Genomic DNA, 54187 nt, shown 5'->3' with positions numbered 1-54187 from the left:
GCACTCGACGACGCCGAGGCCCACCAGTTGCTCCTCCACCGACTCGGCGCCGAGCGGTTGGCGGCGGAACCGGAAGCCGTGGCCTACTTGCTGGCCTGTTGCGCGGGTCTACCGCTGGCTCTGGCCGTCCTCGCCGCCCGTGCCGTGCTCAGCCCGCAGTTGCCGCTGGCCGCACTCGCCGTCGAACTACAGGACGTCACCGGCCGGCTGGACGTGTGGGACACCGGGGACCTGCGGACCAACCTGCGCGCCGTGTTCACCACCTCCTACCTCGGCCTTTCCACGCGAGCCTCCGAGGTGTTCGGACTGCTGGGCCTGACGCCGGGCCCGGACATCGGCCTCGGTGCCGTCGCCGCCCTGACCGGCCTGCCTCCCGCCCGAGTACGCGGACCGCTGCGAGAGCTGGAAGGGATGTCCCTGATCCATCAGCACACTCCGGGCCGGTGGCGCATGCACGACCTGGTCCGCCGCTACGCCGCCGAGCAAGCCCGCGAGGACCAGCCCGAGACCGCTCGGCAGGCCGCGCTTCGACGGTTGGTCGATTTCCACCTGCACACCGCCTACGCCGCCGAACGGGTTCTCGCGCCGCATCGCGCACCGATCAAGCTCGGCGCCCCCGCTCCTGGATGGTGGCAGGGGCCGCCGGCCGACCACACCGCCGCCTGGACGTGGTTCACCGACGAACACGCCTGTCTGCTGGCCACCCGGCACCTCGCCGCGAAGCAGAACTGGCACGAAGCGGTATGGCAGCTTGCCTGGAGCCTGGACACCTTCCACTTCCGGCGCGGAACCATACAGGACCAGTTCGACGACTGGCTGGCGGGACTGGAAGCCGCTCGCCATCTCGACGATCCCGAGGTCCAGGCGCTGGCTCACCGGATCCTCGGCCACGCCTGCGCCCGGCTGGGCCGGCATGGCCTGGCCATGGATCACTTCCAGCAAGCGCTGACCCTCGCCCAGCGCACCGGGGACCTCTCCGCCCAGGCCCAGATCCATCAAGGCATGGCGATGTCCTGGGCGCAACGGGAGGATTTGCGGCAGGCCCTGGAGCACACCACTCAGGCTCTGCACCGCTACCGGGCCCTCGACGACCATGTGCGGACAGCCGACGCGCTCAACGACATGGGCTGGTACGCGAGCAGGCTCGGACTGCACACCGAAGGCCTCGCCCACTGCGAAGCCGCCCTGGCCCTGTTCCGCCGTCACCAGCACCGCGACGGAGAAGCCAACACGCTCGACAGCCTGGGATACATCGCCCACCACACAGGTCAGTACGGCCAGGCCCTGAGCTACTACAACGGAGCTCTCAGGTTGCTCCAAGAGATCGGCAACGCCTTCGACGAAGCCAACACCCTGGAACACCTCGGAGACGTCCATGCCGCGATCGGTGACCGGCAACAGGCCCGCAGCGCGTGGCGTCAGGCGCTACGGCTCTACCAAGCCCAGAACCGTGCTGAGGACGCCGACCGCGTTCAGCGCCGGTCGTCGGCCGTCTGAGCGTCGATCCGCGGTTCTGCCGCGCCCCATGGGGGCCGGCCGCCTTGGGAATGGAAAGCGACCGCATCGACGTCCTGCCCGGCCGCACCACCGACACCTTAGAGGCCTGGCTACGTGCCCATCCCGGAGTACGGGTGGTGTGCCGCGACGGGTCGGGCGCCTACGCCGAAGCGATCCGCCGGGCCCTGCCGGACGCCATTCAGGTCGCCGACCGGTGGCACCTGTGGCACAACCTCGGCGAGGCTGTCCTGAAAGAAATCGCCGGGCACAGCGCCTGCCGGACGACCTCATCGCCTCCTGCCCGGAGACAGGAGCCCCGGAGCGGTAGCCCGTCCGGTGCGGTGGCGGAGCATCCTGATCGGCGACGCATGCCGTTAGCCTCGGTCGCATAGTGTTCGACTCCGTTCATTTGGATCTCCTGCCCTATGCCGGTTTCGACATGAGTCGCTACGTCCGGCGGACGCACTGCAGTCGGGAGGACCTCGGCTGGCAGTCCTTGCTCGCGCAACGGTTTGACCACGTCCCACTGGTCGAGGAGATGGAGTTGCCGGCCACGGCGGACTTGCACCTGATACTGCTGTAGCAGGCCGGACCGTGATCGAGACGCGGACCGGTGGTCAATGGAGCCGCCACGCCTGGGTGCCGGGGCGGCTCGAACTGGCTGTCCCGGACCGGCCCGCCCTCCGTCGCTATCGCGCGGACCGCCCCTTACGCAGCGTGCAGGTCCACATCCCGCGCGGCACCGTCGAACGGACCGCGGAGCGGCTGAGGGGCCGCGCGGTGGACTACGCGAGCATGGCGGCGTCCGTGGCCGCCGGTGATCCGCTGATCGAGGAGGCTGTCCGCGCCGTCGGCTCCGCGGACGAGACCGGCGACCTGTACGCCGAGTCCGCGGCCGCCTTCCTGGCCGTGCACCTGCTCACCCGCCATTCCCGGCTGCCTGGTCAACGGGCGCCGGTGCGGGAGGACGCGCGCGTCCGTGCGGCGATCACCGTCATGCGTGACCGACTGGCCGAACCGCTCACCCTGGCCGACATCGCGGACGAGGTGTATCTCAGCGTCTATCACCTTGTTCGCGTGTTCAGCGCAGCGACGGGAGAGACGCCCCACCGGTTCCTCATCCGATTGCGAATCGAGAAGGCGCAGCGCCTGCTGCGGGATACCGATCTCACGGTCGCCCGGATCGCGCCGCTCTGCGGTTTCGCCAGTCCCGGCGCTCTGTCGACGGCCTCCCTGCGGCACACCGGCACCCGTCCCTCGGCATATCGCAATTCCTGACCGTTTTCCCGGCAATCTCCGGCATGGACCCTGTAGGGCCTGTTTCTAGGGTTTCGTCCATGTCTGGAAACGCGGCGACAACGCCTGAGATCGAGCCCTGCCCCATGCGCATTCCCGACCGCGACCTGACGGACCTGCGGGCTCGTCTCGACGGGGTCCGGCTTCCCGAGCCGGAAACGGTGCCGGACGCCACGCAGGGTATCGAGCTGGATCGGATGAGAATGCTGCTGGACACCTGGCGACAGCACGACTGGCGGGCCAGGGAGCGGGTGGCGTCCCGCCGCGCAGGCCGTCACCGCGCAGCCCGGGGCCGTCCACCGCGGTGGCGGACTCCAGTGCCGCAGCACCGCCGAAGCACGCGCCCGCGACTAACCGCGCGTCCGAGCCTTGAGCGGCCTCCGGCCGGCGGCTGCTCGAGGCTCGGACGGACCGGACTCATCCGTCGAGGAAGCGCACCAGCTCCGCGGTGACGAACCGAGGGTTCTCCTCGATGAGCCAGTGCCCTGCGCGCGGCACGTCCACCGCGCGCACGATCTCGGTCATGCGCGGGGCCACAGTGGCTCGGACCGCGTCGAGCTGCCCCTGGGCGGTCATGAGCAGGGTCGGGACATGGACCGGCGCCGCCGCCGCGGTGTCGCGGACATCCTTGTCGAGGGCGCGGTAAAGCTCGAAGCCGCCCGACAGGACCGCCGGTCGGCTGTAGGTCCGCGCGTACTCGTCGATCTCGGTGTCGGTGAACGGCGACCGATCCGAGGTGCCGCCGAACGCCGTGCCACCGAACGAGACCTGGGGATAGAACAGGGCCAGGTACTCGCGGACGTCGTCGCCCACGACCGCCTCGGGCACCCGTCGCTGGGAGTGGAAGGCGATGTGCCAGCTCAGTGAGCGGTACGTGGACGCATCGATCGCGGGCCCGGGCAGCGGCAGGTCGAAGTAGCCGAGGCGCGCGGTGTCGCCGGGGAACTGGCTGGCGTACTGGAATGCCACTGCCGCGCCGAAATCGTGCCCGACGACACGGGCGTCACGCACCCCGAGCCGATCGGCGATCAGCGTGTGCACGTACCGCGCCAGCGTGGCCTTGTCGTAGCCGGTCGGTGAGCCGGTGCTGTCGCCCAGTCCGGGAAGGTCGACGGCGTAGACGGTGTGGTTCTCGGCGAGTGCCGGCATGATCGGCCACCAGCCGTACCAGGTCTGCGGCCAACCGTGTATCAGCACGACCGGCGTGCCGCTGCCGCCGGTCACGTAGTGCATGCGGACGCCGTCGACGTCGGAGAACTCGTGCCGGAAGGTGTTGCCGAACTGGGGATCGTCCTGCGTGGCGACGGCGTAGGAGGGAACGTCCCCGGCTGTCGGCGTGGAACAGGCGGCGGCGCCGATGGTGAGCAGGAGGGTGAGCGTGACGGTCGCCACCGTACGCGCGGATCGGAGGAAGCCGCGCGACAACGGACGAGTTGCGGTGATCATGTGGTCCTGTCCTGGAGAAGGTGGGTCAGCGCCCGGTCGCGCCGTCGATCAGTTCGCGGAGGATGTCCGCGTGGCCGGCGTGACGGCCCGTCTCCTCGATCATGTGGGTGAGGGCCCAGCGGATGCTGGGAGCGGGGCGTCCCGGCCGCGGCCGAGGGATCGGTGCGCCGAGATCGGTGCACCCGTCGAGCAGTTCGTTCGCGAGCTCGACCGTTTCCCGGTAGCGGGCGACGACGTCGGCCACACTGTTCGCCGGCGCGGCCTGGAACGTCGCCTGCCAGTCGGTGACGTCGTCCCCGAGGAACATTGAGCGTTCGACGGAAGTCAGGTGGTTGAGCAGGCCGAGCAGGTTCGTGCCCGACGGCACCGCGGCTGTTCGCACCTGGGGTTCGGGGGCACCCTCGACCTTCGCGGCGATCGAGGTCCGGAGGTAGTCGAGGAATGCGCGCAGGATCGCGGTCTCGTCGCTCCCGGTCCGGGGCGGCGGGGTGTCGTCGCGACGGTCGCGGCGCGTGGTGCTGGGCACAGCGGTTTCCTTCCTTCGTCGGGAGCGGTTCTGGTCGCCGTGTCAGGCGGTGCGCCGGATGAGCAGGACGTGGTCGGTGATCTCGGCGGTGCGCCCGCCCGGTCCGGTCGCGATCCGGCGGGGTGTGTCGGCCCGCTCGACCGTCCAGGTCGCCGGGTCCAGGCCGATTCCCGCGGCGACCTCCCGCGGGCTCGGATACCGGACGCCGGGGTCCTGGTTCCACGACCACGGCGCGGCCGAGCCGTGGTCGACGACCAGCAGCCGCCCGCCCGGGCGCAGGGCGCGTGCGGCGGAGCGCAGGACGGTTGCTCTGTCCAGGTCATGGGGAGTGTGCAGGTAGTGGGCACAGATCAGGTCGAATCCGCCATGTGGGAAGGACTCGTGCAAGTCGTGGCGCACGGTGAGGACGCGGTCGCCCAGGCCGTGTGAACGGGCGAGGGCGGCGAGCCGCCCGACCGCCACGGCCGAGATGTCGACGGCGGTGACGTGCCATCCCTGGCCGGCGAGCCACAGCGCGTCGCCGCCGTCGCCGCATCCGAGGTCCAACGCGTCGCCGGGCAGCAGGCCCGTCATCGTCTCGGTGAGGCGCGCGTTCGGCTGCGGGCCGACGGCCGCCGGTCGGGCCGCGTAGACGTCGTCCCAGAACGTGACCGCATCGGTGGTGCTCATCAAGGCTCCTTCTGTCGGTATGCGCTCAGTCTTGCCAGGAGCGCCACGATCTGGCACGAAATCTTGCTGTTCCGGCAAGATGGCCTCGTGGATCGCGAAACGGACGACGTGCCTGACCCGGTGGGGCCGCGACTTCGTGTGCCGCGTCGTGACCGCGGCATCACCCTCGCCGCCCTCGCGGCGACGGCCGGCGTGTCGGAGAGCGCCCTGTCTCGGCTGGAGAGCGGGCAGCGCCGGGCGGCCCTGGAATTGCTGCTGCCGCCGGCCCGCACCTACGACGTTCCGCTGGACGAGCTCGTCGGCGCCCCGCGCACCGGCGCCCCCGGACACACCTCAAGCCGATCAGGTGGAGACCTACGCTGCGATCCGGCGGGATTCCCGGGCGGGGGTGGAGTGGAGGCCTGATCTTCCCGTCGCCGTCGCCCCAGGACAAGCTTCCCTGCTGGGTGGGACGACGGCACGGGGACGATCAGGCAGGGAGGGCACCGGCGAGGCGATCTTGAATCATCTGCCGGCGTTCCGCTGGAAGGCGGCGAGCATTCATCGCCGTGTGCAGGAGATCGGAATCGAAATTGCACAGCTTCCGAGATCCAGGATGCCGGGTAAAGGCAGCGATACGGTTCGAGGGCCGCGGCAAACGTGTCCACGTCCTCTCGTCGGGCCACCAAGAGGTCGATGTCCCCGGCCGGGAGATGGACGCCCTGCAGGAGAGCAGCGCTGGACTCGGCCGACCTCATTCCGTCAGGAATTGTTAAGGTGATCATGAATATCCTTTGAAAGGAATGTCAATGCGGCAGATCACCGCCTCGATCGACATCGCGGTCTCCCCCGAACAGGTCTGGGACACCCTGGTCGACTTCTCTCGCTACGGCGAGTGGAATCCCATGTTCACCGGCGGGTCCGGCGAGCTGGTCCCTGGGGGCAGACTGGCGCTGCGCATGCCGGTGACCCCAAGCGGGCGAGCGATGACCTTCGCGACCACGGTGCTCGTCGCCGATGGTCGTCTGCTGCGCTGGCGGGGACGATTGATCGGTCCTGCCATCTTCGAGGCGGTCCACGAGTTCACGCTCACCTCCCAAGGTGAGGGCACCAGGCTGGTCCAGCGCGAAGCTCTGGTCGGAGCGCTGGTGCCTCTCGCCACGCCGTTGATCGACAAATATGAGCAGATGGTCATCCGCCTGAACAAGGCTCTGAAAGACCGCTGCGAGATGCCTTGAGGCTCTCTCTGGCGAACGGATCAACGGATCCAGGCGGTCAGTGAAATTCAGCAGGGCATGAAACGCTGGAGATCAGCATGGCCGCGCACGACAACACTGTCGAAGGACCAGGTCAGCGGCGCATCCTCCCCCTGGGCTTCCGCGCGGTACGGCAGCGCCTGGCCACGGCCGCCACAACCGGCAGAGGACTCCGCAGGGCGGCGCCGGCACCTGGCCGCTGATCACGCCGAGCAGGCGGCGCCGGCGGCCGTGGCGAGGCTCGGCGAAGTGATCGTCCGTCGTCGGCGGGGATCTCGTTCTCCGTCCCGCAGTCCCAGCAGGCCCAGAGCGTCGGCACGGTGATCAGATCACAGCGGTCGTGCTCCTCGCCCTCGACGAGACGCTCCCCCGCCCCTGAGTACAGGGCTACCGGTGGCAGACCACCTCCAGCATGACGCCGTCGGGGCCCTCCCAGAACGTGGCGTAGTAGGCGGGACCGTACTGCGGGAACTCCCGAGGCTCGTGCAGCACGGTCGCGCCCCGGCCGGCCGCCCACGCGTGCAGGCGGTCCACCTCCTGGCGTGTCTTCACCATGAAGGCCAGATGCTGCAGGCCGGGACGGTGGCGTGAATAGTCGCCGTCCTCCAGTGCAGGGTAGAAGAACAGGTATGTGCCCGGCTTGCCGTCCGCCGGGCGGTAGGAGAACTCGTCGGCGGCGGCGAAGAAGCTCTCGAAGCCGACCTGGGGGAGGAACTCGTCGTAGTACGCCTTGGCGCGGACGAGGTTGCTGACGTTCATGCCGACATGACCGAGGGGCATCTGCCGATCATAAGACCCCTGGGGCCGGAGGGCTCGCAGGGGCGCGTGTCGGCAGGGGCGGTAGAGTCGTGCCTCATGTCGGAAATGCCGCGTGTGCTTGCCGTACAGAACGAGACGGACGGGAGTCCTGGCCGGTTCGGGGAATGGTTGGAGGCCGCCGGGGTCGCCGTCGACGTGGCCACCGCCTTCGACGGGTCCGCCCTCCCCTCCCGGCTGGAGCACGACGGCCTGATCGTGCTCGGCGGAGGTTACCTGCCGGACGACGACGACAGGGCGCCCTGGCTGCCGGCCACCCGCGCCCTCGTCGAGCAGGCCCTCGCCCGGTCGGTGCCGTTCTTCGGCATCTGCCTCGGCGGGCAGATGCTGGCCTCGGTCGGCGGCGGGAAGGTCCAGGGCGACGCCGGGGCGCCCGAGCACGGCAGTACGTCCATCACCATGAGGGCCGAGGCGGCGGACGACGTGGTCTTCGGCGGGCTGCCCGCCGCCGTCCCGGCGATCGAGAACCACATCGACGCCATCACGGCCCTGCCGCCGGACGCGGTCTGGCTGGCCGAGACCGAACGCTGCCCCTACCAGGCCTTCCGGCTGGGCGAGCGCGCCTGGGGCGTGCAGTTCCATCCCGAGGTGGGGCCTGAACGCATCCAGCGGTGGGACGTCGAGTACACCCGCCGGCGAGGACTTGACCGCGACGGGCTGTACGCCGCCGCCGTGACCGACGACCCGCTCTCGCGGGCCGCCTGGGGTGAGGTGGCCTCCCGTTTCGCCACCCTGGTCAAGGAGGGACGCCCCTAGCCGTTCGCCTGGCGGCCCCGGCCGGGACCGGCAGACGAGCGGCCTTCCGCTCGTCTAGGCGTGCGTCCGCGTCGTGGTCTGCCCCTGTCCCCTGAGCAGCTGCTCGTGAAGGGTGCGGGCGGTGCGCACGAAGCCGCTCGCCCCCTTGCGAGCCGCCGCCTCCGCGACCGCCGGGACGGGGCCGCGCGCTCCGGCCCGGCGGGCGGCGTCGATCGCGAAGGAGAGCGCCTGGGTGTGCCCGGAATGTGGCCGCTCGTCCGGTCCTGGCAGGTAGGCGGGCAGCAGTCCGGTCATGATCTCCCACACCTGCCGGTGCGCGCCCTGTTCCGCGCATTCCTCCAGCGCCGAGCGTACGTGGCTCACCTTGGTCACGTCCCTGCGCAGGGACAGCCCGAGCTGCCGCCCGCACTCCACGGCGGGCAGGCAGCCTGCGGCGGCTGCGCCCAGCAGCAGCCGCCGGCCGCGCTCCTCCCAGGCGAACATGTCGCGCTCGGTCAGCTGGACGGCGATCAGCAGCGCCACCGCCTCGCCCACCGGCCCGTCCTGGGAGAACAGCGCGGCCACGTACTCGTGGAAGTAACCGGGCCGGCCCCAGGTGTTGAGCAGGTGCGGCAGGAGGTGCATGGCCACTGCCTCCCGGTCCGAGGGCAGCGTCAGCCGCCAGGACTCCATGTACACGCCGTCGCCTTCGCCCGTCCAGGGACGCGGATCGGACAGCAGCGCGTCGATCAGCGCCAGCCCCGTCGGCTCGATCCGGATGCGCGGGTGCAGCCGGGGACTGTGCTCACCCTTCTGCCGGTCGTGCGTGTAGTCGCCGCCGGCGTGCGACCAGTCCACGCGCAGCCCCGGCTCCGGCCGGTCGGCCAGCCATCGCGCCAGCGTGGCGCCCGCCTCCGAGGTCAGCTTCCCGGCGCGGTCGATCACCTCCGGGTCCACCTCCCGCGGCAGTCGCAGCAGCGCCTGCCCCAGGTCGGCGGAGAGGGCCTGGACGCCGGCCCGCTCGTATCCCTCCAGGCGGGCCACCAGCTCGGCGGGGTCAAGGTGACCGGAGGTCAGCGTCGGGGTGGCCAGCAGGTACGGCGGCAGCGTCCCGGCCTTCAGCGCGGCGTGGACCTCGGCGCAGCGCAGCAGCATGGCATAGTGCGGCGGTGAGACGTGGCGCGGGTCCGGCAGCCGGCCCCGCGGCCTGTCCTCCTCCTCGTCGCGGTCTCTCCAGTGACCCGACGACATGATCATCACGTCCAGGATCTCCGCTTCGAGCGGCGGGCCCTCCCTGAAGCGCTCCAGGTTGCCCAGCGGAATGCCGCTTCCGGTGAGGCCTGCGGCGATGCTCTGTCGCAGCTCTGCGGGCAGCCGGCCGAAGTCCACCTCGACGTCGCCCTCGGTGGTGCGCGCGCCGATGACGTGCCTGGCGTACTCGGGGGCGCGTTCGGGCTCGGGGATGGGCGGTTCCGCGCCGGGGTCGGCGGCCTCGCGCAGCAGTGCCTCCGTCCACTCGTCGAGGCGGCACCACTGGCGCCGCTCGTAGATGCGGCCCCGGCCGGGGCGCGGCCGCTTGGACGGGTCACGGACGAAGCCGTCGAGCCACCGTTCGAAGGTGATGCCGTCACCGACCTGGTCGTAGGCGGCGGTCAGGTCCTCGAGCGCCGGCGGGAACGGCTCGCGGGCGAGCGGCTCGAAGGGCGGCAGCGGCCCGGGCTCGAAGTCGTCGGCCACCTCCGGCTCGGCCGCCACCACGCCGTACGCCTCCGACAGCCGTGCCGCCAGCTCGGCGGGCAGCACGCTCGCCGCCTCGCGCACGGCCTCGGCCCCGGCGGGCGTGAAGCGTCCGGCATGCTTGACGGCCAGGCGCACCGTGCGCTCGCGCACCTCGTACGACTCGCACAGCAATGCCGAGGCGAGCGCCGCGGCCAGGTCGTCGAGGTCACCGGCCGCGTCGCGGGCGGCCTGGTCCAGCAGGGTCAGCCCGGCGCGCACAAGCTTGCCCTCAGGGCGCGACAGCAGCGCCGACACCGCCTCGTTGACCTCCTCACCGCTCAGCTCCCCCGCGCCGCGCAGCTGCCGCAGCGCCAGCTCGGCCACCGGTCCCGGCGCGGCGGGCAGCAGCCGCAGGTAGTCGCGGGTGCGCTCCTTGCTCGGCGCCGGGGCGAGCATCTCGTGCAGGCGGGCGAAGAAGCGCAGGTCGGTGGCACTGCCGCCGCGCAGGAAACGGCGTACGCAGCCGTCGACCAGCACCTCGGGAACGGACCGGCCGGCCGCGACCGCGGCGCGCAGCGCCCCCAGCCAGGTGCGGCGGCTGGAGTCCCAGAAGGGCGGGTCGATGTTGTCCTCGCGCAGCGCCCGGCCCACACCCTCGGCCTCGAACAACCGGGGCACCAGGTGCTCGGCCAGCGGGTCGTGCTCCAGGCCCGGCGGCTGGGACACCCAGGCGACCGTGAGCGGGTCGTGGTCGGGCGGGACGGCGCCGGTGCGGCGCAGCAGCTCCAGGGCCAGCGGCACGCTGTCGTCCCTGGCCTGGGCCCGGCTGCCGCGCAGCCGCAGGGCCAGCCGCACGGCGAGGTCGGCCTGCCACCCCGGCGGCCGCGCGGCGATCACACGCAGCAGCGGCCCGGAGTCGAGCGACCGCCGCCAACGGGTGAAGTCGCGGCGGTAGAGCCAGGTCGCGACGGCCGCCGCCCCGCCGAGCACACCCGCGCCGGCGACCCGCATGGGCTCGATCCATTCCTCGCCGTCGGTCCATACGCCCCGGCGCCGGTCGCGTTCGGCGATCGCTTTCCTGGCGACGCTGATGTGGCCGGGCAGCTCGCGAGCCACCTCGCGGCGCCCGGCCTCGTCGAGGGCCAGCACAGCGTCCGCGACCAGGGCCGGGTCACCGGCGGTGATGGCCGCGCGCACGCCCGGCCAGACTCCGCTCTTCGGGGGGTGTGTCGTCATGGCGCACACCGTAGAGATCGACTCCGACAGAAACCGGATCACCCGCAGCGGGCGGGCCCGCTCCAGCGCAGTGCCGGCCTCGACCACCGCGACCAACTCGGCCTTCTTGTGGGCCGGGAGGCCGCGTTCCGAACGGGCTCCCGCTCACCTCCCGGAGCAGCGGGCGGAGCGGGCCGATCCGGGTTGGCCGTGAAAGCCGCGGGCTAGTTGTGCCGGTTGAGGTGCACGGCCGCCGCGCGGGCGAGCTCGGTGCGGTTGGCGACCTGAAGTTTGGCGTAGATGTGCGCCAGGTGAGTCTTGACCGTGCCACGGCCGACGAACAGGCGGGTGGCGATCTCGGGATTGGACAACCCCTCGGCGGCGAGCTCCACCACTGACCACTCGGCCGGGGTGAGGCTCTCCCATCCGGACTCCGGCCGGCGGCGCGGCCCGCGCGCGCGGGTGGCGTAGCCGACGGCTGCAGGCAGATCCATCGCACGACCGTGCTCCACGGCTCCGTGCAGGGCCGGCTCTTGCAGCCGCGCCCGCAACTCCTCGTCGGCAACGGCGGCATGCAGGAACGGCCGGGGCGCGATCCCGAGGTCGGAGCGGGCGCGCTCGGCGGCGCCCGCGAGCACCCCGGCCGTCTTGGCCACACCGCGCCGCAGGTTGAGCAACGCCAGGGATTCCAGGCTGGCGACACGGCCGAGGACGAGACCGTGGTCGATCCGGATCCGTAGGGCCTCATGGTGCAGGTGCAGCGCTCGCTCGGTGTCGGTCGCGTGGATCAGCAGCGCCAGCTCATCCAGTACGCCCGCGCGGATGCGCGGCATCTGTGTGGTCACCGGCGCATCGGACAGGGCGTGAAGCACCCGTGCCGCGGCCGAGTGGTCGCCTGACCGCCGCAGGGCGACCGCCAGCACCAGCTGGGTCTCGGGCGCGAGCCATTCCTCGGTCGGCTCCTCCTGCCAGCGGCCTTCCCGCCAGCACCACTCCACCGCTTCTCGCGGGCGGTCGTGTTCGAGCGCGAGCATCGCCTTGCAGCGCTCCCAGCCGGTGATGAACGGCAGCCGCCCCGATCCGGTGATCAGGCGATCAATGGGCGCCAGCGCGGCTGTGGCCTCCTCCAGGCGGCCCTGGAGAATGCGGATCTCGGCCAGGACGACCCGGGCCGAGCCGGTCCAGTGCAGATCACGTAAGGGTTCCGCCGTGGTCACGGCACGCTGGGCCAGCTCGTCCGCCCGCTGGAGCGCACCTAACCGGGCGGCGGCCAGCGCCAGCCAGCCCAGGGCGAGGGACCCGACACCCCGGTCGCCGCGCCCGAGAAGCCCTTTCACAGCGCGGTCAAGGCATTCGATCGCCTGACGATAGTCGTCGGCGAGTACGTGCACCAGGCCGATGACCGCCTCGGCGCAGTCCGCGACGGATCCCTCCCCGGCCCGAACCGCCTCGTCCCTGGCCGCCCGGGCCTCCTCCAGCGCCTCGGTGAGGCCCACGGCGAGCTGCCCGAGGGCGGCCAGCGGTCGTGCCGGCAGTCCCGCCGCGGGCGCGCTGGTCTCGGCGGCCATGTTCTGCGCCGCCCGCGCCACCTCGAACGCTTCGACACCCGGCTCGGCGGTGTTGAGCGCCGTTGCCAGCGCCGCCAGGACCTCCGCCTGCAGCGGGCTCCGCTCATCCGCGCCTCGCGCCGCCGCCCGCCGCAGCAGCCGCACCCCCTCGGTGCCCCGTCCCTCCAGGTGCCACAGCCACGCGCAGGCTGCGGCCAGGCGCCGCCCCCGGGTCGGGTCGGCGCGCGACAGCCCCCACTCGATCGCGGCGTGGACGTTGGGGTAGGCGGCGCCCAGTCGCATCCGCCAGGCGTCCTTGTCGGTGTCCAGCAGCGGTGCCAGCCGTTCCAGCAGGGACAGATAGACGTCCAGGTGCAGGTCCCGGGCGGCCGCGTCCTCCTGCGCCTCCTCCAGGCGGGCGAGCGCGTACATCCGGACGACCCCGAGCATCCGGTAGCTGGCCACCGCACCCGTCGTGTCCGCCACGACCAGCGATTTGTCGATCAGCCCCCGTAACCCCTTGAGCAGGCGTTCGCGGCCGGGTCCGCCGAGTGCGGCCAGCCGGGTCACGGCGTCCGCGGTGAAGCCGGGCTCGAACACCCCGATCCGCCGGAACAGCACCCGCTCGTCGTCATCGAGCAGGTCGTGGCTCCAGCTCATCGACCCCTGCAGCGTCCGCTGCCGGAAGGGCGCGGTCCGCGCGCCGCCGTCCAGGAGGGCGAACGGCGCGCTCAGGGAGTCCGCGATCTGCGCCAGCGACAGCGCGCCCGCCCAGCCGGCGGCCAGCTCCAACGCGAGCGGCAGCCGGTCGAGCCGGTCGCAGATCCGCCTCGCCCCGGGACGAGCCGCTGCCCCGCTTGCCGCGTCCGGCGCGCCGGCGCGGACGCGTTCGAGGAACAGCTCCAGCGCATCGGCCAGGCCCATCGGCGGGACCGGCCACACTCGCTCGCCGGCGACGCCGAGCCTGGAGCGACTGGTGGCGAGCACCGCCACGCGCGGGCATTTCGACAGCACCGCCGCGACGACCCTGGCGGCGTCGTCCAGCACGTGCTCGCAGTTGTCGACCACCACGAGGAATTCGCGATCCCGCAGCGCGCTGACCAGCGCCGGCACCGGATCCGGCCCGGCGGGCAGAAGGACGTCCAGCGCCGCCGCCATCCGGCGGGCGACATGACTGCCGTCCGTCTCCTCCTCCAAGTCGACCCAGAACGCCCCCTCCGGCCACGCTTCGGCCGCCGTCTGGCAGACGCGGATCGCCAGCCGGGTCTTTCCGCATCCGCCCGGGCCGGTCAGAGTCAGGACCCGCCCGGCCGTCACCGCGTCGCCGATCGCCGCGAGCTCCGAGGCTCGACCTACAAACGATGACAGCTCTGGCGGAACGTGACGGACAGCAGACATTCCGGGAAGTATGCCAGCGGATCAGCCACCGGTTCACCGGCATCTCTGCCAGCTGGCAGATGTTCCGGGCCTGCCAGGACGACAGGATTGCCGCACACGGCGCCACCGGGTCGCCACGAGCACCAAGGAAAGCAGACATGACGCATAGCCCCGACGTCCAGGCCCGCAAGGTTGTCGCCAACATCGCGCTCTCGCTCGACGGCCGGGTCAACGGCCAGGCCGGCGAGGTGGACATGAGCTGGATCATCCCCCACGCCCTCACCGACGGCGCCCGCGACCACATGGTGCGGGTGACGGGCGCCGCCACCACCGTCCTGCTCGGCCGCAAGAACTACGAGGGCTTCGGCTCCGTCTGGCCGGCGGTCGCCAAGGACGACAGCGCCGACCCCCGGGATCGGGCCTTCGCCCAGTGGCTCGACGAGACCGAGAAGATCGTCTTTTCCTCGACCCGGACGGAGACGCCGTGGCAGAACTCCCGCCTCGCCGACGCCGATCCTGCCGAGGAGGTCAAGCGGCTCCGCCGGCAGCCCGGCGGCGACATCATCGTCCTGGCCAGCAGCAGCGTCATCAAGGCGCTGCTGGCCGGGGAGGGACTGGACCGGCTCAGCATCACGCTCTGCCCGGAACTGGTCGGCGGCGGCGCCCGGCTCTTCCACGACGGCCTGCCCGCCACGTCCTGGTCGCTCACCGACCTGTCGACCACCGAGTCCGACGCGATCTGCCTGATCTACGACCGGATCAGGAACGCGGGCTGACCCCCTTCGCGACGTCGGCCGGTAGGCCGCTGAGCCGGCTCCGCGACGTACCGCCCGCGGCCACGCAGGCTCGGCCGCGGGCCGCGGGAGGGCAGGTGGTCTCCGGACCGACCGCCGATCAGGTGGTACGCATCACGCCGGCCAACGGGTGAGGATGCTGATGCCGAGCATGCGCGCGCCGGTCTCGGTGCGCGGGCGGTGTGTGCTGCCGGGCGCGAACACCACATAACTGCCCGGTCCCAGGCGTTGCCCACGGTCGATGAACTCTCCCGAGATCACGTAGTAGCGTTCCTCTCCCTCGTGCACGTCCACCTCGGGCCACTCGGTCCCCGGGGCGAAGTCATACATCCACCCGCGCGCCCATTCCGTGGTCGGCAGGCGCCGCCGGATGATCCCGGGGACGACCTCCACCGGTTCGACCTCGTCAACGTGCAGGACCTGAACATCACCGGACTTGTGCGTCATGGATCCATCGTCGCGGCGCCGGCCGTACCGGTCTAGCGTCTGAATTGACGCCTTCGGGTACTTTCCTGCCATGAGTGCTCATCGAGTGGTCGCCCTGGTACTGCCACCGCAGTCCACGTTTGAGCTGGCGTGCGCCGCCGAGGTCTTCGGCATGCGCCGCCCCGGTCTGCCCGCCCGTTACGAGTTCGGCGTGTGCGCGGAGCATCCGGGCGCCGTGCCGACCCTGGCGGGCTATGACATGGTGGTCGGCCAGGGGCTGCCCGCGCTGGAGACCGCCGGCACCGTGGTGATCCCCGGCTGGCATCGCCGGGAACAACCCGCCTCACGCGCCGTGATCGACGCCGTACGGCACGCCCACCGGCGCGGCGCCCGCATCGTCGCGATCTGCTCCGGCGCCTTCCTCCTCGCGCAGGCGGGACTGCTGGATCACCGCAGGGCGACCACCCACTGGCGGATGGCCGCCGAGCTCGCCGCCTGCTTCCCCGCCGTTCAGGTCGAGCCGGACACGCTGTACATCGACCTGGGCGACGTCGCCACCAGCGCCGGCACCGCCGCGGGCATCGACCTGTGCCTGCACCTGGCCCGCACCGACCATGGCGCCGCCCACGCCGAGCAGATCGCTCGGCACATGGTCATGCCGCCGCATCGCGAGGGCGGGCAACTGCAGTACGCCGCTCCGGCCCTCACCGGCCACCCGCCGGAGTCTCTGGCCACCATCCTCGACTGGGCCGTCGAACGGCTGCATGAGCCCCTCGCCGTCAGCGACCTCGCCGCGCAGGCCAAGGTCTCCCCGCGCACGCTCGCCCGCAGGTTCGACGACCAGCTAGGCATCGCCCCCGGCCGATGGCTGCTCCAGCAACGCATCATGGCGGCCCGCACCCTTCTGGAAGAAACGGACCTCCCGGTGGAGACGATCGCGACCAGGGTCGGCCTGTCCTCGGCCGCCAACCTCCGCAGACGTTTCCACGCGATGGTGCGCACCACGCCTGCCGCCTACCGCCGCTCCTTCGGCCGCCGTGCCGGCGGCACGCGACCGAGCGCCTGAGGCGCCGATCGCGCCCGCGCAGGAGCTGCGCGGCACACGGGACAAGGCCGTCCCGCAGATCGCCGGCCTGTCCGGCCTGCCGCGCTCCACCGTCTACGGGCACCTCGCCAAGGACATCACCGTGTCTCGCCGGCCGAAGAAACCTCCCGCGAAGGCCTATTGCCCAGGGGATGGCTCAGGCGTACTTTACGTAAAGTACGTACTTGATGATGTGACTGGAGAGGGCGAGTGGAGCAGAGGGAGCGCGAGTTCGTCGACCGGATGGGGCTGGTCTTCGAGCGGTTCGCCGCGACGCGGACGATGGGCCGCATGTACGCGTGGCTGATGATCTGCGACCCGCCGCACCAGTCGCTCACCGAGCTGGCCGCCGACCTCGGCGTGAGCAAGACCGCGGTCAGCACGGTCGCCCGCCAGATGGAGGGGGCCGGAATGCTGGAGCGGGTGCCCGCGCCGGGCCGCGAGCACCGCTATCGGATCGTGCGGGGCGGATGGGCGCACGCCCTCGGGGTCCAGCTCGCCGGCGTGCGGCTCGGCCTGGAGACGCTTGACTTCGGGCTGTCGGTCGTCGGCGAGGACCGGCCCGAACAGCGGGCGCAGGTGGAGGAGTCGAGGCAGTTCTTCGCCTTCATCGAGCACGACGCGGACGGGCTGGTCGAACGCTGGCAGGAATATCGCGACAAGCAGGCGGACGGCACGTATGGAGGCCGATGAACGCGGAGAAGGTGGATTTCACCGGCATCGGTGACGAGGGGATCACCTGGCCCCCGCTCGGCACCCTCCACCTGCGGGCGTACGGGAGCCGGCTGCCGGCGCCGATCCTCGGCGACCGCTGCGCGGCCGAGGCCGTCGAGCGCATCGACCACGACTTCGCCAAGCTCAGCCGCCGCCTCGACCCGGAGGGCAACCAGTTCCTCGTGGGCCTGCGGGCCTCCTTCGGAAAGCACTGCCGCAGGATCCCGGTAGGCCGCCACCGCGTGCTCAACCGGCTGATCAACGCCGTCCCGGCGCTGCGGAACATGGGCCACACCTACCGGTTCACGTTCGGCCGACCACCATCAAAGGAGGGGCGATGACCGACATCGTCGAGCGGTACCACATCCCTGAGCAGCACTTCTGGCTGCGCGGCCCCCGATCGGGCCCGCCCGTCGAGCACGACGCCACCACCGGCATATGGAACGTCCACGGCTTCCCCGAGGCGCAGGAGCTCCTCGGCGACCCCGCGACGTACTCCTCCGACACCATGCGCGTGATCCCCAAGGGCCTGATGCCGGAGGCCGAGGAGTTCTCGCTGGAGGGCTTCATCACCCAGCTCGACCCGCCCGAGCACGGCAAGCTGCGCAAGCTGGTGACCAGCGCGTTCACCCGCAGGGTCGTGGCGGAGCTCGAACCCAGGATCGCCGCGCTCACCGGCGAGCTGCTGGACGGGGCACGCGAGCGCGGGCGGCTGGAGCTGGTGACCGATCTGGCCTACCCGCTCCCCGTCATCGTCATCGCCGAGCTGCTGGGGGTGCCCAGCAGCGACCGCGCCCTGTTCAAGAAGTGGGCAGACGCGCTGTTCGAGCGCGACGCCAAGATCTCGCTCACCGAGCCGGCCGAGAAGCAGGACGCGGCCCTGCGGGCCACGCTCGGACCGTGGCAGGAGATGAGCGCCTACCTGGCCGCGCACGCCGCGGAACGCCGGCGTCACCCGCGGGCCGACCTGCTCACCCGGCTGGTCGAGGCCGAGGTGGACGGCGAGCACCTGCCGGCGGAGCAGGTGGTCAACTTCGCGATCGTACTGCTGCTCGCCGGGCACATCACCACCACGATGCTGCTCGGCAACACGGTGCTGTGCCTCGACGCCTTCCCCGAGCAGCAGAAGCGGGCCCGCGCCGACCGCGCCCTGATCCCGGCCGTCATCGAGGAGTCGCTGCGCCTGTTCACCCCGTTCGCCGCGCTGGGCCGCGCCACCACCCGCGAGACCGAGTTGGGCGGTGTGACGATCCCGGCCGACCAGCTCATCATGGCCTGGCTCGGCTCGGCCAACAGGGACCCGAGGCAGTTCCCCGACCCGGGCGTCTTCGACCCCGGCCGCGATCCCAACCCGCATCTGGCCTTCGGCCGCGGCATCCACTTCTGCCTGGGCGCGCCGCTGGCCCGCCTGGAGGGGCGGGTCGCGCTGAACGTCCTGCTCGACCGGTTCGACGTCCTGCGCGCCGACCCGGACGATCCGGTGCAGTTCATGCCCACACCGACCATGACGGGCGTGCGCCGCCTGACGCTGGCCTGACCACGTCGCTCAGCGGCGGTCCGACCGCGCGCGGAAGCCTCCCGGTGCCGGCCGGGAGGCTTCCGGGTGATCAGCGACCGGGTCAACTGGTGCTGCGCGGGAAGTCGCGGATGGCGTTGCCCGCCCGCTCGGCGATCGACGCCAGGTGCTCGGCCAGGAGCGGCGGGTCGAGCAGGGTGTAGTCCATGGGCAGCAGGGTCAGGCGGTAGGCCAGGTAGTGGGGCGCGTCGGGGTGGGTGCGCAGCCGGCAGGTGTGCTCGTCGACAGGCTCCAGCTCGCCCTGCCAGGCGGGGACCTGCTCGGCGGCCCGCTCGAACGGCGTGTGCAGGAGCACTGTGGCCCGGATGGAGCCCGCCGCGATCGCCTGCTTCACCCAGGTGAGAGCGTCGACGCCGCCGGGCAGCTCGCGGGCGGGCAGGTGGACACCGGTGCGCTGGACGTCGGTGAGACGGTCCAGGCGGAAGGAGCGCCAGGCGGAGCGCTCGGCGTCGAAGGCGACCAGATACCACAGCCGCCCCGAGGCCACCAGCCGGTGCGGCTCCACCAGGCGGCGGCTGCTCTGGCCGCTGGCCGTGGTGTAGGCGAAACGGACCCTCTCGTGGATGACGCAGGCAGCCGCGAGCGCGGCCAGGTCCTCGGCGTCGGTGGTGGGTCCCGGGGTGGGCGGCAGGATGACAGTCGCGCGGGAGAGCGAGGCCACCCGGCGGCGCAGCCGTTGCGGCAGGAGCTGTTCCAGCTTGGCCAGGGCGCGCAGCGAGGTCTCCTCCACCCCCGCGACGGCCGCGGTGGCGGCGGTGCGCAACCCGATGGCGATGGCGACGGCCTCCTCGTCGTCCAGCAGCAGCGGCGGCATGGCCGTACCGGCGGTGAGGCGGTAGCCGCCGATGTTGCCCTGGGCGGCGTGCACGGGATAGCCGAGCTCGCGCAGCCGGTCGATGTCGCGGCGGATGGTGCGGGTGGTGACGCCGAGCCGGTCCGCCAGTTCGGTGCCGGGCCACTCTTTCGGGGTCTGCAGCAGGGACAGCAGTTGCAGCAGCCGGCCAGATGGATCGCGCATGACTTCACTCTGCCGCACTGCTAGGACATTCACTGACCTATTAAGAGTCTACTCTTCAGTTATCAAGCGAACGGCAAGGGAGAACACCATGTTGCGCGGAATGACCACCATCAGCTACTGGGCCGAGGACCACGCGGAGGCCGTCCGCTGGTACACCGAACTGCTGGGCATGAGCCCCTACTTCGAGCGGCCCGGATACGCCGAGTTCCGCGTCGGTGACTTCCAGCACGAGCTGGGCCTGATCGACAGCCGCTACGCCCCCGAGGGCGCGGCGAGCGGCCCGGCGGGCGTGATCGTGTACTGGCACGTCGACGACGTGGCGGCCACGGTGGAGCGGCTCATCTCGATGGGCGCGAAGGTGTACGACCCGCTCACCGAGCGCGGCCCCGGGTTCGTGACCGCCTCGGTGGTCGACCCCTTCGGCAACATCCTGGGCGTCATGTACAACGCTCACTACCTGAAGGTCGTGGAGTCGGCCCGATGAGCGCGGAGGAGGAGGTCCTCACCTTCGAGGACGCCGCTCAGTGGGAATCCTGGCTGGCCGGGCACCACGACGGAGGGACGGGCGTCTGGCTGAAGATCGCCAAGAAGGGGTCGGGTGCGACCTCGGTGACGCAGCCGCAGGCGCTGGCCGCCTGCCTGTGTTACGGCTGGATCGACAGTCACCGCCGCTCCTTCGACGAGAAGTTCTACCTGCAGCGATACTCGCGGCGCCGTACCGGCAGCCCGTGGTCGCAGATGAACGTCGAGCAGGCGGAGGCGCTGATCGCCGAGGGGCGGATGCGCCCCCCGGGGGCCGCGGAGATCGCCTCCGCCCAGGCGGACGGGCGGTGGAGCGCCGCCTACCCCTCCCAGCGCAACGCCACCGCCCCGCCCGACCTGGTCGCGGCGCTGGAGGAGCACCCCAGGGCCAGAGCCGCCTACGACTGCCTGGGCAGGACGGGCCAGTACGCCGTGATCCTGCGCCTGGCCAAGACCCGCACCCCCCGGAGCAGGGCCACCTGCCTGGCCACGGTGATCGCAGGACTGGAGGCCTGACCCGGCGCCCGAAAAACAACGTCCGATCATGCACGGGGCCGTAAGGCGTCAGGCGGGAGCGGAATTCGGAAGGTCCTCGGGCGGGGCCGTGGTCTCCACCGCCGCCAGCAGGAGGTTGACGCCGAAGGCGTAGTAGGCGTCGATGTCGGGAGGGTCGGAGAGGGTGGTGGCGAAGGCGGCCAGGTGGGGGTAACGACCGGGGGGCAGGCGTTCCAGGTCGAGGCGGTGCTGCCGCCTGAGCTCCGCGGCCTCCTCCCCGTCGCCTCCCACGCCGCCGGGCTGGCAGGAGACCATCGCCGTGGCCCCCAGGAGCAGGTAGGTGGCCACCTGGTCGGCTTGCTGGAGCGTGAACCCGGCCTCGGTGAGCAGCCCGATCGCGGTGTCGGTGGCCCGGCGGTATCCCTCGGTCGCGCTCTTGTCGATCATCGGTAGCAGGGTGGACAGGTATGGGTGCGCGCGGGTCTGCTCCACCAGCGCGGTGACCATCGCCCGGAGACGCCGGTCCCAGGACCGGTCCGGATCCGCGTCGGCGACGAGCGCCGCGAGCAGGCGGTCGGCGAGCGCGGAAAGCAGTTCGTCCTTGTTCTTGACATGCCAGTACAGCGCCGTCGGCGCGACGCCGAGCTCGGCGGCCAGCCGGCGGATGGTGACCGCTTGGAGTCCGTCGGTGTCGGCGATCTTCATCGCCCGCTCGACGACGGCCTGACGGGTCAGTTTCTCTGCAGCCACTTGACAACCATATGTGGCGCAGGCTCTCATGTACAGCGTTAATGGACGCTGTACATGAACGCTGTTCAGGAGAGGTAGGAGGCCCCGCCCGGTGCCGGCCGACAGCTCGGAAGGATGTTCGCCAGGATGACGGTCCGCCATCCGTTGTTCGCGCGCCGCTACCCGCGCGTCAGCGATTACGAGGACGCCCACGGAGCGCTCGCACACCGCCGGGAACTGCTCGCCGGGGCCGGCGGCCGGGTCCTGGAGATCGGAGCCGGGCACGGCGCCAACTTCCGCCACTACCCGCCCGCCGTGCGGCAGGTCATCGCCGTCGAACCCGAGCCGCAGCTGTGCCTGCTGGCCGAACGCGCCGCCGCCCACGCGCCCGTACCCGTACAGGTCCACCCGGGCCACGCCGAGCACCTGCCGCTGCCGGACGACTCGGTCGATGCCGTCGTGGCCTCCCAGGTGCTGTGCTCGGTCCGCGATGTCCCCCGTTGCCTGGCCGAAGCGGCCCGCGTGCTGCGCCCCGGCGGTCACCTGTACTTCTACGAGCACATCCGCTCGTCGCGTCCGGATCTCGCGCGGACGCAGCGCGCCCTGGACCTGGTCTGGCCGTTGCAGGGGGCAGGCTGCCACCTCGCCCGCGACACCGAGCGGGCCATCACCGACGCGGGATTCGCCATCGACCGGGCCCGGCATTTCGATTTCCTCATCGACGGCCGCGCCGGGCCCAGCTCTCCCCGCGTGATCGGGACGGCGACGGTCGGATGAGGGCGTAGGCCGCGTGCCATGCGCGCGTCCCACCGGCGCGATCTGTCCGCTTCTCCCCCGCCGCCGGTCCGGCCCCGTGCCCGCCGGGAGGACCCCGATGGGCACGCCGTCCGGGCGCGACCGTGTCCGAGTACGGGGTCGAGCCCGGCGCGCCGCCGGTGAATGCTCAGAAGACGTTGTGCTTCCGGGGCAGATCCACGACGCCCGCCAGCGCCAGCACGCCGAACACGATCAGGACGGCGGCGAGGACGCCGATCAGGAGCCAGGCGATCGGGTGGCCGAGGTTGAGCGTCCACGAGGAGGAGGCGAGGCGGGAGTGCACGAGGAGGGCCGGGTCGCGGCGGTTGACGTAGACGGCGCCGGCGAGGAACCAGTGGCGGTCGTCGTCGCGCTGGCCGATCCCGGAGTCCTCCTGCTCCTCCCCCGGCAGGGCGGGCAGCCGGTGCCCGGCCTGGCCGACCTTGGTCTCCCAGACCAGCCAGCCGCCCAGCATCGCGACGAGCGGGACGTAGACGCCCACCTGCCAGATGATCGTGGGGTCGACGATCTCCCACAGCGGCAGCGCCGCGAGGAACAGGCTCAGGTTCAGGCAGGCCGCCGACAGCAGCGACATCACCGCGACGCCGCGCAGGTAGACGCGGTAACGGCGGGCCGAGCCCCTGGGCCTGGCGGCGTCGAGGTCGGGACGGGCGCGCAGCACGACCAGGACCGCGGCGAGGACGATCAGGATGACGGCGATCTGGTAGATCACCGGCTGGAAGGCGCTCACGAGGGTCGTGGGCACCCGCTCCGTGGAGGTCGCGCCGTACCCGGGAAACAGCGGCAGCGTGGCGGGCAGCCCGCCGTAGCGTGACCAGCCAGTGCCCCCGGTCAGCAGCAGAACGGCCAGGGCGGGCAGCCCCCACGGCCACGGCACGCGGACCGGGTCGGTGCGGAAGGTGGTGTCCACGGTGACGCCCTGACGCCGCCCGGCCGCCCACTCACCGGCGTGCTTGGCGGCGCGGACCCTGCGATGAGCCCGGTGGTACAGCAGCAGGTCCACGACGAGCACCGCCGTCGTGGTGACGCCGATCACGGCCGGAGATCCGGTGACCAGCAGCACGAGGATCGAGACCGCCACGACGATCGCGGCCGCCACGACGACCAGGCGGGCGTAGGACCGCCGCGCCGCGATGACGACGGGATCGCCCGCCCGCTCGATGCCCACGCGCACTCCGAACGGCAGCGTGGGCCTGGCCAGCGCCGGCAGGGCCAGCATGAAGGACGTCACCAGTGCGACGAGGATCAGGTCGGCGCCGAGCAACGGGATCACGCCGTCTCCTCGAAGCCGATCAGCAGGGCCTCGCACCGGCGCAGCACATCCTGCCGGTCCATGCCGTGAACAGTGGCTTCCGCCAGCAGCACGCGCATGCGTTCCTCCCAGTCGTCGATAAAGGGTGCCTCGGGCGGGCCGGTGTCGGCATCGCGCCGCACGACCGCGCCACTCTTGCGGTTGATCCGGATCACGCCCTGCTGTCGCAGCAGGTCATAGGCCTTGTTCACGGTATGGAAGTTGACGCCGAAGTCCGCGGCGAGTTGCCGCGTGGAGGGTAGCGGGTCACCTTCCCGCGCCTGCCGTCTGGCGATCGCCTCCACGATCCGGTCCCGGATCTGCTGGTAGATCGGGACCTCGCTGTCGAGGTCAAGGGTCAGCTGCACACCATCACTCTATCTGATATACAACTAATAGAACAGATAGCACTTGGAGAACACATCATGTTGCAGACAGAGATTCACCAGGGAACACTGACCGTGCGCTTCGCCCCGTGGACACGGCCGTTCAGCAGGACCGGCGCGGTGAGCGTGCCACTGACGGCCATCGGCGGGGTGCACCGGCTCGACCGGCCGCTCGCGGCCGCCAAGGGCAGGCACTACGGCCTGCGCTTCTCCGGCGTCATCAAGATCGGCGCCTGGGCGTCCCCGACCGGCGTCAAGCGCCTGGTCGCCGCCCGGCGGGAGGTCTCCGGCCTGCGGATCGTCCTGAAGAGCCGGGTGTCGGGCTACGACGAGCTGATCCTCAGCGTTCCGGACGCCGAGCGGCTCCAGCGGCAGCTGACGGCGGTGACGGCGTGAACATCGAGGCCCGTGGCCTGACCAAGACGTTCGGGCCGGTGAGCGCCGTCACCGACCTCAGTTTCGAGGTCGAAGCAGGCGTCGTGACCGGATTCCTGGGGCCGAACGGCGCCGGCAAGTCCACCACCATGCGGATGATGCTGGGCCTGGTCGCGGCGGACTCCGGCACCGCCACGTTCGGCGGCAGGCGCTACGCCGACCTGCCCCGTCCGTCCGACACCGTCGGCGCCGTGCTGGACAGCGCGGGCTTCCACCCCGCCCACACCGCCCGCGACCACCTGCGGGTCTACGCCCGCATGGGCCGGTACGGCGCAGGCCGGGTGAGGCGGGTCGCCGACCTGACCGGGGTGTCGGCCTTCGCCGACCGCCCGACGCGCACCCTGTCCACCGGCATGCGGCAACGCCTCAGCCTGGCCACCGCGCTGCTCGGCGATCCCCAGGTGCTGTTGCTGGACGAACCGAGCAACGGCCTGGATCCCGAAGGCATCGCCTGGCTGCGCCACTTCGTCCGCGACCTGGCCGCCGAAGGCCGCACCATCCTCGTCTCCAGCCATGTCCTCGGCGAGATCGAACACATGGCCGACCACGTCGTGGTGATCCGCGACGGGCGCCTGGTCGCCACGGGGCCCATCACCGAGCTGTACGGCACGGCGGCCGTGCTGGTCCGCTCCCCGCAGGCGGACCTGTTCTCAGCCAGGCTGGCGGAGAACGGGATCCGGGTGGAGCGGCCGGGGCCGGACCTGCTGCGCGTCCTCGGTCCGAGCACCGCCGAGGTCGCCGCCGCGGCCGCCGCCCACGGCATCGCCCTGCACGAGATCACCCCCGAACGCCCCACCCTCGAGCAGACCTTCCTGCACCTCACCGGAGGTTCCCGATGACCGCGCTCCTGGCAGCGGAATGGACGCGCCTGACCAGCACCAGACTCTGGCTGTGGGGAATACTCGCCGCCCTGGGCAGCGGAACTCTCGTCGGCCTGCTCGCGCTCGTCGGCCCGGAGAACTTCACCCCTCCGATGCCCGGGCTGGAGACCGCCCAGGGCACACACATGCTGCTGGGCCTGCTCGGGTTCACCGTCTTCGCCCCCGCCCTGCTCGGCACCGTCGCGGTGTCCTCGGAGTACCGGCACCGGACCATCACCACCACGACGCTGTACGCCCCCAGGCGCTGGACCTGGCTCGCGGCCAAACTGGCGGTCCACAGCGGGGCCGGGCTCGCCTACGGCGCGCTCGCCGCGGCCGTGGCAGGCGGCGCCCTCTTCGGCGCGGCCGCGCTCAAGGGCATCGCTCTCGGCCTCCCGGCCGTCACGGTCGCGGTCCTGCTGGGCCGTATCGCCCTCACCATGGCGGTCTACACCCTGCTGGGGGTCGCCGTGGGCGCCCTCCTCCGTAACCAGGTGGCCGCCCTCGTCGTGGTCGGCGCCTACTTCTACATGATCGAGACCGTGCTGATGGTCATCCCCGGGATCAACGTGCTCTACCCCTACCTCCCGGGCGGCGCCACCGCCGCGCTGACCGGCTTCACCTACCTGGCAGACGCCGTCGCCGACCAGACCGGCACCTCCGCGACCCAGCTGCTGTCCGCCCCGGCGGGCGGCGCCGTACTGATCTGCTACGCCCTGGTCGCGGTCGCCATCGCCGTCGTGGCGCCGTTGCGGCGGGACATCATGTGAGCGTCCGTACGACCGAGGCCGCCGGGACCTTCGAGATCTCACGGTCCACGGCGTACGGCATCCCGGCCGCCGGACCCAGGCGGCTCGGGGCCAGTTCGTCGTGCTGGTCGAGCACCTCCGGGCAGCGCAGGTCGGTGCGGTTGACGCCCCGTCCAACCGCCCGTCGCGCCAGGGCCTTGCCGGCCATCGCTCCCCCGGCGGCGGCTCTGGGCGCGCCGGGCGGTCTCGCCGCCTCCTCGACGGCCGTCACCGTCGCATCAGCGCGTGGACGCGCATCGAGCGCCCGTGGATCACGGGCCGCAGACCGGAAGGTGGCGGCGACCTGACATGTCCACTGTCCGCCAGGCGCGGTCGTAGCGGCGCCGGTCCCTCCTTGGCGAAGCTTTTCCTGCCGGTGCCGACCCCCCTACCGGCAGGAAGAGAGCTCCTCAATGCCAATCAGAGGTAGAGCGGCACTACTCGGTGCCTCCCTCGTTGTCCCGCTTGTCGCGGCCGGCACCGGAATCGCCCACGGCGATTCGCCGGCCCCTGTCCCCAGGGTCAGCGGCGTACCGGCGTCGTCGGCCACCACCGCGCGGGTCACCCTCATCACCGGTGACCAGGTCACCGTGACCAGCCAGGCGGGCAAGACCGTCTCGGTCAACGTGACCCCGCACAACCGCTCGGTCGGCGACCTCCGCACCTTCACGGTCGGCACCGACGTGTACGTGATGCCGAGGGAGGCCGAGTCGCTCGTCGGCTCCGGCCAGGTGGACAAGCGGCTGTTCAACGTCACCCAGCTGATCGCCCAGGGCTACGACGACGCGCACAGCGAGTCGATCCCGATGATCGTGCAGTACCCGGAGAAGACCGCCAAGAAGGCCGGTGAGCCGGGCGCACCCGACGGTGGCCGGGTCACGCGGAGCCTGCCCGGCGTCCGCGGGGCGGCCATCACCGCGGACAAGAAGCAGGGCGACAAGTTCTGGGAGGCCGTCGACGACGACACCGCCAGGGCGGGTACCTCCAAGACGCGGCTCTCGGGCGGCATCCAGCGACTCTGGCTGGACGGCAAGGTGAAGGCGCTGCTCGACAAGAGCGTGCCGCAGATCGGCGCCCCCGAGGCCTGGGCCGCCGGGTACGACGGCACCGGCGTCAAGGTCGCGGTGCTGGACACCGGCGTGGACCCGGACCATCCCGACCTCGCCGACAGGATCGCCGACAGCCGCAGCTTCGTCCCGGATGAGACGGTGCAGGACGGCCACGGCCACGGCACACATGTCGCCTCCACGATCGCCGGCTCCGGCGCGGCGTCCGGCGGCAAGTACAAGGGCGTGGCACCCGGCGCCAAGCTTCTGGTGGGCAAGGTGCTCGCCGACGAGGGCGGCGGCATGGAGTCGTGGATCCTCGACGGGATGAGCTGGGCCGCCCATTCGGGCGCGAAGGTCGTCTCGATGAGCCTCGGCGGCCAGGAGGGCGCCGACGGCACCGATCCGATGGCGATGGCGGTCAACCAGCTGACCGCCGAGACCGGCGTGCTGTTCACCATCGCCGCAGGCAACAGCGGACCGGGGGCGACCACGGTGGGTTCACCCGGCGCCGCCGACGCGGCCCTGACCGTCGGCGCGGTCGACTCCACCGACGCGGTCACCGACTTCTCCAGCCGCGGCCCGCGCGGGGGCGACGGCGCCCTCAAGCCGGAGATCACCGCCCCCGGCTTCAAGATCGTGGCCGCCCGGGCGGCCGGCACCTCGATGGGCACACCGGTGGGTGACACCTACACCACCGCGAGCGGTACCTCCATGGCCACACCGCATGTGGCCGGCGCCGCCGCGATCCTCGCCCAGAAGCACCCTGGCTGGACCGCCGCGCGACTGAAGAGCCAGCTCATCAGCACGGCGAAGACCACGGCCGACACGCCGGTGCACTCCCAGGGCGCCGGCCGCGTCGACGTGAGCCGGGCCGTCCGGCAGCCGGTCTCCGGGCCGGGCGTGATCGACTTCGGCCTCGCGGACTGGGACTCCGGCAGCGGTCCGGTCACCAAGCAGATCGACTACGTCAACGACAGCGACCAGCCTGTCACCCTCACGCTGTCGGCCAAGGACGCGGGCGAGAACCTGCCGGCCGGGGCGCTGACCCTCGGCACCGGAACGGTGACCGTGCCGGCTCACGGCACCGCCGCGGCGAGCGTCACCGTTGACACGGCCGCCACGGCGGCGGGGGCGCACGGCGCGCACGTCACCGCCGCCACGGCCGACGGCCAGACGGTCGTGACGACGGCGGTCGGTTTCGTCAGGGACGTGGAGCGCTTCGACGTCACGCTCAAGGTGCTCGACCGGGACGGCAAGCCGACGACCGGCATCGCCGTCGTTCATGACTTCAGCCTGGGGAAGCTCGGCCTGCCGGAGATGCACCTGCCCGGGGAGGACGGCACCGTGGTGGCACGGCTGCCCCGCGGCGAGCACGCCTTCATGTCGGAGATCTTCCACTACAGCGCCGACGGGAACCGCGTCTGGGAGTACACCTACGGTGGCGAGCCCGGCACGCTCATCGACTCCGACCGGACCATCACGTTCGACGGCAGCAAGGCCAGCCCGGTCACCATGGACACCCCGAAGCCGAGCCAGACGGGCCGGATCCGGCTGGGCCTGGCCATGCAGGACACGACCGACACGAACGTCTACGGCGTCGAGCAGTGGATGAACGGCGAGACGAAGGTCTACTCCGTCCCGTCGCAGGTCACGAGCAGCCACTTCGAGTCGCGCGTCGGGTGGTCGCTCGGCGCGCCGGAGCTGCGGGCGCAGGTCGTCGGCCACGGTGGAGGGCCGATCGAGCCGGCGTACTTCCGGGGCAGGGCCGGTTCGGCGCGCATCGACGGTACCCAGGTCCTGCGGGTGGCGGACGCCGGGCAGGACGTCCGGGGCAGGCTCGCCCTGGTGAAGCGCAGCGCCGCCGTCACGCCGCAGCAGCAGGTCGACGCCGCCGCGGCGGCCGGGGCGCGCGCCATCATCATCTACAACGACAAGCCCGAGAGCTGGGGCGCCGACAACTGGGCCACGACGGAGACCAAGATCCCGGCGATGACGCTCTCGGGCGCTCAGGGCGCCCGGCTCGCGGAGCTGTCGGCCCGGGGCAGGGCCAAGGTCGTGCTCACGGGCACGGCGGTGAGCCCGTACTCCTACCAGCTGATCAAGTACCGGCAGGGCGGCATCCCCGCCGACCAGCGGTACCGGGTGCGCGCGAGCGAACTCGCCACGGTCCAGTCGACGTTCCACGCCTCCTCACCCAGCACGGAGGCCGGGTACACCCGAGCGATCATCTCACCGATGCAGAGCATGGCGTACGGGGTGTTCGACCGGATGATCATCCCGCGGCCCCTCACCGAGTTCGTCACAGCCGGCGTGCGGACGTGGGAGATGATGCAGGTCGGCACCGTGTGGGAGGCCGGCGGCGCCTGGCAGCAGACCGCGCCGGCGGTGCTCAAGGCCGGTCAGCGGGTGTCCCGCGCCTGGAACAAGGCCGTGGTCCGCACGGCGCTGCCGAGCGGGATGGACAGGTCGGCCGTCCGCAACGGCGACGTCGCCATAGTGTTCGGGGGCGGGTTGATCGACACGACGCCCGACCAGATGTTCGTCAACCGCGCCTTCACCGACAAGGAGAAGGCCACCGTGTACCGGAACGGTGAGCTGCTCGGAACCGCGTCGTCGGCGGCCGTCGCCTTCCCGATGACGCCGGAGCGCGCCACCTACCGCGTGGTGGTGGACGTGCAGCGGGACCAGCCGTGGTGGACCACCTCCACCAGGGTGAACACCGACTGGACGTTCCGCTCCGAGAAGGCCGACGCCGTGACACCGCTGCCGGTGCTGTCGGTCGACTACGACCTCGATGTCGACCAGGCCAACAGCGCCGCGGTGAGGTCCGCGACCAAGGTCGGGATCGGCCTGCGGTACCCGAAGGGCATGGCCGGCCCGCGGATCACCGAGGCGAAGCTGTGGGCCTCCTACGACGACGGCGCCACCTGGCAGGAGGTGAGGCTCGCCGCCGCCGGTGACGCGGCCTTCGCCGGCACGATCAGGAACCCCGCGTCCGCCGAGCCCGGCGGCTCCGTCTCGCTGCGAGCGCAGGCCACCGACGCCGACGGCAACGCCGTCCTGCAGACCGTGACCCGCGCCTACCAGCTGCGGCGGTAGCCCGACGGGCCGGGGCGCCTCCATCCGCGCGGCGGACGGGGCGCCCCGGTGCCGTCCGGATCACCTCACGAGGGGATCATGCCGGACCGGGCGGCGTACCAGGCGAGCTGCATGCGGCTGTCGGTTCCGGCCAGCTTCATCAGCCGGCGGATCCTGCGTTGCACGGTGCGTTCGCTGGTGCCGAGCCGGCTGGCCACCGTCTTGTCCGGCATGCCGGACAGCAGGTACGTCAGCAGTGCCACGTCGATGTCGTCCCATGCGGGAACCCCCTCGGTCACGCTCGTGGCGGTGAGCCGCAACGGCGTCGCGGCCTGCCAGACCCGCTCGAAGAGCGCCACCAGCAGGTGGACCAGGGACTGACCCCGTACCAGGAGGAAACCCGGATGGACGCTTGCCTGGTCGGGCAGCATCGGCAGCAGCACCGCCTCCCGGTCCACAATGATCATTTTGCTGGGCAGCTCGGCGGCGATCCTGATCTCGTACCCGCTCTTGAGGAATCTGCCGATCTCGGCGGGCGCTCGCGGATCGTCGAGGGCGGCACGTTCGTACACGTAACGGTAGGTGGCCAGCGCGTTGGTGGAGTCGTCGAGGTTGACGTCGAGCACATACGGGGGTCGGAAGAAGGCCAGCACCTCCCGCCTGGCGCCGCGCTCCATGTTCTCGAGCCAGGTGGCGAGCTGTTCCGGCGTGGTGAGCGCCTCTATCTCACCCGCGGGTGGGGCGGCCCCGGTCCGGTAGACCTCCACCAGCTCCGCCAACCTGCCCTGAACCTGTTGCAGTGCGGCCTGCCGCTGCGCGATCAGCGTGCCGAGCCCGACCTCGGGCGGTACGACCACGTGTAACCCGCTGTCGTCGCGGGTGGCCAGGCCGAGCTCGGCAAGTCGGGCCACGGCGGCCGTCACGGTCGTCACCGGCAGGTCCAGCGCCTCGGCCATGTCGGAGACAGTCACCCGGTGACGTCGCAGGAGCTCGACGTAGACGGCCTCCTCCTGCTCGCTGATCCCCAGCCTATTCAGCATCTTTAATCACTTTCTGACCAAATCGCAACATTCGTCCCGGGCTACTATGCCTCGTGCCCGGCCGGGGGGAACATCCGGGCGATCAAGGAGCGCGAGCGAGCCGTAGCGACAGGCAGGCGATGGTCAGGGCTGGTCGGCAGGGCGCGGCGAGCCTGTCACAGCAGGGAGAACGCCGGTGGTCCTCATTCCGCGAGGCGATGCCGAGCGGCTCCGCATGGGCGCGGCGGGGGTCCGGCGTGGCCGCACCGCACCCCCTTGACGCTTGGCTTACCTGTCCCGGGAGGTGGTCAGCGGACGGTCACGGCCAGGGGTTGGTGGTGACGCTGTAGGCGAAGCGATACTCGAAGTCGCCGGCCTTGGCCCAGGTCAGCTCCCAGCTCCTGCCCGCGACGGCGGTGACGCGGACCGAGCCCAGCTTGTCGTCGCCGACCAGATCCTCCTCCTGCAACTCGAGGGTGAGCTGCTCGTTCGCGGCGGCGGTGAGATTGGCCCAGTTGATGTTCTGGTCCCCCGCCGCCCGGACGTTGCTGCCGGGCGGGCAGGCGGCCCTGGTGGAGTCGAAGACGATGCAGTCGTTCTGCGCGGTGCTGATGCCCGGATACTGGCTGGGCCAGACCAGGCCGTTGCCGCTGCGGAGCATGTAGAGCTCGTCGTGGCCGGACTCGGAGATGTCGGCGGCATACAGGCTGATGAGGCGGATGAGCAGTTCACCGGAGCTGCGGTGGGCGCTGGCAGGGGCCGCCTGCATCAGCGGCAGCACCAGCAGGAGCCCTGTAACGGCGGCGGTTCGGCGCCATAGGTTCGTCATGCCCTCAGGGTGAGCTGTCCCACTTGGAAATCGTTTGGAGCACAGTTGTGGTGCCCTCCGCTGCCGGCGGCCGGCCGGAGGAGACGGCGCCGACCCGCCGGCCCGTGCGGCGAGTGCGTGGTCCTGGCCTCGACGCCTTGCGGTCGGGACGGCAGCGACACCGTGAACCCCTGAGCGCCTCCGCCCGTCTCAGGGACATGAGAGGCATCTGGCTGGCGGCCGCGCTCGTGACGCTCGCCGCCTGCGGGACCGAGCCCGCGGCGACCGCTCCCTCGACTTCCTCGACTCCCCCGACGCGGTACCAGGCCGACGGGACCGTACTGGCCAACGCGGAGCACGGTCCCCAGCTCTGCGCCAGCGTCGCCACCTCCCTGCCGCCCCAGTGCGGCGGGCCCGACATCCTCGGGTGGGACTGGAACGCGGTCGAGCACTCCGCCCGGAACGGCGTGCGCTGGGGCGAATACCGCGTGGTCGGCACCTGGGACGGCGGAAGGCTCACGCTCACCGAGCCTCCGCGCCCCGCCAGGCGCCACGATGTCCCAGGCGACAGGCCCGACTTCAGCACACCGTGCCCGGAGCCCGCGGGCGGCTGGCGCCCGGCCGACCCGGCGAAGGCCACCCAGGAGGCGATGGCGGCCGCGATCGCCAGGGCCGAGCGGCTCCCCGGGTACGCCGGCAGCTGGCTGGACCAGGGCTACCTCGAGGAGATCGACGGTTTCGACCCCGACGACCCTCGATCGGTGGAGCGGCACGCCAACGACGCGGGGCGGCTGGTGCTGAACCTGCGCTTCACCGGCGACCCGGCCGTCCACGAGCCCGCGATCCGCGAGGTCTGGGGCGGTGCGCTGTGCCTGAGCCGCGCCCAGCGCACCACTGCGGAGCTGCGGGCACTCCAGGAGAGGGCGCAAAAGGAGATCAAGGGCGCGCACTCCGTCTGGGCGGACGAACGGGCGGGCCAGGTCAAGGTCGGGGTCTGGGTCGTCACACCGGAGCTCCAGCGCGAGGTCGACGCCGAGTACGGCAAGGGCCTGGTGGTCCTCGAAGGCTTCCTCAGGCCGGTGGGTCCGTAACCCCGCGGCGGCGCCGTGTCCGCGGCCCGGCCCACGACGACGGACCGTCGAGGCGCACCGGAGTCGGCGTGGTGGCCGCGGCGCGGCTGTTCCGCGCCGAGCCACGCCTGAGCAGCCCGGAAGCAGCCGGGGCGGCCTGACGCCCTGAACGACCCGCGAAGAGCCGCAGGCGCCGGCGGTCACCCGGACAGGTCCGTGTCCCGCCCGCCGTCAACGGCCGCCCCACCCGCTACCGGTCCTCTAGAGGATGTCGAGCCCGATGCCGCCGATGCCGATGAGGCCACCCACCCCGACGCCGTGGCCGATCCCGCTGCCGGAGCTTTCGTAGTAGCCGCCGCCGAACAGGTCGCTGATGGGGTCGGATGGGAGCGTTGCTGCGTGGGCCGAGCCGGCGGCTGCGGGCACGGCCAGGATGGCGCCGACGCCGATCAGTGCGGCGGCGATCGTGGTGCGGGTCATCGCGGTACTCCTTTGAACAGGGACATGCCGCCTGTTGCAGACCATCCTCTCCGGTCACTACGCACTCATCTGACTACCGAGAGTGAGCGAGTCCAAGGATGAGCACCATCCAGGCGTGTCCCCCCAAGCCGGATAATCCTCCGACCGGAGACCCCGATAGTGGTGCGAAAGCTGTCACGCCCCGGCCTTCCCCGAAGGAGCCGGGGCCGGCGCGGACTCCGCGGGCGTGCGGCCGGCGTGGCGGCGCGCGGCGGCCAGGTGGCAGAGCAGGGTCAGGGCGGTGATGAAGGAGACCAGCAGGCGAGGTGGCGCCGGCGGTTTCAGCGCTCGATCATCTGCATCTGCTCCTCGTTGTGGTGCTCGCCGGCGGCCGGCGGGAGGTTGTCGAGCTTGCCGATCCGCTCGGCGGTCAGCTCGATGCCGTCGGCGGCGATGTTCTCCTCCACACGCGCGACCCGCTTGGTGCCGGGGATCGGGACGATGTGCTCGCCCTTCGCCAGCAGCCAGGCCAGGGCCACCTGCGCCGGCGTGGCGCCCACCTCGGCGGCGACGGCCTGGACCTCGTCGGCGAGGCGCAGGTTGCGCCGGAAGTTCTCCCCGGTGAAGCGCGGGTTGGTCTTGCGCCAGTCGGTGTCGTCGAACTGCTCGGGAGAGCGGATCACGCCGGTGAGGAAGCCGTGGCCCAGCGGCGAGTACGGCACGAACCCGATGCCCAGCTCGCGCAGCACCGGCAGCACCCGCTCCTCCACGTCCCGGGTCCACAGGGAGTACTCCGACTGCACGGCGGTGACCGGGTGGACGGCGTGGGCGCGGCGGATCGTGTCCGGCCCGGCCTCCGACAGGCCGATGTGGCGGACCTTGCCCTGCTCGACCAGTCCGGCCAGGGCGCCGACGGTGTCCTCGATGGGGACGTCCGGGTCGACGCGGTGCTGGTAGTACAGGTCGATGCGGTCGGTGCCGAGGCGCTTGAGCGAGCCTTCGACGGCGGTGCGGATGTTGGCCGGGCTGCTGTCGAGGTGTCCGGGGCCGCCGTGCGCGTGCGAGATCATGCCGAACTTGGTCGCCAGCACGACCTGGTCCCGGTGGCCCTTCAGAGCCCGGCCGACAAGTTCCTCGTTGGCGTACGGCCCGTAGATCTCGGCGGTGTCGAGGAAGGTGACGCCCAGCTCCAGCGCGCGACGGATGGTGCGGACCGACTCGGCGTCATCGGTGCCCGCGCCGGTGTAGCCGAAGGACATGCCCATCGTGCCCAGGCCGATGCGGGAGACGTCCAGATCTCTCAGGGTGGTGTGTTTCATGGTCACCTCTCGGGAACGAGTTTGATCGTCGCCGCGCGCGCCTCGGGGGCGACGACGCCGCCGATGATGTCCGCGCCGTAGATCAGGGTCGCTCGCATGGGAGCCTTCCGCTTTCCGTGGTCGCCGTCTTTCCGTGGTCGCCGTCGGACCTACCCGCGGCCGGTCGGAACCGGACGTCCGGCACGCCTGGCCGAGGTCTGTTGTCGGTAAAATCGCCCCGCCGATGATCCAGGCACGCACCGTCCGGCGGAACGAGCACGGCGAAGGTCAGCAGCTCGCGGAGGACTGGCCGAGCACCTTCAGCGCGGCCCGGGGCGAGGCCGCCGGTCAGGGTGATGTCGGGGCCGGACAGGCCGCCGGACCCGATCGGCGCCTCCGGCGTGCCGTGGGGGCCGAGGGAGCGCTCGCGCGACAGGAGCCAGCTGGTCAGCCCGCGTGTGCGGCAAGGCTGTGGCCGGATCACCATGTCCTCGTCGTCGGTGGACTCGACGAGCTGGTCGAGTGTGGTGTCGAGCGCCCGGGCGATGGGGACGAGCTGGTCGAGGGCGATTCTGCGGTGTCCGGTCTCGATGCGGCTCAGGTTGGACGGGCCGAGACGGCAGCGCCGGGCGCATCCGGTGCCGGCCGCTGCCGTCAGCACCCGAAACGCCCGGCACGGCCGCGCGATCCTTGCCGGCCCCGGCCTGCGGGGTCAGTTCTCCAGGCCGGTGAGATCGATGCGGGCCAGCCGGTCGAGGTCGGACAGGATGTCGATCGCGACGATCTTCTCGTCGGCGACGGTGAAGCTCATGATCGAGATGAGTTCGCCGTCGATGGTGTTGACCAGGCCGGCGCTCCCGTTGACCAGCGCGGGCCGGGTGACCGAGACGGTGGCCATGCGCTGGAAGGTGGCGGCCTGACCGGCCACCGCTCCGGCGCCGCGCAGGACCTTCATGCCGCCCGGGAGCATCTTCCCGCTGTCGGCGCGCAGTACGACGTCGGGGTCGAGGATGGCCAGCAGGGCCTCGAAGTCGCCGCCGCGGGCGGCGGTGAGGAAGGCGTCGACCACCCGGCGCTGAGCGACCGGGTCCGGATCCGGATCAGGGGCCGCGCCCTGCACTCGTTGGCGGGCGCGGCTGGCGAGCTTCCTGGCGGCGACCGGGGTGCGGTCCATGATCGAGGCGATCTCCTCGAACGGCATGCCGAACATGTCGTGCAGGACGAAGGCCAGACGTTCGGCCGGGTTCAACGATTCCAGCACCACCAGCAGCGCCAGGCCCACCGAGTCGGCGATCAGCGCCTGTCGTTCAGGATCGGTGCTCTCCTCGCTGCTGACCACGGGGTCCGGCAGGCGGGACTCCAGCGGGTCCTCACGCCTCAACCTGCGGGAGCGCAGCATGTCCAGGCAGACCCGTCCGACGACCGTGGTGAGCCAGCCGCCGAGGTTGTCGATGTCGTCGGCCTCGGAGCGTCCGAGTCTCAGCCATGCCTCCTGGACGGCGTCGTCGGCCTCGGCCAGGGAACCGAGCATCCGGTAGGCCACCGCCTTCAGACGCGCACGGTGCTCTTCGAATCGCCGGGCCAGAAAGTCACGTTCGTCCATGATCACTCCCTGTATGGATGGTCACACCGATGACGACCAGAACTTCCGCGATGTGACATGTCCATCCGGTCACACTCTCCGCAACCAGTACGTCATGCCTCCGAACACATCGACAACGACGATCGGAGCAGTGGACGATGAGCGAGATCGACATCCACGGGACCGTGACCGACGGCTTCGAGGCGGTGCGCGAGGAGTTCGCCGCCCTGATGGCCACGGAGAATGGGGAGACCGGCGCGCAGCTGGCTGCATATGTGCACGGCAGGAAGGTGGTCGACCTGTGGGCCGGGGACGAGGCGGCCGGGGACACCCTGACCGGCGTCTACTCCTCCACCAAGGGCGCCGCCACCCTGGTGGCGGCACTGCTGGTGCAGGACGGCACGCTTGAGCTGGACGGGCCCGTCGCCCGGCATTGGCCGGAGTTCGCCGCCGCGGGCAAGGAGCAGATCACCTTGCGAGACGTCCTGACCCACCGCTGCGGCGTCATCGGCGTCGACGGCGGGTTGACCGTCGCCGAACTCGCCGACGACCGGTTGATCGCCAGTCGGCTGGCGGGCCGGCGGCCGTACTGGAAGCCCGGGTCGGCCTACGGCTACGGCGGGTTCGTGGCGTTCGCGCTCGTGAGCGAGGTGGTCCGCCGCGTTACCGGCCACCTGCTGCAGGAGGTCTTCGAGGAGCGGGTCCGCGCGCCCTACGGCCTGGACCTGTATCTCGGCCTGCCCGAGGAGGTGGAGGACCGCTACCGGGAGATCCAATCCGGCCTGGCCGGCCCTGAGGAGCGCGCCGCGTTCTGGGCGACCGTTCCCGGCCCGCACAGCATCACCGGGATCGGGTACGGCCTCAACTCCACCCCGCCCCTGGACCAGGTGGCCTTCCTCAACACCCGGCAGGTGCGCGCGCTCGGCCAGGCCTCCGCCGGCGGCGTGGGCAACGCCCGGGGGCTGGCCGCGATGTACGCGGCGGCGGTCTTCGGCCTCGACGGCCAGGCTCCGCTGCTGAAACCGGACACCATCGGCGAGTTCGCCATGCTGCACTCGACCGGCGGCGACCTGGTCACCGGTGATCAGGGACAGTACGCCCTCGGGTTCCAGGCCAAGGGCCTGCGGTACCCGTTCCTGAGCGCCAACGCGTTCGGCCACAACGGCTCGGCCGGCTCGGAGTCCTTCGCCGACCCCCTCAGCGGCGTCGCCTTCGGCTACACCCGCCGCCGGTTCTCCTTCAACTGGTCCTACCCCGAGCACGACCGGCTGGCCGCCGCGGTCCACCGCGCGGCCACGGCGTCCTGAGGAGACCCCAGATGTCTTCGCACACCGGAACCCGCCCCCGACCCGACGGGAGAGTGGTACGGCGCTGCTGGTGATCGCCGCGGCGCAGCTGCTGATCGTGATGGACGGCACCATCGTGACCGTCGGCCTGCCCGTCATCGGCACCGGACCGAACATCGCGGAAGCCGACCTGGACTGGGTCCTGACGTCCTACGCTCTGGCGTTCGGCGGGATGCTGCTGGCCGCTGGCCGCGCCGGTGACGTGTTCGGCCGCCGCAGGTTGTTCCGGGCCGGACTGGTGGTGTTCCTGCTCGCCTCCCTGCTGGGCGGCGTCGCCGCCACCGTCACCGCCGGCCCGCCGGCCGGAACAGCGGTGCGGGAGGCACTCACCAGCGGCCTGCTCGGCGCCGGCGCGTTCTACCTGGCCGCCGTCCTCTCCGCCGTGTTCCTCCTACGGCCACGCCCGACGGGCCAGGACACAGGACCCGAGCAGCTGACCGCCCCTGAAGAGGCGCGCGGCACGCACCCGTGAATCGGCCGGGGCGGCACGGTGAAGGCGGAACAGTCGTCACCGCCGCCCAGAAAAACGATCACGATCATCGGTCACATCCGCCTCTCGCGACCCGTCATAGCAGCGACACACCACTGAGCAACAGAACGGAAGGCCCCACCATGACCACGCCCACGCCCACGCAGGAGACCCTCCAGTCGCGGCTGCCCAACCCCGCCAAGCTCGTCCCCGAGCTGGGACAGATCGGCGGAGCGCTGTTCAAGGCCACCGGGAACGGCTCGATCCCGCAGACCACCATCAGCCTGGTACAGCTGCGCGCCGGGCAGATCGTCGGCAGCACCTACCTGACCGCCCTGCACACCGGCAACCTCCGCGAGGCGGGAGAAACGGAGGAGCGCATCACCGCCGTGGTGTCCTGGCGCGACGCGCCCCACTTCACCGGGACCGAACGGATCGCACTGGCGCTGGTGGAGGCCGTGCTCACCGCCAACCCCTACGGTGAGCGCATCCCCGACGACCTCTACGCCCAGGCGTCCGGCCACTACGACGACAAGGCACTCGTAACGCTCATCATGGCGATCGGCCAGGTCTGCTTCTTCATCCCCCTCGCCCTCATCGGCAAGCCGCTGCCCGGTGTGTCTCCCGCGGAGCAGTGGAGGGACTGACACCCGGAACGCCCAGGGTGAGGACGCCCCGACCGCGCCTCACCCTGAGGGCGGGCCCGCTCAGAGCCCGGCCCGTACTGGGGTCGCGGTAGTGATCGCGGAAGATCCAACGGATGCTGCAGATCATCCGTCTCGGGTGATCTGATCCCGTGCCGGCTCAGCTGAGGTTGTCGCTCGGGGTGGCGTCTCGGGCCATACGCACATTCGGCAGTTTTCCCTGCCAGAGCTCTCGCTCGCCTGTGGCCTTGAATCCATGGCGTTGGTAGAAGCGGATCGCGCGCTCGTTGTAGTCGGTGACCCACAGGCGCATAGGTGTGTTCCCCGCCCAGGTGAGGAACTCACCCATCAATCGGCCTCCGATGCCTCGGCCCTGGGCCTCCTCCAGCAGATACATCGGCCCGAGAGTGACCACCTCGTCCCGGCGACCGCAGAGGAAGCCGACGACCTCCGTCCCGGAGCGGACGACACGGCAGAACAGCAGATCCGGCTGCCGCCTCGCCGCCTCGACGAACTCCCGCCACTGAGCGATTCCCTCCTCTGTGGCAGAAGAGCCACGGTGCTCACGGATCCACTTCTCATCGATCCCCGCGTCCTCGCAGGGATACGTCTGCAGCCAGACCCTCAACTGCAGCGGGCCCAGAGACGCTGCGTCGTCAGCACGGGGAGCTTCGATCACATGGGTCATGGGGACCATCCTCGACGATGCTCCCCGAGCGTCTCACGCGATTTTTTGCAATCTCGTCGCCACAGGTCACAGCCCTGACCTCGGAGCAGATCCGTTGAGACGGGACGGATCACTTCCAGATTCCGTTGAGGACGAGGCGAGGGGCGGCGCGCAGCCGGCGCCGGAGCGCGACGCCGAGGCGGTCGACCTGGCCGGCACGGCTGAGCACCTCGGGTCCCGTCAACACGTACGGGCCGTGGACCGGTTGACCGCGGTCCGCGAGCAATACGGTGACAGTGGAGGGACAGCATGGAGCGGGCGGCCGTCTAACCGGGGGTCGCCTGTCGGCATCCGTCGAAAATCCAACAGATCTGCCTGACCGGCAGAAACGCTCGCCGGCGACGCTCCCTCGATCGTTTACCGAGCGAGGAATGGAGAGCCCGGATGTCTTACGGTCCGCCCGTTTCCTGGCGTCCATCGTGTGTGCAGGGGTGTCATGGATGGCGTACACGCTTCTCAGGGACGGATCGGCTTTACATGTACGTCTGCCTGGTCGGCGGCGCAATCGCCGCAGTCGGCTACTTCGTCGCCGCAGTCCTATACGAAGGGGATTGACGTTGCCCGGCTGGATAAACACCCGCTCCACCTTCCGGGAGGCCCCATCCATGGACTCCCCCTGCTCACGGTCCAGGACTCCTTCGATGACCGGTGACGACGTCGTGTTCTTCCTGTTCGGGATCCCGGCAGTGGCAGGTGACGGCACATGGCGCCCATGACATCACACGTACGGTCGCGGCCGGCGTGGCCGCGACCGTACACGAATATCGATCTTGTCGTTACTTCGTCGGCGCGCCGGTGACCAGCGGCAGCGAAATCGACGTGCCGGCCAGGTCGACGGTGACCGTGGCCCCGGTGCCGGGTTCGACGTCGTCCCCGGAGCCGGTGCCGGTCTCATCGAGGTTGAAGTCGTCGTTGGCTCCGGTCAGTACCAGGCCCAGCCGGTGCCCGGCCTTGAACTCGTAGTCCTGCGGCAGCAGCTTCCAGGTGATCTGGTAGGACTTGCCCGGCGTCAGCGGTGCCTGGCGGCTGAGCGACCTGTGGTTCTGCGCGTCCAGGATTCCTCGGGTGACCACGTTGAAACCGGAGGTCGCCGTGTTGTCGCCGGCCCTGAGGTAGCAGCCGTCGTCATCGGCCGTGCTCTGGCCGACGCAGTCTTCGCCGCCGATGAACTTCAGACCTTCCGCGGACGTCGCACCGCGTTCGCGGTAGTTGATGCGGAGGTCGGTGCCGTAGTCGACGAGCAGGACGCCCAGGTTGGCGGTCGGCTTGTCCAGCTTGAGGCGCAGGCTCACCGACGGTGTTCCGGACAGCCGCATCGCGCTCTTCAGCGGCGGGGTCAGGAAGGCCAGCCGGTTGGGGTTGGCGGTGGCGGGGTCGGTGGCCATCGCGATCTCGGTCTGGGCGGTGTCGAGGTAGCTGCCGGTGCCGGTCGAGGGCTTGCGGCTCAGGGAGCCGTCCTGCTGCGGCCGCAAGGTCGTCGTCCGCGTCGGTGCAGGCCAGTCGGCCTGGGTGATCCACCGGTCCGGGCCGAGCTGCACGTCGACGCGGGGCCGGCGCATGATGTCGTTGGGGACACCCATGAGTTCGTGGTCGAACCACTTGTGCAGGGTGTCGAGCCACACCTCGCGGCGGGCCCAGAACGGGTCGAGGTGCCCGTACTGTGTCACCCACGCCTTGCGCTGCACGGTGCGGGGCAGCTTGGCCCACCACTCGGAGAACTGGCTGCCCACCACGTTCCGGTCCTGCATGCCCATCACCGAGAAGACGCTGGCGCGGACGTTGCGCGCCTTCGAGATCGGCCCGGTCCGGTAGTTGCGTTCGTGCCAGTAGGCGTTGTAGTTGCCGGTGGCGTCGTCCGCGCCCTCACGCAGGCGCTGGTGCACCGCCGCGCATTTCTCGTCCGGATCAAGGTCGACCCGCTGGGCCAGCTCTTCCTGGCCGCCCTTGTACCAGGTGAGGGTGCCATTGTTGCGCGATGTCTCGTATCCGCTGGTGTAGCCCGCGATGTTCACGATCGTCTCCAGCCCTTGCACGCCGGTGCCGGCCACGCCGGCGCCGAGCGCTCCCTCATAGGAATGGCCGATCATCCCGGCGCGTCCGGTGGTCCAGGTGGCTTCGACCGGATCGCCCTTGTCGTCATAGGCGGTCGCCCGGCCGTTCAGCCAGTCGACGACCGCCTTGCCGCCCAGCACGTCGGAGGCGCCGTAGGTGGTCGGGCAACCATCGGACAGCCTGGTGCCGAGCATGTCGACGGACACGAACGCGTATCCGCGCGGCACGAAGTAGTTGTCCCAATACATCGGGAACTTCGTCACGTTCCCGTTCGCGTCGTATTTCTTGTGTTCGTTCTCGTAGCCGACGCCTGGTACGTCGTAGTACGGGCTTTCGTGCATGATCACCGGGACCTTGAGCCCGGAATCGGACTCCTTCGGCCGGATGATGTCCACCCGGACCAGATCCTTCTTGCCATCGCCGTCACTGTCGACCGGCGACTGCACCCGGACGTGCTCGCGGATGGCGTCCTTGTAGGAGAAGACCGGCTGCGTCACCCCGCCGGCGACTTCAATCTTCGGCTCCGCCGTCGCGGATGCGGCGGGAGCACCGGCGATCACGAGCGGGATCGCGAGTGCGACTGCGGCGAGGAACCCCCGCCGTTGGAAGTCGGCCATGTGCCCTCCTCTGAGCTGGTTACTGCTATCGGTGACATCGAGGGGTCGAGCCCGCCGGGCACGGCCCGGCACAGCGGCGCGGGTTTGATCACGACGCGATGTCCGGCGGCGGGTGTCGGCCAGGGGGAGCGAGCCGGTGTGCTTCCCGGATCTGTTGTGAAGTCCACTCGCGTGGACTGATGGGGGGATGCGGCCCCGTCTACCGAGCCGGCTTGGCCTCGTCAGCCGACCTGGCCTGCCCGTCGCAGAACACCGTCTTGACGAGGTTGTTCAACGCCTTCGGGAACTCCGTCGCCACGTCCACGGCGGCGTCGCCGGTGGTGATCGAGGCGGTCAGGGTCTTCTTGCCGTCGGGCGTGCTGAACATCAGCGCCCCGTAGCCGTTGCTGCTGCCGTTGTGGTTGAGGATGACGCCGTCGCACTTCGGACCGGTGTCCTGCACGTACAGCCCGAGGCCGTAGCTGCCGAAGAGGCCGGCGCTGTTCGGGTGCGGCTTGCGCATCTCGGCCAGCAGCTCGGCCGAGATGAGCGTGCCGTCATTCAGTGCGGAGAAGAACGTGTGGAGATCCTCGGTGGTCGAGATGATCTCGCCCGCGGCGGAGATCCAGGAGGGGTTCTGGCGGGTGACGTCGATCACCTTCCACCGGCCGGCGGCGTCCTGGTAGCGGTAGTAGGCGTGGGCGTACGGCGCGGGCATACCCGAGCGGACGCCCGGCACCACGGTGTGCTGCAGCTTGAGCGGCCCCAGGATCCGCCGCTTCATCTCCACGGCGTAGGAGTGGCCGGTGACCTTCTCGATCAGCAGCTTGACCAGCACGTAGTTGGTGTTGGAATAGCTCCAGCTCGTCCCCGGCTCGAACTTCGACGGCTTGGACAGCGCCAGCCGTACCAGCTCGTCGTCGGTGTAGGTGTGGAACCGCTTGGCCACCCACTCCTTGCCCTGCCAGGGGATCAATGACACCGGCTTCCCGTCGGGGTCGACGTCGAAGCTGTAGTCGAACAGCCCGCTGGTGTGCTGCAGCAGCATCCGCACCGTGATCCGCCGGTCCAGCTCGTACTGGGGCAGGTAGTCGGCCACCGGGGCGTCCAGCTTGACCTCGCCGGCGTCCACCAGTTTCAGCACCAGGGTCGCGGTGAAGTTCTTGGTGGTGCTGCCGATCCGGAAGTGCCCGTCCGCCGGCGGCTTGGCGTTCGTGCCCAGCTTGCGCACCCCGGCGCTGCCGACCCACTCGCCTCGCTCATCGTTCACGCGCATCTGCATCCCCGCGGCGAGACCGGAATCGACGAACGCCTGGATGGCCCTGTGCAGCTCCGGACGGTCCTGTCCGGCAGCAGCGGCCTTCGACACGGCTCTGCTGTCCGCGGCGGCCGTCCCGGGGGTGGCCGCCCCGGCAAGCAGTCCGGCAAGCAGCGCCGTGACCGCCATGCGCAGGGTGTGCTGGGCCTGGTCGGTCAGAGTGATAGGCATGGCGGTGTGCTCCTTTGATTCTGTTACGAAAGGCGGTCGAACGGACGGACGGCGGCTTCGGTGACCGAGACGCCCCTCGTCCGGGTGCTACCGGAGTACGGGCAGAGACGGGCCGCGGACGCGATCGCCGTAGGCGAGCGACCACAGCGGTGGCGGGCGGCCGTACGCGACCTCGCCCGCCACCGGCTCGTGGTCAGGCGTCCCAGGTGACGGGCAGACTCTTGACTCCGTAGATGTCCGCGGTCTCCGGGCGCAGGGCAACCTCATCGGCAGGTACGGCCAGCCGTAGCGTGGGGAAGCGGTTGATCAGGGCGGGGAGCGCGACGCGCAGTTCGACGCGGGCCAGCTGCTGGCCCAGACACTGGTGGATGCCGTGGCCGAAGGCCAGGTGCCCGCCGTTCTGCCTGCGCAGGTCGAGCACGTGGGGATCGGCGAAGCGCTCGGGGTCGCGGTTGGCGGTGGCGTAGGACAGGATGACCGTCGTGCCGGCCTTGATGGTCTGGCCGCCCAGCTCGACGTCCTCCAGCGCCGTCCTCATGAACGTCTTGGCGACACTCAGATACCGCAGCAGCTCTTCCACGGCCCCGTCGGTGAGCGCGGGATCGGCGCGCAGCGCCGCCAGCTGCTCCGGGTTGCGCAGCAGCGCGAAGGTACCCAGCGCCAGCATGTTCGCGGTGGTGTCGAACCCGGCCGCCAGCAGGATCAGGGCGATCCCCCGCAGCTCCTCATCGGTCAGATCGCTGTCGAGCAGGTCGCTGAGCACGTCGTCGGTGGGGTTGGCGCGCTTGGCGGCCACCAGCTCCGCGAGGTAGTGCTGGGTGGCGGTGTAGGCAGCGATCAGTTTCTCGTCGCTCGTCTCCCCGCCGAGGAAGGTGTCGATGTGCTCCTGGAAGGAGCCCCGGTCCTCGTACGGCACGCCCAGCAGCTCACAGATGACGATGGAGGGGATGGGCTTGGCGAACGCGGTCACCAGGTCCGCCGACGGCCCGGCCTTCTCCATGGCGTCCAGGTGCTCGGCGGTGATCTGCTCGACGCGCTCGGTGAGCAGTCGCATCCGCCGCACGGTGAACTTGCCTACCAGCGGTTTGCGGTAGCGGCTGTGCTGCGGCTCGTCCATGAGCAGGAACTCGCCGGGCGGCGCCGGGGGGACCTCGATCTCGCCGAGGTCGACCAGTGGGTGGTGGCGCATGAGCTCCTTGCGTGAGCTGAACCGCTGGTCGGCCAGGACCGACCGGACCAGGTCGTAGCCGGTGACCAGCCAGCCCTGGTGTCCGTCGGGGAAGGGATAGCGGCTGATCGGGCCGTGCTCGCGAGCCTCGATCAGCTCCGCCGGCGGGTCGAAGGGGCAGCCGGACTGACGCGCAGTCGGCATCGTCGTGATGGTGTGGAGGGATGCACTCATGGCTATTCCTTGTCTCGCGATGTACGTGTTTGCTAAAGCTCGAAAGCTACGTTGCGTTCAGAAATGACCGTCGATCAGGTTGAGGCATTTGCTCAGGCGAATGGCGACAAACCGATGCAAGGACGCTGAGTTCGGATGCGATATCGCGTTGCAATGAGCGGCGGCGGAGCGCCGGTTGACATCCCGTCGGGCGACGTCGGGGGCTTTGGCGATCTCGCGGGCCATCTCAGCCATGGTGGGGCTGGGCCCGCCCTTCTGGGACCGGGCGGATGTTTCGACGGCGACGATGACGGTGCGGCGGAAGTTGTCGGCCTCTGCCGAGCCTGTTTCCCGAGCAGGCTCATGGCTGCGGTCAGGACGTCAGAGCCTGCGGGGTGGGGGTGATGTCATCCACGGTGAGAGCGCCCACCGGGACATCGGGAATGTCCGGTCCGGTCCGCAGTTCGTCGGTGAGTACGACCATGTCGCCGCGCTCGGCGGAGCCGACCTGGAGCCATCCGTCACTCACATGGGCATCGCTCAGCGGCTGCCGCACGTGCTCCGGTAGTCCACTGACAGCCCGGTGCTCATCTCGCGCAGATCTCCTGGAATCCGCCGACCGGCGGTGTGAGCCGAGCCGCGGAAGTGCTGTTCTCCGTCATGGCGACCGTGTCGCGATCCGTCTGTCCGCCGCGCTGATCCGGATCAAGACAGGGTCGATCGACACGGGCCTAGGAGATCTTGCGGCGGTAGGTGTTCATGGCGAAGGCGTAGGCGACGATGAGGATGCCGACGCACCAGGCGAGGGCGGTCCAGATGTCGGTGCCGACCGGCTGCTGGGTGAACAGGGCTCGGATGGCGTTGACGATGGAGGTCACCGGCTGGTGCTCGGCGAAGGCGCGCACCGGGCCGGGCATGGTGGCGGTGGGCACGAAGGCCGAGCTGAGGAAGGGCAGGAAGATGAGCGGGTAGGAGAACGCGCTCGCGCCTTCCATGGTCTTCGCGGACAGACCGGGGATGACGGCGATCCAGGTCAGCGCCAGGGTGAACAGGATCAGGATGCCGGCGACCGCGAGCCACGCCGGTGCTCCCGCCGTGGAGCGGAAGCCCATGAGCAGGGCGACGAGCACGACGACCACGAGCGAGATCAGATTGGCGACCAGCGAGGTCAGCACGTGCGCCCACAGCACCGACGACCGCGCGGTCGGCATGGACTGGAATCGCTCGAAGATGCCGCTCTTCATGTCCATGAACAGCCGGTACGCGGTGTAGGCGATGCCCGAGGCGACCGTGATGAGCAGGATGCCGGGCAGCAGGTAGGTCACATACGAGTCTGATCCGGTGTTGATCGCGCCGCCGAACACGTAGACGAACATCAGCATCATGGCGATCGGCATGACCGCGGTCGTGACGATGGTGTCCGGGCTGCGCGCGATGTGGCGCAGGGACCGTCCCAGCAGGACGGCGGTGTCGCCGAAGAAATGCTTGGTCATCGTGATTCCTTACTTGCGTACCGAGACGCGGTGTTTGCCGGCGTCGCCGTCGGTGCCGTTGTCGCCGACGAGCGCGAGGAAGACGTCCTCCAGGGTCGGCTGTTTTTCGACGTATTCGACCTTGGCGGGCGGGAGCAACTGCTTGAGCTCGGCCAGGGTGCCGTTGACGATGATCCGGCCCTGGTGGAGGATCGCGATCCGGTCGGCGAGGTGTTCGGCCTCGTCCAGATACTGCGTCGTGAGCAGCACCGTGGTGCCCCGGTCGGCGAGTTCCCTGACGGCCTGCCAGACCTCGATGCGGGCCTGGGGGTCGAGGCCGGTCGTGGGCTCGTCGAGGAAGATGACCGGCGGGTTGCCGACCAGGCTCATCGCGATGTCGAGGCGGCGGCGCATACCGCCCGAGTACGTCGCCACCTTCCGCGCACCCGCGTCCGTCAGGGAGAAACGCGCGAGCAGGTCGTCGGCGATCTTGTGCGGATCCTTCAGGTGCCGTAACCGGGCGACCAGCACGAGGTTCTCCCGCCCGCTGAGGATCTCATCGACGGCCGCGAACTGCCCGGTCAGGCTGATCGACTCCCGCACCTCCACCGCCTGCCGGGCGACATCGAAACCGTTGACGCGGGCCGTGCCCGCATCGGCCCTGAGCAGCGTGGACAGGATCCTCACCACCGTGGTCTTGCCCGCCCCGTTGGAGCCGAGCAGAGCGAAGATGCTGCCCCGCGCCACATCGAAGTCCACGCCACGCAACACCCGCAACGTCTTGTACGACTTCTCCAGACCCTGCACATGGATCGCCGGCGCTTGCTGTGTCGTCATCAGACTGTCCTGTCCTCTCTTCCGGTGTCTTCGCCGGCGGCTCGCTCGATGGCGCTGGTGAAGCGGTTCCGCTCCCGGGCTCTGTACTGCCCGACCGGGTAGTTGGCCATGAACGCCTCGACGAACTCCACGGGGTCCTCCCCGAAGATGTCGCGGATCGAGGTTCCGTCCGCCACGCCCTGTTCGAACAGATCGGCCAGGTCCTCATACATCGACATCGCGCCGGCGCCGTCCGCCGGCCCGAAGTGCATCAGGTACCGCTCCAGCGCCTCGACCGCCGTGCGATAGTTCTCCGGAAGCTGCTTGATGCGCGCCTTGTACTGCCGGTAGCGTCGCTTGTCCTCGAGTGACCCGGTGACGATCTCCAGATACTGCTGGTAGCGCCTCTTCGGCTCGTTCGACTCTGTGGCCATGTCTACTTACCTCCTTCGCGGAGCTGTTCGAGCCTCTCGGCAAGGAAGCTCCAGGTCCTCCAGAATTCCTCGAGATACTCCCGCCCCTGTGCGTTCAGGGAGTACACCTTGCGCGGCGGCCCCTTCTCGGACGGGATCTTCTCCACGTCGACCAGGCCGCGTTGTTCGACCCGGACCAGCAGCGCGTAGATGGTGCCCTCTGCGATGTCGGCGAAGCCCTGGTCCCGCAGCCACGCCGTGATCTCGTAGCCGTATGCGGGCCGGCCGGACAGGATTGCCAGGACGATGCCCTCCAGCGTCCCCTTGAGCATCTCCGTCGCCTGCTTGCCCATGGAACACCTCCTTCAGCTACTCAGTGATGCCGACTACTGGTACAAAGTAACACTGACTACCAGTACATAGCAACACCGAATAGCCGAGATGCAAGCCGGGACCGCAGGCGCGTGAGAGCGGGCGACCCGATCACCGCTCGGAGCGAGGCCGTCGCCAAGGTCGCCGAGGTCCTGGCGCCCCGACGCCGTACCCACTGATCATCTACGCCCGCCTCTGACGGTAGCCGGCCTGCCGAGGCGTGATCATCTCTGCCGCCGATTACTGCACTCAGACGTAACCGCAGGCCAGAGACAGGTTCGCGGGATTTTCCGCGATTGCTACGAGGACTCCTGCCGGCCGGCCCGCGACAGGAGTTTGGTGAGCAGGGCGCGGAGGTCCGCGGTGCCGTCGGGGCCGAGGATCTCCTCGATGTCGCGCTCGACGCCCTGCATCGCCTCGCGGACCACGGGGATCCGGGCGCGGCCGAGGTCGGTGAGTTCCAGGGCGTAGCGGCGGCGGTCGTGCGGGTCCTGGCCCCGGACCACGAGCCCGGCCTGGACGAGCTCCTCGACCAGCGACGCGGTGGCCGGTTCGGTGAGGTGCAGATATTGGGCCAGTTGCTGCTGGGGGCAGGGGCCGAGCCGCTCCAGGGCGGGCAGCAGGCCGAAGTGGCGGGTGCGCAGGCCGTAGTCCTCCAGCTTGTGGTCGCCGAGCCGGCGCAGGCGGTAGTGGACCTGGGCGATGAGGTGTTCGGTGCTCGGGAGGGTGGGCTGCTCGTCGTGAGCGATCAGCCTGCTGAGCAGCTCGTTGAGGCGGTGCCGTTCCGGAGGGGTCAGCGCTGCGGTGAGCTGGGCGTCGCGGTCGGCGACGGCCTGGCGCATGCCTTCCAGGGCGGTACGGCCCGCGTCGGTCAGCGACAGGACGTAGGTGCGCCGGTTGGCCGGGTTGCGGGTCCGCGTGAGGTGACCGGCCTCCTGGAGCCGGTCGAGCAGCTTGACCATGATCGTCCGGTTGACGCCGAGGCGGTGCGCGAGGTCCTGCTGCGAGCGGGCGTTCTCGTCGGCCAGCACGTCGAGCACCACGAAGTCGCGGGACTGCGGCCCGTCCCGCATGGCCTCGGCCGCGATGCCGGTGAAGGCCCGGCGCAGCAGGTGGCCGATGGTCCCGTGCAGCGGCCCGGACTCCTCGTCGACGACCTCTCTCCGTCGCTCGGACACAGATCCCACCTCCCCGGCGTAAGCCTATCAGCGTTGATGGTCCGACATGTTGATGCTGCAATCTATTGATAGTTGGAGAGTTGACGGTTGTGGAGATGCGGATTAACGTCGGTGTCCTGCGGAGCGCGGAGATCACTGAGGGAGCGGGAAATGAGCTTCAAGCTGGACATGTCGATGATGTTCGTGATGCACGACGCCCTGCGGCGGGAGCTGGAGCGGATCGCGCGGATCACCGCCAGAGGCGGTGACGACCCCCGGCTGATCCTGAAGTCGGCTGTGGGCTGGGAGATGTTCAAGACCTACCTGCACGCCCACCACCGGTCCGAGGACGAGACCCTCTGGCCGGTGATGGCGGAGATCCTGGCCGAGCGGCCGGCCGACCTGGCCCTGCTGGACGCGATGGAGGCCGAGCACGCGATCATCGACCCATTGCTGGACTCCGTCGACGCCGCGCTGGCCGACCGCGAGAGGGGCCCGCGGCGGCTCGGCGAGCTGGTGGACGCGCTGCACACCGGGCTGACCGGGCACCTCAAGCACGAGGAGTCCGAGGCGCTGGCACTGATCGACGACACCCTCAACGAGGAGCAGTGGGGCCGGCTCGGCCAGCGGCAGCGCGAGCGGATCGGCACCGACGCGCCACGCTACCTGCCGTGGCTGCTGGACGACCTCGACCCCCACCGCGCCGCGGCCATCCTCGGCCGGATGCCCGAACCGCTGCGCACCGCCTACGAGAACGACTGGCGGGCCGCCTACACCGGCCTGGACCTGTGGGGCGCGGCCGGCCGCCGGACCGCCTGATCCCCCCGTCGCGGCACCGCGGCCCGCGCCCTGGCCACCACCGCCCGGCTCCGCCAAGGGGCCGGCGTCCGAACACCGGCCGTACGACCCGATGAAGCCCCTACCCGTCCGGAGAGGACACCACGATCATGCCTACCACTCCAGTCATCGACTCCCACATCGCCCACGTCGAGACCGGGACCGGTGATCTGCCGGTGGTGTTCCTGCACGGCAGCCCCACCTCCTCCTACATCTGGCGCAACGTCGTCCCGCACGTCGCCGGCCAGGCCAGGGTCCTGGCCCCGGATCTGATCGGGATGGGCGCCTCCGGCAAGCCCGACATCGACTACCGCTTCGTCGACCACGCCCGCTACCTGGACGCCTGGTTCCAGGCGCTGGACCTGGACCGGGTCGTCCTGGTCGGCCACGACTGGGGCGGCGCGCTGGCCATGGACTGGGCCGCCCGCCACCCCGGCCGCGTGCGCGGCATCGTCCTGATGGAGACCTTCCTGCGGCCGCAGACCTGGGCGGAACTGCCGGCCGACGTCGCCGAGCACAGCCGCGCCCTGCGCACCCCCGGGCTCGGGGAGACCATGCTGCTGGAGCAGAACTTCGCCATCGAGGGCGCCCTCCCCCACCCCTTCGCCATCCGGACCGGGATCAGCCAGGAGGACCTGGACGTCTATCGGGCGCCCTATCCCGACCCGGCCTCACGCAAGCCGCTGCTGCGCTGGCCCCGCGAGATCCCGTTCGACCGCGAGCCGGCCGACGTGGCCGAGCGCATGGACGCCTACGGCGAGTGGCTCGCCGACACCCCGGAAGTGCCCAAGCTCCTGCTCACCGTGGAGAACGGCGTGGGCATCGCCTCCCCGGAGGTCGTGGCCTGGGCCCGGCGGCACGCCGCCTCGCTCGAGGTGGAGGACATCGGCCCCGCCGGGCACCAGGCGCCCGAGGACCAGCCCGACGCCATCGGCCGGGCCATCGCCCACTGGCTGGACCGGCACCACCTGAGCCGGGCGCGGGTGCGGCCCGGCCTGCGGGAGACCCCGGTCCGATGAGCCCGCCCGGCGGCCGATGCCCCGCTTCCGCCGGAGCGGGGCGTCGGCCGCCGGCACGGCGTCGAACGGGCACCGGTCGAAGATCCGCGCGCCGGGAAGCCGGGTGACCGGTCCCGCGCCGTCGTCGTCCGGCCCGCGCCGAAGGCCCCGTTCGGCCAGACGATCATCCGAGGACGAGCGGGAGTTTCACGGCCAGCTCGCCCAGCTCGGCCCGCTCCGCGCCGGTCGGGGCACGCCGTCCGGTGCCGACCAGCAGCGTGTCCTGGTCGGAGAACGAGGCGGGGAACGCGGTCAAAGAGCGTGAGAAGTGATCCACAGCGGCAAGGTAGTCCGGTGCCGCAACGGCGGACAAGCGCGTTCGGACGGTCGGCCCGCGTGCCCCGCCGGCCGCGTCCGCCCGTCCGGGGTCAGGCCGCTCACCGTACGGGACAGCCCGGTTGCGGGTCCCCCGCCGCGCCGCCGCCGTCGATGACGGCGTTGCGGTCACCGAGGCGGCCCGCACCGTGACGTCGGCCCCGGCGTGGTTCTAGGAGCGAGTCCCCTCATAGTCGGGGAGCGCGGCCGGGGTGTTCCGGGCTGCCGGGCGCATGGTGAGGATCAGCACGGCCAGCCCGGCGAAGATGACCGCGGCCACGACACCGGTGAGGTGCAGGCCGGCGGTGAACGCCTCCCGCGCGGCGTGCAGCAGTTCCGCGCCCTGACCGGCGGGAAGATCCTGGCCGGCGGCGACCGCCCCGGCCAGCGAGTCGGACGTGCCGTCCATCCGGCTGCGGTAGACCACCGCGGCCATCACACCGAGCAGCGCGAAGCCGAGCGAACCGCCGAAGTAGTTGCCGGTCTCCGACATCGACGCCGCCGAGCCGGCGCGCTCGGGCGGTACGGACCCGACGACCAGCCCGGTGCCCAGCGCGAACAGCGGGCCGGTGCCCAGCGCCAGTACGGCGATGCCGATCATCACCGGCGGCAGGGCGCTCGCACCGTCGGCGCCGACCAGCAGCAGGCTGCCCAGCGCCGATCCCACCAGTCCCCCGGCGATCGCGGTCGTCTGCTTCATCCGCCGAGCGAGCGCCGGCGCGGCCATGGTGCCGACCGCCACGCCCAGGCCCATGGGGGCGAACAGCACCGCCGACGCGATCGGCGAGTAGCCCAGCACGCTCTGCAGGTACTGGGTCACCAGCAGGCCCGTACCGGCCATGGCGATGCCGGCGAAGACCAGCGCGAGGAGTACGGCCGTGAACGGGCGGTTGCGGAGCAGCCGCAGGTCCAGCAGCGGCGTCTCCAGCCGCAGCTGCCGGCGTACGAACAGCGATCCCATGGCCGCGCCGACGACGAGGGCCACCGCCGGCACGACCGGCACGCTCTCGACGGTCAGCTGCTTGATGCCGTAGACCGTCGAAAGCACTGCCACGAGCGACAGCCCGACGCTGGCCGGGTCCAGCCGGCCGGCCCGGTCGCTGCGGAACTCCGGCAGCAGGACCGGCCCGGCCAGCAGCAGCAGCCCCATCGCCGGCACGGCGACCAGGAACACCGATCCCCACCAGAAGTGCTGGAGCAGGAGCCCGGCGAGGACGGGTCCGAGCGCGCCGCCGGTGAACTGGCAGGTCGCCCAGATCGCGATGGCCTGCCCGCGCTGCCGTCCGTCACGGAACATGTTCGTGATCAGGGCAAGTGTGGACGGCGCCAGGGTCGCGCCGGCGACGCCCAGCAGCGCACGCGCGACGATCAGCATCAACGGGCTGACCGCGAAGGCGGCCACGACCGACAGCACCGCGAATGCCGCCGCGCCGATCATCAGCAGCCGCCGGCGGCCGATCCGGTCACCGAGCGTCCCCATCGTGATGACCATGCCGGCCACCATGAATCCGTAGCTGTCGCTGATCCACAGCTGCTCGACGTTGGTGGCGCCCATGTCGGCGCTCAGCCGTGGGAGCGCGAGGAGCAGCGCCGTCGTGTCTATCGCGACGAGCAATGTCGGCAGCGCCAGGATGCCCAGCCCCAGCCACGCCCGGTTGACCCGCATATCCGAGACTCCTGTTCTCTCGACGTTTCGCCGGTTGGTCGGAGCGGTCGAGAGGTTCTTGACATCGGTACGGAGGAGATCTCGCGCGTCTGCCGCGGTGGGACGTCACCGGATGTGACGACCTCGCGGTCCGGGCGGGGTGACGGGGAAAACTCATGCGAAATTTCCGGCGGGGGATGTCAAGACGGCGGCGGCGGCTCCGACCAACCACTCGAAGGGCCCAGCCGGGCCCGCGGACCACGAGGAGTACGAGATGAAGTTTCTGATCAGCATGCACATCAACCCGGCCGTGATAGACGCGCTGACCGACCAGGAGAAGGCGGCGATCGGCGACGGCCACGGCAAGTTCATCGAGGCGCTGAAGAAATCCGGCGAGCTGATCACCACCCAGGCACTGGTCGACCCGTCACAGGCCGCCGTGGTGACCGTGCGCAACGGCCAGCCGGTGGTGACCGACGGGCCCTTCCTGGAGTCGAAGGAGTATCTGGGCGGCTTCTACCTGATCGACTGCGAGAACAAGGAGCGGGCGATCGAGCTGGCAGCGCAGATCCCGGACACCGCGATCGAGGGTCTGGGGGTCGAGGTGCGGCAGGTGATGTTCGCTGACGGACAATTGGAGGCATGACAGCACCCGTCATCGAGGACCTGCTGCGTGAGCTCACGCCGCAGGTCCTCGGCGCGTTGGTACGCCGGCACGGCCGGTTCGAAGGGTGCGAGGACGCCGTACAGGAGGCCGTCCTCGCCGCCGCCGTGCAGTGGCCGGCCCAGGGAGTGCCGGACAACGCGCGCGGCTGGCTGGTGGCTGTCGCCTCCCGCCGGCTCATCGACCAGATGCGCAGTGACCACGCGCGCCGCGAGCGGGAGTCGGCGACGGCCACCGAGGTGGTGCCCGAGGACGTACCGGACACCGACGACACGCTCGTCCTGCTGTTCCTGTGCTGCCATCCGACGCTGACCGCGGCCTCCCAGACCGCCCTGACGCTGCGGGCGGTCGGCGGCCTG

The 54187-nt window shown here is 70.7% G+C and carries 58 protein-coding genes and 1 pseudogene (2 of these 59 cut by a window edge); 28 read left to right on the top strand and 31 right to left on the bottom strand.

The annotated features are described in order from the left end of the window. The 4 genes and pseudogenes from ACZ6R6_RS36465 to ACZ6R6_RS36450 form a co-directional block, all read left to right on the top strand. Positions 1 to 1497 carry the 3' portion of an AfsR/SARP family transcriptional regulator gene (locus ACZ6R6_RS36465; protein WP_470101226.1) on the top strand. It extends 1296 nt beyond the left edge of the window, so the window shows 1497 of its 2793 coding nt (coding positions 1297–2793); the start codon falls outside the window, past its left edge; it ends in the stop codon at positions 1495 to 1497. A gap of 59 nt (positions 1498 to 1556) precedes the next feature. Further along, positions 1557 to 1775, top strand: a pseudogene (locus ACZ6R6_RS36460) (transposase); the annotation flags it as partial. 316 nt (positions 1776 to 2091) lie between these two features. Further along, positions 2092 to 2775 (top strand): helix-turn-helix domain-containing protein, encoded by a 684-nt coding sequence (locus ACZ6R6_RS36455; RefSeq protein ID WP_470101224.1) that lies wholly within the window; start codon positions 2092 to 2094, stop codon positions 2773 to 2775. A 23-nt stretch (positions 2776 to 2798) separates the two neighbouring features. After that, entirely contained in the window at positions 2799 to 3245 is a 447-nt protein-coding gene (locus ACZ6R6_RS36450) for an epoxide hydrolase N-terminal domain-containing protein (protein WP_470101222.1), read from the top strand. Here ACZ6R6_RS36450 and ACZ6R6_RS36445 read toward each other — a convergent pair. From ACZ6R6_RS36445 to ACZ6R6_RS36435, 3 genes are read right to left on the bottom strand one after another with little or no spacing between them, the layout of a single operon-like run. Further along, positions 3211 to 4239: an alpha/beta fold hydrolase gene (locus ACZ6R6_RS36445; protein WP_470101220.1), complete on the bottom strand. Its 1029-nt coding sequence runs from the start codon at positions 4237 to 4239 to the stop codon at positions 3211 to 3213. The genes ACZ6R6_RS36450 and ACZ6R6_RS36445 overlap by 35 nt on opposite strands. Before the next feature lie 25 nt (positions 4240 to 4264). Beyond that, positions 4265 to 4765 carry a DinB family protein gene (locus tag ACZ6R6_RS36440; protein ID WP_470101218.1) on the bottom strand — a complete coding sequence of 167 codons (501 nt, stop codon included), beginning with the start codon at positions 4763 to 4765 and terminating at the stop codon, positions 4265 to 4267. 42 nt (positions 4766 to 4807) lie between these two features. Further along, positions 4808 to 5434 carry a class I SAM-dependent methyltransferase gene (locus tag ACZ6R6_RS36435; RefSeq protein ID WP_470101216.1) on the bottom strand — a complete coding sequence of 209 codons (627 nt, stop codon included), beginning with the start codon at positions 5432 to 5434 and terminating at the stop codon, positions 4808 to 4810. 87 nt (positions 5435 to 5521) lie between these two features. On the opposite strand from ACZ6R6_RS36435, the gene ACZ6R6_RS36430 reads away from it, so the two are divergent. Both ACZ6R6_RS36430 and ACZ6R6_RS36425 read left to right on the top strand, forming a co-directional pair. After that, on the top strand, positions 5522 to 5839 hold the full coding sequence (locus ACZ6R6_RS36430; protein ID WP_470101214.1) for a helix-turn-helix domain-containing protein: 318 nt from the start codon (positions 5522 to 5524) through the stop codon (positions 5837 to 5839). 383 nt (positions 5840 to 6222) lie between these two features. After that, a complete protein-coding gene (locus tag ACZ6R6_RS36425; protein WP_470101212.1) occupies positions 6223 to 6651 on the top strand; it encodes an SRPBCC family protein in 429 nt (142 codons plus the stop codon). Positions 6652 to 7056: 405 nt separating this feature from the next. Here ACZ6R6_RS36425 and ACZ6R6_RS36420 read toward each other — a convergent pair whose 3' ends face one another. Further along, positions 7057 to 7449 (bottom strand): VOC family protein, encoded by a 393-nt coding sequence (locus ACZ6R6_RS36420; RefSeq protein WP_470101210.1) that lies wholly within the window; start codon positions 7447 to 7449, stop codon positions 7057 to 7059. Between the two features lie 84 nt (positions 7450 to 7533). Between ACZ6R6_RS36420 and ACZ6R6_RS36415 the strand changes: the two genes are divergently transcribed. After that, complete coding sequence (locus ACZ6R6_RS36415) at positions 7534 to 8241, top strand: type 1 glutamine amidotransferase (protein WP_470101208.1); 708 nt, start codon at positions 7534 to 7536, stop codon at positions 8239 to 8241. 54 nt (positions 8242 to 8295) lie between these two features. Here ACZ6R6_RS36415 and ACZ6R6_RS36410 read toward each other — a convergent pair whose 3' ends face one another. Together ACZ6R6_RS36410 and ACZ6R6_RS36405 are read right to left on the bottom strand one after the other, a co-directional pair. Beyond that, complete coding sequence (locus ACZ6R6_RS36410) at positions 8296 to 11175, bottom strand: DUF7824 domain-containing protein (RefSeq protein WP_470101206.1); 2880 nt, start codon at positions 11173 to 11175, stop codon at positions 8296 to 8298. Between the two features lie 203 nt (positions 11176 to 11378). Next, complete coding sequence (locus ACZ6R6_RS36405; protein WP_470101205.1) at positions 11379 to 14099, bottom strand: helix-turn-helix transcriptional regulator; 2721 nt, start codon at positions 14097 to 14099, stop codon at positions 11379 to 11381. Positions 14100 to 14236: 137 nt separating this feature from the next. On the opposite strand from ACZ6R6_RS36405, the gene ACZ6R6_RS36400 reads away from it, so the two are divergent. Continuing rightward, a complete protein-coding gene (locus ACZ6R6_RS36400) occupies positions 14237 to 14854 on the top strand; it encodes a dihydrofolate reductase family protein (protein WP_470101203.1) in 618 nt (205 codons plus the stop codon). A 132-nt stretch (positions 14855 to 14986) separates the two neighbouring features. Here ACZ6R6_RS36400 and ACZ6R6_RS36395 read toward each other — a convergent pair whose 3' ends face one another. Further along, positions 14987 to 15319, bottom strand: a complete 333-nt coding sequence (locus ACZ6R6_RS36395) for a cupin domain-containing protein (RefSeq protein ID WP_470101201.1) — start codon at positions 15317 to 15319, stop codon at positions 14987 to 14989. 70 nt (positions 15320 to 15389) lie between these two features. Here ACZ6R6_RS36395 and ACZ6R6_RS36390 point away from each other — a divergent pair, with 70 nt between their 5' ends. The 4 genes from ACZ6R6_RS36390 (at position 15390) to ACZ6R6_RS36375 (ending at position 18633) form a co-directional block, all read left to right on the top strand. Next, positions 15390 to 16364, top strand: coding sequence for a helix-turn-helix domain-containing protein (locus ACZ6R6_RS36390; RefSeq protein WP_470101199.1), 975 nt, complete (start codon positions 15390 to 15392; stop codon positions 16362 to 16364). A gap of 228 nt (positions 16365 to 16592) precedes the next feature. Then, positions 16593 to 17075 carry a GbsR/MarR family transcriptional regulator gene (locus ACZ6R6_RS36385; protein ID WP_470101197.1) on the top strand — a complete coding sequence of 161 codons (483 nt, stop codon included), beginning with the start codon at positions 16593 to 16595 and terminating at the stop codon, positions 17073 to 17075. Beyond that, positions 17072 to 17437 carry a hypothetical protein gene (locus tag ACZ6R6_RS36380; protein ID WP_470101195.1) on the top strand — a complete coding sequence of 122 codons (366 nt, stop codon included), beginning with the start codon at positions 17072 to 17074 and terminating at the stop codon, positions 17435 to 17437. The genes ACZ6R6_RS36385 and ACZ6R6_RS36380 overlap by 4 nt, the downstream gene beginning before the upstream one ends. After that, positions 17434 to 18633 carry a cytochrome P450 gene (locus tag ACZ6R6_RS36375; RefSeq protein WP_470101193.1) on the top strand — a complete coding sequence of 400 codons (1200 nt, stop codon included), beginning with the start codon at positions 17434 to 17436 and terminating at the stop codon, positions 18631 to 18633. Before ACZ6R6_RS36380 ends, ACZ6R6_RS36375 begins: the two co-directional genes overlap by 4 nt. Positions 18634 to 18715: 82 nt before the next feature. Here ACZ6R6_RS36375 and ACZ6R6_RS36370 read toward each other — a convergent pair whose 3' ends face one another. Continuing rightward, positions 18716 to 19690, bottom strand: a complete 975-nt coding sequence (locus tag ACZ6R6_RS36370; protein WP_470101191.1) for a helix-turn-helix transcriptional regulator — start codon at positions 19688 to 19690, stop codon at positions 18716 to 18718. 100 nt (positions 19691 to 19790) lie between these two features. Here ACZ6R6_RS36370 and ACZ6R6_RS36365 point away from each other — a divergent pair, with 100 nt between their 5' ends. Together ACZ6R6_RS36365 and ACZ6R6_RS36360 are read left to right on the top strand one after the other, a co-directional pair. Beyond that, positions 19791 to 20174: a VOC family protein gene (locus ACZ6R6_RS36365; protein WP_470101189.1), complete on the top strand. Its 384-nt coding sequence runs from the start codon at positions 19791 to 19793 to the stop codon at positions 20172 to 20174. Continuing rightward, a complete protein-coding gene (locus ACZ6R6_RS36360) occupies positions 20171 to 20728 on the top strand; it encodes a YdeI/OmpD-associated family protein (RefSeq protein WP_470101187.1) in 558 nt (185 codons plus the stop codon). The genes ACZ6R6_RS36365 and ACZ6R6_RS36360 overlap by 4 nt, the downstream gene beginning before the upstream one ends. A 48-nt stretch (positions 20729 to 20776) precedes the next feature. Here the strand turns inward: ACZ6R6_RS36360 and ACZ6R6_RS36355 are convergent, their stop codons facing one another. Further along, positions 20777 to 21457, bottom strand: coding sequence for a TetR/AcrR family transcriptional regulator (locus ACZ6R6_RS36355; RefSeq protein WP_470101185.1), 681 nt, complete (start codon positions 21455 to 21457; stop codon positions 20777 to 20779). A 126-nt stretch (positions 21458 to 21583) separates the two neighbouring features. On the opposite strand from ACZ6R6_RS36355, the gene ACZ6R6_RS36350 reads away from it, so the two are divergent. Beyond that, positions 21584 to 22213 (top strand): class I SAM-dependent methyltransferase, encoded by a 630-nt coding sequence (locus ACZ6R6_RS36350; RefSeq protein WP_470101183.1) that lies wholly within the window; start codon positions 21584 to 21586, stop codon positions 22211 to 22213. A gap of 166 nt (positions 22214 to 22379) precedes the next feature. On the opposite strand, the gene ACZ6R6_RS36345 is transcribed toward ACZ6R6_RS36350, so the two are convergent. Together ACZ6R6_RS36345 and ACZ6R6_RS36340 are read right to left on the bottom strand one after the other, a co-directional pair. After that, positions 22380 to 23525: a DUF1648 domain-containing protein gene (locus ACZ6R6_RS36345; protein WP_470101181.1), complete on the bottom strand. Its 1146-nt coding sequence runs from the start codon at positions 23523 to 23525 to the stop codon at positions 22380 to 22382. Next, positions 23522 to 23911 carry a GntR family transcriptional regulator gene (locus ACZ6R6_RS36340; protein ID WP_306873181.1) on the bottom strand — a complete coding sequence of 130 codons (390 nt, stop codon included), beginning with the start codon at positions 23909 to 23911 and terminating at the stop codon, positions 23522 to 23524. Before ACZ6R6_RS36340 ends, ACZ6R6_RS36345 begins: the two co-directional genes overlap by 4 nt. A 57-nt stretch (positions 23912 to 23968) precedes the next feature. On the opposite strand from ACZ6R6_RS36340, the gene ACZ6R6_RS36335 reads away from it, so the two are divergent. From ACZ6R6_RS36335 to ACZ6R6_RS36325, 3 genes are read left to right on the top strand one after another with little or no spacing between them, the layout of a single operon-like run. Beyond that, positions 23969 to 24325 carry a hypothetical protein gene (locus tag ACZ6R6_RS36335; RefSeq protein WP_470101179.1) on the top strand — a complete coding sequence of 119 codons (357 nt, stop codon included), beginning with the start codon at positions 23969 to 23971 and terminating at the stop codon, positions 24323 to 24325. Next, positions 24322 to 25203, top strand: a complete 882-nt coding sequence (locus ACZ6R6_RS36330; RefSeq protein ID WP_470101177.1) for an ABC transporter ATP-binding protein — start codon at positions 24322 to 24324, stop codon at positions 25201 to 25203. The genes ACZ6R6_RS36335 and ACZ6R6_RS36330 overlap by 4 nt, the downstream gene beginning before the upstream one ends. Beyond that, positions 25200 to 25994, top strand: coding sequence for an ABC transporter permease (locus ACZ6R6_RS36325; RefSeq protein ID WP_470101176.1), 795 nt, complete (start codon positions 25200 to 25202; stop codon positions 25992 to 25994). The genes ACZ6R6_RS36330 and ACZ6R6_RS36325 overlap by 4 nt, the downstream gene beginning before the upstream one ends. On the opposite strand, the gene ACZ6R6_RS36320 is transcribed toward ACZ6R6_RS36325, so the two are convergent. After that, entirely contained in the window at positions 25987 to 26244 is a 258-nt protein-coding gene (locus ACZ6R6_RS36320; RefSeq protein ID WP_470101174.1) for a hypothetical protein, read from the bottom strand. The genes ACZ6R6_RS36325 and ACZ6R6_RS36320 overlap by 8 nt on opposite strands. Before the next feature lie 181 nt (positions 26245 to 26425). On the opposite strand from ACZ6R6_RS36320, the gene ACZ6R6_RS36315 reads away from it, so the two are divergent. Further along, positions 26426 to 30160, top strand: a complete 3735-nt coding sequence (locus tag ACZ6R6_RS36315; RefSeq protein ID WP_470101172.1) for a S8 family peptidase — start codon at positions 26426 to 26428, stop codon at positions 30158 to 30160. A gap of 65 nt (positions 30161 to 30225) precedes the next feature. On the opposite strand, the gene ACZ6R6_RS36310 is transcribed toward ACZ6R6_RS36315, so the two are convergent. Both ACZ6R6_RS36310 and ACZ6R6_RS36305 read right to left on the bottom strand, forming a co-directional pair. Continuing rightward, a complete protein-coding gene (locus ACZ6R6_RS36310; protein ID WP_470101170.1) occupies positions 30226 to 31179 on the bottom strand; it encodes a helix-turn-helix domain-containing protein in 954 nt (317 codons plus the stop codon). Between the two features lie 298 nt (positions 31180 to 31477). Further along, positions 31478 to 31987 carry a hypothetical protein gene (locus ACZ6R6_RS36305; RefSeq protein ID WP_470101168.1) on the bottom strand — a complete coding sequence of 170 codons (510 nt, stop codon included), beginning with the start codon at positions 31985 to 31987 and terminating at the stop codon, positions 31478 to 31480. 197 nt (positions 31988 to 32184) lie between these two features. Between ACZ6R6_RS36305 and ACZ6R6_RS36300 the strand changes: the two genes are divergently transcribed. After that, complete coding sequence (locus ACZ6R6_RS36300) at positions 32185 to 33057, top strand: hypothetical protein (protein ID WP_470101166.1); 873 nt, start codon at positions 32185 to 32187, stop codon at positions 33055 to 33057. Positions 33058 to 33297: 240 nt separating this feature from the next. Here ACZ6R6_RS36300 and ACZ6R6_RS36295 read toward each other — a convergent pair whose 3' ends face one another. The 4 genes from ACZ6R6_RS36295 to sigJ form a co-directional block, all read right to left on the bottom strand. Then, a complete protein-coding gene (locus ACZ6R6_RS36295; RefSeq protein ID WP_470101164.1) occupies positions 33298 to 33516 on the bottom strand; it encodes a hypothetical protein in 219 nt (72 codons plus the stop codon). Positions 33517 to 33836: 320 nt separating this feature from the next. Beyond that, complete coding sequence (locus tag ACZ6R6_RS36290; RefSeq protein WP_470101162.1) at positions 33837 to 34814, bottom strand: aldo/keto reductase; 978 nt, start codon at positions 34812 to 34814, stop codon at positions 33837 to 33839. A gap of 82 nt (positions 34815 to 34896) precedes the next feature. Next, positions 34897 to 35454: a helix-turn-helix domain-containing protein gene (locus ACZ6R6_RS36285; protein ID WP_470101160.1), complete on the bottom strand. Its 558-nt coding sequence runs from the start codon at positions 35452 to 35454 to the stop codon at positions 34897 to 34899. 51 nt (positions 35455 to 35505) lie between these two features. Then, entirely contained in the window at positions 35506 to 36396 is an 891-nt protein-coding gene (gene sigJ, locus ACZ6R6_RS36280) for an RNA polymerase sigma factor SigJ (RefSeq protein WP_470101158.1), read from the bottom strand. 137 nt (positions 36397 to 36533) lie between these two features. Here sigJ and ACZ6R6_RS36275 point away from each other — a divergent pair, with 137 nt between their 5' ends. The 3 genes from ACZ6R6_RS36275 (at position 36534) to ACZ6R6_RS36265 (ending at position 38837) form a co-directional block, all read left to right on the top strand. Beyond that, positions 36534 to 37682, top strand: coding sequence for a serine hydrolase domain-containing protein (locus ACZ6R6_RS36275; RefSeq protein ID WP_470101156.1), 1149 nt, complete (start codon positions 36534 to 36536; stop codon positions 37680 to 37682). A 70-nt stretch (positions 37683 to 37752) separates the two neighbouring features. Further along, a complete protein-coding gene (locus tag ACZ6R6_RS36270) occupies positions 37753 to 38193 on the top strand; it encodes an MFS transporter (RefSeq protein ID WP_470101154.1) in 441 nt (146 codons plus the stop codon). Between the two features lie 140 nt (positions 38194 to 38333). Continuing rightward, positions 38334 to 38837, top strand: coding sequence for a carboxymuconolactone decarboxylase family protein (locus ACZ6R6_RS36265; RefSeq protein WP_470101152.1), 504 nt, complete (start codon positions 38334 to 38336; stop codon positions 38835 to 38837). A gap of 157 nt (positions 38838 to 38994) precedes the next feature. Here ACZ6R6_RS36265 and ACZ6R6_RS36260 read toward each other — a convergent pair whose 3' ends face one another. From ACZ6R6_RS36260 to ACZ6R6_RS36250, 3 genes are all read right to left on the bottom strand, one after another. Then, complete coding sequence (locus ACZ6R6_RS36260) at positions 38995 to 39522, bottom strand: GNAT family N-acetyltransferase (protein WP_470101150.1); 528 nt, start codon at positions 39520 to 39522, stop codon at positions 38995 to 38997. An 815-nt stretch (positions 39523 to 40337) separates the two neighbouring features. Continuing rightward, positions 40338 to 42230 (bottom strand): CocE/NonD family hydrolase, encoded by a 1893-nt coding sequence (locus ACZ6R6_RS36255; protein ID WP_470101148.1) that lies wholly within the window; start codon positions 42228 to 42230, stop codon positions 40338 to 40340. Between the two features lie 199 nt (positions 42231 to 42429). Further along, a complete protein-coding gene (locus ACZ6R6_RS36250) occupies positions 42430 to 43698 on the bottom strand; it encodes a serine hydrolase domain-containing protein (protein WP_470101146.1) in 1269 nt (422 codons plus the stop codon). 60 nt (positions 43699 to 43758) lie between these two features. Between ACZ6R6_RS36250 and ACZ6R6_RS36245 the strand changes: the two genes are divergently transcribed. After that, entirely contained in the window at positions 43759 to 43908 is a 150-nt protein-coding gene (locus tag ACZ6R6_RS36245; RefSeq protein ID WP_470101144.1) for a hypothetical protein, read from the top strand. Here the strand turns inward: ACZ6R6_RS36245 and ACZ6R6_RS36240 are convergent. The 8 genes from ACZ6R6_RS36240 to ACZ6R6_RS36205 all read right to left on the bottom strand — a co-directional run bounded on the left by ACZ6R6_RS36240 (position 43892) and on the right by ACZ6R6_RS36205 (position 49330). Then, positions 43892 to 45100: a cytochrome P450 gene (locus ACZ6R6_RS36240; protein WP_470101142.1), complete on the bottom strand. Its 1209-nt coding sequence runs from the start codon at positions 45098 to 45100 to the stop codon at positions 43892 to 43894. The two genes, ACZ6R6_RS36245 and ACZ6R6_RS36240, sit on opposite strands and share 17 nt — an antisense overlap. Before the next feature lie 57 nt (positions 45101 to 45157). Further along, the gene (locus ACZ6R6_RS36235; RefSeq protein WP_470101140.1) at positions 45158 to 45325 is read right to left on the bottom strand and encodes a hypothetical protein; all 168 of its coding nucleotides are present in this window, start codon (positions 45323 to 45325) and stop codon (positions 45158 to 45160) included. Positions 45326 to 45452: 127 nt separating this feature from the next. After that, positions 45453 to 45608 (bottom strand): hypothetical protein, encoded by a 156-nt coding sequence (locus ACZ6R6_RS36230; protein ID WP_470101138.1) that lies wholly within the window; start codon positions 45606 to 45608, stop codon positions 45453 to 45455. A gap of 202 nt (positions 45609 to 45810) precedes the next feature. Next, the gene (locus tag ACZ6R6_RS36225) at positions 45811 to 46572 is read right to left on the bottom strand and encodes an ABC transporter permease (RefSeq protein WP_470101137.1); all 762 of its coding nucleotides are present in this window, start codon (positions 46570 to 46572) and stop codon (positions 45811 to 45813) included. A gap of 9 nt (positions 46573 to 46581) precedes the next feature. After that, positions 46582 to 47388, bottom strand: coding sequence for an ABC transporter ATP-binding protein (locus ACZ6R6_RS36220; protein WP_470101135.1), 807 nt, complete (start codon positions 47386 to 47388; stop codon positions 46582 to 46584). Next, entirely contained in the window at positions 47388 to 47801 is a 414-nt protein-coding gene (locus ACZ6R6_RS36215; protein ID WP_470101133.1) for a DUF1048 domain-containing protein, read from the bottom strand. Before ACZ6R6_RS36215 ends, ACZ6R6_RS36220 begins: the two co-directional genes overlap by 1 nt. A 2-nt stretch (positions 47802 to 47803) precedes the next feature. After that, the gene (locus ACZ6R6_RS36210) at positions 47804 to 48133 is read right to left on the bottom strand and encodes a PadR family transcriptional regulator (RefSeq protein ID WP_470101131.1); all 330 of its coding nucleotides are present in this window, start codon (positions 48131 to 48133) and stop codon (positions 47804 to 47806) included. Between the two features lie 318 nt (positions 48134 to 48451). After that, positions 48452 to 49330, bottom strand: coding sequence for a MarR family winged helix-turn-helix transcriptional regulator (locus ACZ6R6_RS36205; RefSeq protein ID WP_470101129.1), 879 nt, complete (start codon positions 49328 to 49330; stop codon positions 48452 to 48454). A gap of 150 nt (positions 49331 to 49480) precedes the next feature. On the opposite strand from ACZ6R6_RS36205, the gene ACZ6R6_RS36200 reads away from it, so the two are divergent. Both ACZ6R6_RS36200 and ACZ6R6_RS36195 read left to right on the top strand, forming a co-directional pair. Further along, positions 49481 to 50128, top strand: a complete 648-nt coding sequence (locus ACZ6R6_RS36200) for a hemerythrin domain-containing protein (RefSeq protein ID WP_470101127.1) — start codon at positions 49481 to 49483, stop codon at positions 50126 to 50128. Between the two features lie 128 nt (positions 50129 to 50256). Next, positions 50257 to 51165 (top strand): haloalkane dehalogenase, encoded by a 909-nt coding sequence (locus ACZ6R6_RS36195; RefSeq protein ID WP_470101125.1) that lies wholly within the window; start codon positions 50257 to 50259, stop codon positions 51163 to 51165. A 163-nt stretch (positions 51166 to 51328) separates the two neighbouring features. On the opposite strand, the gene ACZ6R6_RS36190 is transcribed toward ACZ6R6_RS36195, so the two are convergent. Together ACZ6R6_RS36190 and ACZ6R6_RS36185 are read right to left on the bottom strand one after the other, a co-directional pair. After that, complete coding sequence (locus ACZ6R6_RS36190; protein ID WP_470101123.1) at positions 51329 to 51481, bottom strand: hypothetical protein; 153 nt, start codon at positions 51479 to 51481, stop codon at positions 51329 to 51331. Between the two features lie 210 nt (positions 51482 to 51691). Further along, complete coding sequence (locus ACZ6R6_RS36185; protein WP_470101121.1) at positions 51692 to 53185, bottom strand: MFS transporter; 1494 nt, start codon at positions 53183 to 53185, stop codon at positions 51692 to 51694. Positions 53186 to 53438: 253 nt separating this feature from the next. On the opposite strand from ACZ6R6_RS36185, the gene ACZ6R6_RS36180 reads away from it, so the two are divergent. Both ACZ6R6_RS36180 and ACZ6R6_RS36175 read left to right on the top strand, forming a co-directional pair. Then, positions 53439 to 53810, top strand: coding sequence for a YciI family protein (locus tag ACZ6R6_RS36180; protein ID WP_470101119.1), 372 nt, complete (start codon positions 53439 to 53441; stop codon positions 53808 to 53810). Further along, positions 53807 to 54187, top strand: the beginning of a protein-coding gene (locus tag ACZ6R6_RS36175; RefSeq protein ID WP_470101117.1) for an RNA polymerase sigma factor. It continues 831 nt past the right edge of the window; only the first 381 of its 1212 coding nucleotides appear in the window; the start codon lies at positions 53807 to 53809; its stop codon lies beyond the right edge, outside the window. The genes ACZ6R6_RS36180 and ACZ6R6_RS36175 overlap by 4 nt, the downstream gene beginning before the upstream one ends.

It is taken from the genome of Streptosporangium sp. NPDC048886, from assembly GCF_055586905.1.
The sequence above is the reverse complement of the archived record's forward strand: the minus strand, read 5'-3'. Positions and strand labels throughout refer to the sequence as shown.

Bases quoted from the DNA above. Each gene is read 5' to 3' on its own strand.
- ACZ6R6_RS36315 (WP_470101172.1), top strand. From the start codon at position 26,426: ATGCCAATCAGAGGTAGAGCGGCACTACTCGGTGCCTCCCTCGTTGTC.
- ACZ6R6_RS36225 (WP_470101137.1), bottom strand. From the start codon at position 46,572: ATGACCAAGCATTTCTTCGGCGACACCGCCGTCCTGCTGGGACGGTCC.
- ACZ6R6_RS36425 (WP_470101212.1), top strand. From the start codon at position 6,223: ATGCGGCAGATCACCGCCTCGATCGACATCGCGGTCTCCCCCGAACAG.
- ACZ6R6_RS36290 (WP_470101162.1), bottom strand. From the start codon at position 34,814: ATGAAACACACCACCCTGAGAGATCTGGACGTCTCCCGCATCGGCCTG.
- ACZ6R6_RS36405 (WP_470101205.1), bottom strand. From the start codon at position 14,099: ATGTCTGCTGTCCGTCACGTTCCGCCAGAGCTGTCATCGTTTGTAGGT.
- ACZ6R6_RS36240 (WP_470101142.1), bottom strand. From the start codon at position 45,100: ATGAGTGCATCCCTCCACACCATCACGACGATGCCGACTGCGCGTCAG.
- ACZ6R6_RS36325 (WP_470101176.1), top strand. From the start codon at position 25,200: ATGACCGCGCTCCTGGCAGCGGAATGGACGCGCCTGACCAGCACCAGA.
- ACZ6R6_RS36370 (WP_470101191.1), bottom strand. From the start codon at position 19,690: ATGCGCGATCCATCTGGCCGGCTGCTGCAACTGCTGTCCCTGCTGCAG.
- ACZ6R6_RS36305 (WP_470101168.1), bottom strand. From the start codon at position 31,987: ATGACGAACCTATGGCGCCGAACCGCCGCCGTTACAGGGCTCCTGCTG.
- ACZ6R6_RS36210 (WP_470101131.1), bottom strand. From the start codon at position 48,133: ATGGGCAAGCAGGCGACGGAGATGCTCAAGGGGACGCTGGAGGGCATC.
- ACZ6R6_RS36220 (WP_470101135.1), bottom strand. From the start codon at position 47,388: ATGACGACACAGCAAGCGCCGGCGATCCATGTGCAGGGTCTGGAGAAG.
- ACZ6R6_RS36250 (WP_470101146.1), bottom strand. From the start codon at position 43,698: ATGCCTATCACTCTGACCGACCAGGCCCAGCACACCCTGCGCATGGCG.
- ACZ6R6_RS36400 (WP_470101203.1), top strand. From the start codon at position 14,237: ATGACGCATAGCCCCGACGTCCAGGCCCGCAAGGTTGTCGCCAACATC.
- ACZ6R6_RS36275 (WP_470101156.1), top strand. From the start codon at position 36,534: ATGAGCGAGATCGACATCCACGGGACCGTGACCGACGGCTTCGAGGCG.
- ACZ6R6_RS36375 (WP_470101193.1), top strand. From the start codon at position 17,434: ATGACCGACATCGTCGAGCGGTACCACATCCCTGAGCAGCACTTCTGG.
- ACZ6R6_RS36200 (WP_470101127.1), top strand. From the start codon at position 49,481: ATGAGCTTCAAGCTGGACATGTCGATGATGTTCGTGATGCACGACGCC.
- ACZ6R6_RS36265 (WP_470101152.1), top strand. From the start codon at position 38,334: ATGACCACGCCCACGCCCACGCAGGAGACCCTCCAGTCGCGGCTGCCC.
- ACZ6R6_RS36260 (WP_470101150.1), bottom strand. From the start codon at position 39,522: ATGACCCATGTGATCGAAGCTCCCCGTGCTGACGACGCAGCGTCTCTG.
- ACZ6R6_RS36235 (WP_470101140.1), bottom strand. From the start codon at position 45,325: ATGGCCCGCGAGATCGCCAAAGCCCCCGACGTCGCCCGACGGGATGTC.
- ACZ6R6_RS36395 (WP_470101201.1), bottom strand. From the start codon at position 15,319: ATGACGCACAAGTCCGGTGATGTTCAGGTCCTGCACGTTGACGAGGTC.
- ACZ6R6_RS36410 (WP_470101206.1), bottom strand. From the start codon at position 11,175: ATGACGACACACCCCCCGAAGAGCGGAGTCTGGCCGGGCGTGCGCGCG.
- ACZ6R6_RS36435 (WP_470101216.1), bottom strand. From the start codon at position 5,434: ATGAGCACCACCGATGCGGTCACGTTCTGGGACGACGTCTACGCGGCC.
- ACZ6R6_RS36420 (WP_470101210.1), bottom strand. From the start codon at position 7,449: ATGCCCCTCGGTCATGTCGGCATGAACGTCAGCAACCTCGTCCGCGCC.
- ACZ6R6_RS36295 (WP_470101164.1), bottom strand. From the start codon at position 33,516: ATGACCCGCACCACGATCGCCGCCGCACTGATCGGCGTCGGCGCCATC.
- ACZ6R6_RS36300 (WP_470101166.1), top strand. From the start codon at position 32,185: ATGAGAGGCATCTGGCTGGCGGCCGCGCTCGTGACGCTCGCCGCCTGC.
- ACZ6R6_RS36180 (WP_470101119.1), top strand. From the start codon at position 53,439: ATGAAGTTTCTGATCAGCATGCACATCAACCCGGCCGTGATAGACGCG.
- ACZ6R6_RS36450 (WP_470101222.1), top strand. From the start codon at position 2,799: ATGGACCCTGTAGGGCCTGTTTCTAGGGTTTCGTCCATGTCTGGAAAC.
- ACZ6R6_RS36350 (WP_470101183.1), top strand. From the start codon at position 21,584: ATGACGGTCCGCCATCCGTTGTTCGCGCGCCGCTACCCGCGCGTCAGC.
- ACZ6R6_RS36365 (WP_470101189.1), top strand. From the start codon at position 19,791: ATGACCACCATCAGCTACTGGGCCGAGGACCACGCGGAGGCCGTCCGC.
- ACZ6R6_RS36360 (WP_470101187.1), top strand. From the start codon at position 20,171: ATGAGCGCGGAGGAGGAGGTCCTCACCTTCGAGGACGCCGCTCAGTGG.
- ACZ6R6_RS36445 (WP_470101220.1), bottom strand. From the start codon at position 4,239: ATGATCACCGCAACTCGTCCGTTGTCGCGCGGCTTCCTCCGATCCGCG.
- ACZ6R6_RS36335 (WP_470101179.1), top strand. From the start codon at position 23,969: ATGTTGCAGACAGAGATTCACCAGGGAACACTGACCGTGCGCTTCGCC.
- ACZ6R6_RS36255 (WP_470101148.1), bottom strand. From the start codon at position 42,230: ATGGCCGACTTCCAACGGCGGGGGTTCCTCGCCGCAGTCGCACTCGCG.
- ACZ6R6_RS36215 (WP_470101133.1), bottom strand. From the start codon at position 47,801: ATGGCCACAGAGTCGAACGAGCCGAAGAGGCGCTACCAGCAGTATCTG.
- ACZ6R6_RS36380 (WP_470101195.1), top strand. From the start codon at position 17,072: ATGAACGCGGAGAAGGTGGATTTCACCGGCATCGGTGACGAGGGGATC.
- ACZ6R6_RS36310 (WP_470101170.1), bottom strand. From the start codon at position 31,179: ATGCTGAATAGGCTGGGGATCAGCGAGCAGGAGGAGGCCGTCTACGTC.
- ACZ6R6_RS36390 (WP_470101199.1), top strand. From the start codon at position 15,390: ATGAGTGCTCATCGAGTGGTCGCCCTGGTACTGCCACCGCAGTCCACG.
- sigJ (WP_470101158.1), bottom strand. From the start codon at position 36,396: ATGGACGAACGTGACTTTCTGGCCCGGCGATTCGAAGAGCACCGTGCG.
- ACZ6R6_RS36415 (WP_470101208.1), top strand. From the start codon at position 7,534: ATGCCGCGTGTGCTTGCCGTACAGAACGAGACGGACGGGAGTCCTGGC.
- ACZ6R6_RS36195 (WP_470101125.1), top strand. From the start codon at position 50,257: ATGCCTACCACTCCAGTCATCGACTCCCACATCGCCCACGTCGAGACC.
- ACZ6R6_RS36185 (WP_470101121.1), bottom strand. From the start codon at position 53,185: ATGCGGGTCAACCGGGCGTGGCTGGGGCTGGGCATCCTGGCGCTGCCG.